Below are 56793 nucleotides of genomic sequence, written 5' to 3' on the forward strand. Positions count from 1 at the left end.
AACCGGACCTGATCCACCTTTGGAGGCGTCAAAGTGACCGTTTCACAACCCAACAGCAAAACGACCATCCCTACCGAAAAAATCCAGCGTTTGCACACGCGCAGCAATGACCGCCCATGCCATGTTTCAGAGTTCATCACTTGCCCTCCATGCAAAGCAAGAGCAGGTGCCCGAGTTGCGAATGCGTCGTGGATGGACGCGTGACCAGCGTGCAGCGCGCAGCAGCGATTTGCCAGTAAACACAGCCTTCCGGTCTGCTTGCAAATCCATCTTTGGGTTGAGCCTGTTGGCAGAATGTTTCCGCCTGGGGGTTAACGATCCAGCTGACTGTGGGCAAGTTGATCTTGCGCTTGCTCGGATCAGGGGCGTTGAACAATTTGAAATCGAGCAATGGATCAGCCTGGGTCGACAAGCTCAACAGTGAGGTCAAAAACAACACCGCAACGCAACAACATCTTCTCCACGAATTTGCACCCGCTTTGGGTGAAATCGCACGCCATGGGTTGAGAGTCGACGTCATATCTCAATTGCCTATCGGGGGGTTCATGAAGTCTGTGATCGCTGAACAGCTTCACAGCAAACCCACATCTTAATGAATAAATATTAAATAATTATATTTACAAAAACAACAACTCAAATAGTCCCCAAATTTAGCCCGACTTGTCACTTCAAGTGTTGACTTTGGGAAATTTTAAAGTTCCACGCGTGATGCATTCATCATCGGCAGCATCAAATGGACAAGCGCCCACTGACCGGGTGGTTTATCGACATCAAATTGAATTCGTCCATGGTGCTTACCGACCACCGTCCGAACGAAATCCATGCCCAAACCAAAGCCTTGTTGGGCGACATTCTCAACTTCTTGCCCAGGATCTGCGACCTGATTGCGGATATGACAGTGAACCCAGCAAACGCCATGGATGCTGTTGTCGACGTCATCGTGAGCCAATTTGATTTTGAGCGTACTGTCCAGTGCACCATACCGAACGGCGTTGACCAGCAAATTGACCAACATGCGCGTGAACAAACGCTGATCCACCAAAATGAATTGGGGCGCAAGATCAAACTCCTGCTCGATCTTGATTCTTCGGGTTGAAGCCAAATCCTTGATTTGGAAAATAGCCTCATCCATCAAGTCGTCTATCAAAACTTCACTGAGTTTGTACTTGGGTGCCTGGGCTTTGATGGACAAAATGAAGTCATCCATCATGTTCAGCAACTGTTCCGCATGACGTCGTTTTTTGAAAGCACTGCTTTCAGGATCGTCAAAGGCCACAGGATCTTGCCGACACAGGGACAGGATCGAAGCAATGGGCGTACGCATGTCGTGCGACAACAATTGCAAAGTCCGATCGCGCTGGTTTTGGAAATAGCGTATTTCGGTGATGTCCACCAGGGACAGAATCCACAGATACTTATCGTCAGATTGAGAGACGCGAATGACATTGAAAATATGGTAGTGCAAGCTAGCTTGGTTATCCAATGCGCTGACGTAATGGTCCTTGCCTACCAATGATTGCAAGCCTTCTGCCGATGTCAAACCCAAATAGGCCAGAAAAGGTGCCACATTGGCTGAGCCCCTGATCAATCCAGCAGGCACAAGGCTGACCATTTTGGGATTGGCATTGATAATGGCCTCGTTTTCATCCACTGAAAGCATGGCGTTGGGTGCATCTTTGACGATGTTTGCCAAAAACTGCACACGCTCATTCATCATCCCCAAAGCGCGGTCCAGCAAGCGCGAGTACTGCAAGACGGTGTCACTGGTGAAATGTTGAAGCCTCAAGCCTTTGGTCAAGCTCCTGCGCGGCCTCTTGAACTGCTCCAGCAAAGCCGCTTTTTCACCCATGAAGCTGACAATCATCTCCATGCGACGCCAGGCCCACGCAGGTTTGACCAAGGCAATAGCGACAAGACAGGGTCCAGGGTCAAACCAAAGACTCCATGTCACCAACATCAAAAAACTCACCATCAGTGCACAGAAGATCACAAAGAGAGTGACCAACAATTCTGCCAATGGACTGAGCACCAAAAGCGCGATCAAGACCGATACGAGCGCCCAAATACTCAAAGCGATCTGAGCCGGCAAACTGACATAGGAAATCAAATCCCCCCGCAAAATGTCGTTGAGCACATTGGCATGCAACTCCACACCCGGCATGCCTGAGGCTTGGCGCCCGGCATAAATCGTCGGGTAGTGATCCCCCAAGCTCGGTGCGGTAGAGCCAATCAAGACATATTTATCTTTGAGAACATGCAACGGAAAATTCTCAGAAAGCACATCCGCCAGGGAGACCGTCGGAAAACCTATCGAAGGGTTGACCATATTGAAGCGGCGATAACTGGCCTGCTCGCTCATGCCCCGAGGCGAAAACCCCGACATGACCAGGGCCAGGTGCGACGTCTTCGCCTCGGTCAAATGGATGCCGCGCAAAAAACCGTCGGATTCAAAAGCAATATTGATATGACCAAGGCCTGTTGCAGCACTGGCCAGCACATCCCTGGGTTTTTTGATGGTGACCCCCGATTCACCCAAAGGGGTCTCCAACGACAAAAAAGTGCGGTGCCGTTTCATTTGTTCCGCCAAATCCAAATCGGCAGGGGTCGCATCATGAAACAAAATATCAAAGCCTATGGCTTTGGGGCGGTTATCGCTATCCGCCAGTTTTTTCAGCAAGTCCACATAGACAGAGCGGGAAACAGGCCAGCCTCCCAGGCGATCCAGTGAGAAATCATCAATGGCGATGATCACAATTTCACTCGAGGGTGTCGGTGCCCGCAAACGATGCAGGCGATCGTAGATCACATTGCCAAACGAGGTCCCCCATTGCCACCAAAGACTAGACGCCAGTAGCACCAAGGCTGCAACTGAAAAGAGTACCCATTCGCCGTAAAAACGTTTTTCATCCGCAGAGAGCTCGCGCTTGAAGATCCTGACGTACAAGGAACGGACCAAGCCCTGCATCAATCGTTCCCGGGAAGAGCAATCAACTGAAAATGCCCGTTTATCTTGGAATTCAGGGTTTCAGAGACGGCGTATTCGATGCGCCATTTGTAGAGGCCCGATGGCACACCGCGAAACACGGCTTGATCATTGACACTGACATCGACAGGTGCGTTCAGCAACACCTTACTGCCTCCATCGGCATCCAGGCGTTCAAAGTACAAAACTGGTTTGGACAAACCGGACAAATCGAATTGCACATTGCAGCGCCAAGTTTTGCCACGGATATAGCCTCGACAAATGGACATCTCAGAGGTCGAGCCGTATAAGCCGGATTCAGAAATCGCCGCCACTTGATAAAAAACGGCCTTGTTACCCAGATCGGCAACCACCACTTCGGGCTTGAGCAATTTGATCTCGTTTTGGGCCAGCGTAAAACCAGCATCCTGGGCTTTGATCAAGGAGATTTTGTGGGTTTTAGCATCGACATCGAACTCCAGCAAAACATCCTGCACAGCCAAGGCACTCGGCACCAATCCAGTTTTTTTGAATGCCGGTGCCCTGAGTAGATTCTCAAGGGGCAGCGATTTTCCGGTCGACAAAACAGGCACACCCTGATTGCCCAAGGCCCGCTGTTCAACCGTTTCATCTTGGCCTTTGGCACCTACCACCCCGCTGGCGACTTCAACTTGGCTTTGTCGGTCAACTGCATCAAACCCGACCCTGAACTGGGTGCCACGAACGCCTGCCACCGAGGTGGGGGTTTTCACCCGAAATGGGGCATCCCCATCCAATCGCTTGCGAGGCACATCCACAGAGATGCGGCCTTCCAGCAGTTCGATTTGAATTTCAGGAGAAGGCTCAAGGACATTCACCCGCAGGGTTTTCAACTGAATCACCGCAGCAGACAGGAGATTCACCGTGGAAGCATCTTCCAACATGATGGCGAATTGGCAGCTTGGGGGGACTTTGAGAATCGCCCCTTCCGACAAGGACATGCCCGCACGGACGGTCACCGGCTCGCCCCCCCCCAACAAGGTCACACCCGAACAACTGAGCCGACTCACGGTCGCACTGGAGGGCCTGAACTTGATGCGGTCGCGGGGAAGCTTGATCACCTTGCCCACTTGGACTTTGTTGGGATTGTCCAATTGGTTGAGTTTGCTCACCAGCAACAAGCCATCATCGCCATTGACAAATTGCGCCACCAAAGCACGCAAGGTGTCACCCGGTTTGATCTTGTAATGAATAAAGCGTTCATCACTGAGAACCACTTGTGAAAACGCAGGCCCAGGCAGCGACAGCAGGCACCCTAAAACGGCGAGCAAACCCCAAAGTACAGATCCACTCCTTGAACAAATAGTCACCGTTGCTCACTTTCTTGCGGCGTGATTTTCATCAAGCGATAGCCAAATCCATGAACCACCACCAATCGCAAATATTGGGCCCCTGCACCAATATCCAGCTTTCGACGGACCCATGAGATGTGCACATCCAGTGTACGAGACAAAGTATCCTCCTCGCGCCCCCAAACTTCTTGCATGATGCGGTGGCGAGAAATGGGGCGGTCGATGTTTTGAAACATCAAACGGGCCAACTCATATTCCTTCTCGGTCAAGTTGACACATTTTCCGTAAATCGTGACCGTTCGCTGACTTCTTTCAAAAACATAACCCTCCACCAAGCCACCATCGACCTCAAGTGTCTGTTTTGGCAATAATCGCCGTTGCAAAGCACTCACTCGGGCCATGAACTCAAAGGGGCGGATCGGTTTGGTGCAATAGTCATCGGCCCCCGTGTTCAGGGCGATGACAATCTGCTGCTCGGAATTGTTGCTGGTCAGAAAAATCACGGGGGTATCGAGCTTCATGTTGTTGCGCACATGCTTCAATACTTCCAATCCATCAGGACCCGGCACATTCCAATCCAGAACCAGCAAATCGAAGGTGTCCTTCAACAAGGCACGCATGATCTGATGCCCATCTGGAAAGTGACTCACAGAGTGCCCTGCGTTGGACAACAAGGTTTGAACGTCAGCCGCCAAGGTTCGCTCATCTTCAAGTAACGCAATGTGCATTGAATTTTCCATATTTAGTTATATTGTATACATCAAAAACGTCAAATACGTTTTAAATAGGTACATCAATGAAAAAAAACCAAAAAAATTAGCCCTCATTGTATTGTTTATTCCAGTCTACCTACCCGCCCAACCCTTGACACATGCCCCCCTTCACGCACTCATGTCCACACATCAGATGAGGCGTGCACAATGTCCGCATTCACCCCGTCTGAGAGCATGCGCATCACGTGATGCGCACACAACAATTCATAATTTATATAATTCTTTCTACCTATTTTGATGCATTCCTTTTCACATTTCAAGGTTTTGAGCTTCATCCCGCCGATGACGCAGCTCAACACGCCCTACCCGTCCACGGCCTACCTGACGGGTTTTTTGCGTTCGAGGGGTGTAGATGCCGTGCAAGAAGACTTGGCGCTGGCCACGGTGCTGGCCTTGCTGAACAAAAAAGGGCTGACCGATTTGCGCGACGCGGCTCTGGCCTTGCCCGTCGAAGACCGCTCGGGCCCGGTGAATTTCTTCCTCGACCACTTCAACGACTACGCGGTCAGCATCGACCCGGTGATCGCCTTTTTGCAAGGCCGCGACAGCACGCTCAGCCACCGCATCGCAGGCCGGGGCTTTTTGCCCGAAGGCCCACGCTTTGCAGCGCTCGATGCCTATGACGACGACGGCACCGGCGACCCGATCGGCTGGGCCTTTGGTGCCCTGGGCCAGACCGACCGTGCCCGCCACCTGGCCACGCTCTACCTGAACGATCTGGCCGATGTGTTGCGCGACGCTGTAGACGAAGGCTTTGAATTCGTGCGCTACGCCGAGCGCCTGGCCGCCAGCCAACCGAGCTTTGACGCACTGGCCCAAGCGCTGGCCGAGCCGCCTAATTTGATAGACACCACACTCGAACAGCTGGCCCTGGCGGCCATCGAGCGGCATCAGCCCACCCTGGTGCTGCTGTCGGTGCCCTTCCCCGGTTCGGTGTATGCGGCCTTTCGCATCGCCCAATGCATCAAGCGGGCGCACCCGCACATCCGCATTGGCCTGGGCGGCGGCTTTGTCAACACCGAGTTGCGTGAATTGAAAGATGCGCGCGTTTTCGACCATGTGGATTTCGTGACGCTCGACGGCGGCGAGCGCCCATTGCTCAGCCTGATCGAACACCTGCAAGGTCAGCGCAGCCTGCAGCGCCTGCAGCGCACTTTCATACGCAACGACGCAGCTCAGGTGCAGTACATCAACTTGCAAGAGCCCGACATCCCGTTTGAAGACGTGGGCACACCCACCTGGGATGGTCTGCCGCTGCACAAATACCTGTCGCTGCTGGACATGCTCAACCCGATGAACCGGCTGTGGAGCGACGGGCGCTGGAACAAGCTCACCGTGGCACACGGCTGCTATTGGAAGAAATGCAGTTTTTGCGACGTGAGCCTGGACTACATCAGCCGCTACGAAACCGCGCAGGCCAGCACATTGGTCGACCGCATCGAGCAGATCGTGGCCGAAACAGGCCAAACAGGCTTTCACTTTGTGGACGAGGCCGCACCGCCCAAAGCGCTCAAGGCCCTGGCCGAAGAACTGCTGCGCCGGGGCGTGCAAATCTCGTGGTGGGGCAACATCCGCTTTGAGAAAACCTTCACGCCCGAGCTGTGCGACTTGCTGGCCCAAAGCGGCTGCATCGCCATGTCGGGCGGGCTCGAAGTCGCATCCGACCGATTGCTTCAGCTCATGAAAAAAGGCGTCTCGGTCGAACAGGTGGCGCAGGTCACCAAAGGCTTTGCCGACGCGGGCGTGCTGGTGCACGCCTACCTGATGTACGGCTTTCCCACGCAAACCGTGCAGGACACCGTGGACGCGCTCGAATACGTGCGCCAGCTGTTTGAAAACGGCTGCATCCACAGCGGCTTTTTCCACCGCTTTGTCTGCACCGTGCATTCGCCTGTGGGCCAGGACCCCGAAGCCTATGGCGTCAATCTTTTGCCCCTGCCCGAAGGCACCTTTGCCAAAAACGATGTGGGCTTTGTGGACCCCACCCCCATGCCCCGCGGCGTGGACCATGACCTGCTGGGCCAGGGCCTGAAAAAAGCCATCTACAACTTCATGCACGGCGTGGGGGTAGAAAACGATGTGCGCCAGTGGTTTGAACTGCCCAAGGGGCAATGCCCCAAAACCACCGTGCCACGCCAGAAGATTGCGCGGGCGCTGGGCTGACACCCCTGCTCAAAAAACAAGCATTGCGCGCCAACCCTTCAGGAATGCGGCTCTCAGGGCTTGTTCATGGGCTTATCCACAGCTTGGCGCACAGTTGGCGGGGGTAAACCCGGGCAGCGTACCGCAGAGCCCAAAAGAGATCAGCGGCTGGCGGCCATCAAAGCGGCGAAACCGACAAACACACCACCCGTCACTCGGTTGAAGTTTTTCAAAACACGGGCTTGCTGCAAAAAGCGCGACAGCTTGTGTCCGCTCATGGCATAGACCAAGTACCAACTCACCTCGATCACGGTGAAGGTGAGCAACAAGATCGCGAATTGCAGACCGGCTGGGCGGTCCGCCTGGATGAACTGAGGGAAAAATGCCGCAGAAAAAACGATGGCCTTGGGATTGCTGGCGGCCACCGACAAACCTTGGCGAAAAAAAGAGCCTCCACTGAGCTGCACAGGCTCGGCCAAAGCAACCTTTGGGGGTGCATCACCCTTGGGCACACCTGCACACCAAAGCTTGTAGCCCAGATAGGCCAGATAGGCTGCGCCCATGTAGCGCAGCGCATCAAAGACCGCAGGATAGCTGTGCAGCAAAGCACCAACGCCCGCGGCGGAAATGCTCACCATGCCGATCAAGGCCGTCATGCAACCGGCCATGGTCCAGATGGCCACACGCAAGCCAAAACGTGCACCATGGCTCAAGACCAAGAGCATGTTGGGCCCAGGCGTGGCCGACACCAAAAAGGTCATCAGCACAAAAATCCACCAAGTTTGCAAATCCATTGAACGCCTTGAAAAAACCGTTGAAAAAGGACATCGATTGTGACTTGTCAAACCCAGAGTCCCTGAATGGTTGGGTGAAACTGTCACTAAAGAGTCTTTTTTAGGATTTAATGTTGCATTTGGTATTCCATAAAAGCAATGAACTCAACCAAAACCCCTTCCAATGAAGCATCGCCGAGGCCCTTCGGGTTTGGGTTTTTACGTGCCTGGTGGCATCAGCCGATGGACAACGAACGCGAATGGCTGTTCTATTCGTTTTTGCTGATCCTGATCCTTGGCTATGCCGCATTTGCCCTGGTGTCCTGGGGTTTGCAGTTCCATGCGGGTTTGCTGGCCAATGTGCTGGGCATCCTGGCCATGGCGGTACTGGGGGCTTTGCGCATGGCCGGGGTGCGGCTCAGCCGCCTGATCACCGCCTTGCAAGTGCTGACGCTGACGCAGGCCTTTGCCATCACGTGGCTGACCGGGGGCATTTATTCAGCCACCATCAGTTGGCTGGCCCTGGCACCGCTGCCAGCGGTGTTGGCCCCCAAGCCGCGTGCACGCGTGGCCGGCCTGGCGGCTGGCTGGCTGCTCATTTTGGGGCTTTATGGGTACGCCCTGCTGGGCGGAGAGATGGCCTTGCAAATCATGCCGCAAGACCTGATCCATTGGCACTTGATGATGGCCATTGTGATTTTTGGCATGCAGTTGGCTTTGTTGTTTCGCTTGAACAGCGTGCGCAACGAGCGCCTGCAACGCACACAGCAACAAAGACGTCAATTACGCCAACTGACCAAAAAACTCCAGCACACGCAGCAACAAAAAGATCTGTTCGTGGCTTCCGTCAGTCACGAGTTGCGCACCCCGATGAATGCCATTTTGGGCCTGACCGACGTGATCCAGCATGACAAGAAACTCGACCCTGAGGTGCGCGCCAAAATGGAGGACATCCAGAAATCAGGCGAGCACCTGCTGACCATCATCAACGACCTGCTGGACAGCGCCCAGATGGAGGCCGGTCGACTTCAGGTGGTGCAAGAGCCGTTCAACTTGCACGACACCTTGAGCACCGCCTTCCAGTTGCTCAAGCGCCGCGCAGAAACCAAACCCCTGAGCTACACCCTGCGCGTGGACCCGAACGTGCCCCCATGGGTCAAGGGCGACAGCCACAGACTGACGCAGATCCTGGTCAATTTACTGGGCAACGCCATCAAGTTCACCGAGAAAGGCGAGATCGAATTGCATTGCAGCACCCTTGCCATGTCCGATGATGCTGAGGACACCGTGCAGGTGCGGTTGGCTGTGCGCGACACGGGCATGGGCATTGCGCCGGATCTTCAGCACCGGGTGTTTCAAAGCTTCTCGCAGGTCGACAACAGCATTGCCCGGCGTTTTGGGGGAAACGGTCTGGGCTTGTCGATCACCAAAGGCCTGGTCGAAGCCATGGGCGGCAGCATCGGCTTGCACAGCGAGCACGGCGTGGGCACCACCTTCCATGTGCTGCTGCCTTGCCCGCTGAGCCAGCCGCCGGCACACACTTTGCCCGCGCCCGAGGAAGAAAGCAGCAGCGACAAGGCGGTGCGCATCCTGATCGCCGATGACAACCCCTTGAACCGCCAGGTGGCGTCATTGCAGCTGCGCCGCCACCTGCCGCAAGCGCAGGTTACCGAAGTGGAAGACGGCCTCAAAGCCTTTGAAGCCGTGCGCGATGGCGAGGGCTTTGATGTGATTTTGATGGACCTGTGGATGCCCGAAATGGACGGACAAACCGCCACCCGCAAAATCCGCACCGAGCTGCCCGAGCCTCAGCGCTCAACGCCCATCATCGCCTTGACGGCCAATACCGACAAGGATGAACTGGCCCGTTGCCTGGCGTGCGGCATGAACGAGAGCATACTCAAACCCTTCAACCGCAGTTTGCTGGTCAAGCGGGTGCTGTCTTATGTGGCGTGACACCCTGCTCAGACCGGTTTGGGCCACAGGACTCAACAGGGCTGGCCGCCTCTGGTGCCTGTGTGGGCTGCTGCTGGCTCTGACCCAGCCCGCCTGGGCCAATGGCTCCGATTTGCCACACATGTGCAGCCTCGACACCCCACAGGTGCCCGGCAGCCCAGCAGGCAGACCGACCGAACCCGCAGACTGCTACGAGTTCGGCGCTGCGGTGGGTGAGCTGGGCTGGAGCTGGCGCAAAAAACTGCCCAGCCATGTGCGCTGGGTCATGCGCAAAGACGCGCCCACTTTGTGCGAACAGGCGCAAACAGAGTTCGGCAAGAAAGTGGACAGCCCCGTGCCTGGAGGCTGTGTATTCCTGGCCCCAGCGACCTGCACCATCGTGTCAACAGGACCCATTTCGTCCGCATCCATTGGCAACGCTGTGCGCGACTGCGTACCCTGACCCAGCGCTTGGCCTGCACGACTCACCAGGGGATGCTTTGGCCCTGGTGGTCCACAAACTGCGCACGGCCTGTGGGCTGCAGGGCGTCCAGCACTGCCAGCAAACGCTGCGCCGCCTCTTCGGGGCGCATGGCGTCATCGCCCACAAAGGGCTGGCTGAGTGCAGACTGCACTGTGCCCGGCTGCAAGGCGACCACCACCGCCAGGGGTCTGCGGCGGGCCAGCTCGATCGTTGCCGTTTGCAGCAGCATGTTCAGCGCCGCTTTCGCCGCCCGGTAGCCGTACCAACCGCCTTTGCGGTTGTCTTCGATGCTGCCCACACGGGCCGACAACTTGCCCCAAATGACGCGCTGACCCGATGCCAGCAAGGGCACAAAGTGTTTGAGCAGCAGGCCCGGCCCCACGGCGTTGAGGTGGAGTGCCGCCAGCAAATGCGCCGCTTCCAGCTCGTCCAGCCGTTTTTCAGGGCCACGGCCGTTCACTGTGAGTGCGCCCGTGGCGTCCAGCACCAGATGGAATGGCCCCTGCGCGGCCAAGGACTGTGCACAGTTGGCAATACTGGCCTCGTTCAACAAATCCAGCCCCGGCGAGCTTTGCCGCGACACCCCCAGCGCCAAGCCGCAGCGCGGATCGCTTTGCAGCAGCTGCAGCAAAGCACTGCCGATGGCACCGCTTGCGCCCATCACCAGGGCGCGGTAGCCATCGGGCAGGGAATGCATCATGACGGGGACTTGCTCGTGCTCAGGCCTTTCGGCGGGAGGTCGTAGGCGCAGCGAAAGCCGAGGTAGACCACATAAACGTCAGCGGGTTTGAAGGCCTGCACATCGGCCTTCATGTTGTAAGCGCCGTACCACCACGACCCACCCACGGTGCGCCTTTGGCCGCCCTGCTCATCGGTGGTCCACTCCCACACATTGGCACCCATGTCGTACAGACCGTTCACACCCTGGCGTGTGGCGCCCGCAGGGGCTGCGCGGGGCCAGGGGTCCGGATCGCTGGTGTTGGCACCTTGCGGGCTGTCACCCGTGCTCCAGGGATAAGTTTTGCCTTTCACCCAAGGCGCTGGGGGCTTGTCCCGCAACTCGGTGAACCCCGCCTTTTGCCATTCCGCGCCAGTGGGCAAGCGGCCCCCTGCCCAGCGGCAGTAAGCCTGGGCCTCGGCAAAGTCCAGGTGCACAGCGGGCAAATCAGCAGGGGCAGGAACGCCATCCGGTTGACGCCAAGACCAGCCGGGACGGCGCACCCATCCGCCCACATACTCAAAACCACCGCCCTCTTTTTCGGCGCGGGTCACGGTGCCAGTGGCCCGCACATAGCGCTCAAACTGGCCGATGGTGACTTCGGTGCGGTCAATGGCCCAGTCGCCCAAAGCCACCATGTCGGCGGCCTTATCGGCAAGCTTTTCGGCCGCAGGCTTGGCCGTTTGGGCCAGCGCAATGGGCCCACTGAGCAAGGCCACCCAGCTCAGACAAACCGGCACCAAGGCCGAAACATATCGCAGCTTCATCACGCCTTCTCCTCTTGAGCCCAGCGACGCACCCACTTTTGCAGGCGCGGGCGCAGCGGTAAAAACAAACGGTAAGCGCCCTCAAACACCCAAGACATCGGCGGCCAGGCCGACAACCAACCCAGCCAACGCCAGCCCGGAAACAGCCGCCACATCTGCGAAAACGCTGCCGCACCGCTGAACAAGCGCCCCTGGTTGTCGCGCACATGGAAACGCGCCATGGCCTGCGCACAGCTGAGCGAGCCCAACTCTGCCCCGGAGCTCACGTCCACCCAGTCCACGCTGGCCGCCTGAGGCAAGCGGCGGTAGATCGCGATTTCGCGTCGGCACATCGGGCAAGAGCCATCAAAGTAAACCGTCAAGCGGTGCAGTGTGCTCATGCGGCCAGCTCTCCACGGGCCAACAAACGGCCCTGCCGGTCCACCACAAAGCCTTCGCCCAGCCCCGGATAGGCCCCGGTCAAGCCGGTCATGATGACTTGGTGGGTGACCCACACCTCGGTGCGGCCAGCAGGCAGCGCCTGCAAGCGCTCACGCAAAGCCTGCTGCTGAGCGGCCGGATCGCCCTGCCCAGCAAAGGTGCTGTTGAGCGCGGGCCAATCCTCGTAAGCACCAAAAGCCAGCCGCGCCGTGTCCTGGCAGCGGCACCACTGGCTGCTGCGCACCGCATCGGGTTTGAAGTTCTGCGCTTGCAACCATGCCCCTAAAACCCGTGAAGCGTGTCGCCCCGCCTCGCTCAGGTTGCGTTGGGTGCGGCACTGGCCGATCACAAAACCCGGTGGATCGCCTAACCCCGATTCGGTGGCGGCGTGGCGGATCAGCAGCACACCGCCGCTTTGCCGCCAAACGGCCAACAACTGCGCCCGCGTGGCGCTGGGCATGGACTGCGCCCCAACCAAACCGGGCACAGTGGCCAGCCAAGGCGCAACGAGCGTCGCCCCCAGACGGACCAAGGCCAAGCGGCGTGGCACACCAGCAGTAATGCGGGCGTTCGGTGTCATCGCCTGCGCCTCAGGACACTTCGCCCGAGGCGATGCGGCGCAGCGCCTGCTCGAACACCTCAACCGGCTGGCCTCCCGAGATCAAATGCTTGTCGTTGATGATGACCGCAGGCACCGAACGGATGCCCGCTTGGGTGTAGAACTGCTGGCGCTCGCGCACTTCGGCGGTGCGGGCATCGCTGGCCAGCACCTCGCGAGCGGCTGCCACATCCAGCCCGGCTGCGGCCACGCCCGCGAGCAAAACATCGGCGTCTTCCACACACTCGGCGCGGCCCTGGTAGGCCTCCAAAAACGCTTTTTTGAGTTGGTGCTGCGCCCCAGTGCCCTGCTCCTCGGCCCAATGCAGCAAACGGTGCGCGTTGAAGGTGTTGTACACCCGGCCGCGCCCGCCGGGGTGAAACTCAAAACCCACCTCGGCCCCGCGCGCGGCAATGGTCTGGCGAATTTGGGCCTGCTGCTCAGGCGTGGAGCCATATTTTTCGGTCAGGTGCTCGCCCAGGTCCTGCCCACCGGGGGGCATGTGCGGGTTCAGCTCAAAGGGCTGAAAGTGCAGCTCGGCCTGCACCACGCCGTCCAGGCGCTCCAGGGCTTGCTCCAAAGCGCCCAGACCCACTGCGCACCAGGGGCAAGCAATGTCGGAGACGAAATCGATTTTCAAGGGGGTCATGAACAGCTTTCAGGTCGTGTTTCAAAGCGCAAGGGCTAGAACTCAAGCGCGGGCGTGTTGGCAACTGCAGCTCTGCCACCCAGTCAGGCCGGGGAGAGTTATTCGGACGTGATATTGCCGCAAATCACCGACAATCGCAGGCTTGGCATCCAATGCCCATGATCCATCGAGTTATAGAGACACCCCATGAACATCCTTGTCCTGCACGGCATCAACCTCAACATGTTCGGCAAACGTGACCCAGCCCAGTACGGCACGACCACGCTGGACGAGATCAACGCGCAAGTGACGGCACTGGGCCAGGAACTGGGGGCCCAGGTCGAGTGCTACCAAACCAACTTCGAAGGCGAAATGGCCGAGCGCATTCACCGCGCCCACGGCGATGGCGTGCAGGCGGTGGTGATCAACGCAGGGGCCTGGACGCATTACAGCTACGGCATCCGCGACGCGCTGGCCATCCTCAAGTGCCCCATCATCGAAGTGCACATGTCCAATATCCACGCCCGCGAGGCGTTTCGCCACCACTCAGTGATCGCCGACATCGCCAAAGGCCAGATCGCTGGTTTTGGGGTGGACAGCTACCTGCTGGGCCTGCGGGCAGCCGTTTCAGCCATCAAGGGCTGAGGCTCTGATGCAGGAGCCAGCCCTCGGGGCGATGGCGTGAAATGCGTGAAACCCGCCCCCTGACAATGGGCCTTGGTCTGCAAGCGTTCTTTCGCGGCGTGGGTGCCGCTCCTACACAAGGCACAGCCCCTACACAGCGCGCAAATCCTGTTGAGAAAGTACTTTCAACAGCGCGGCATTGAAGGCCTCGGCTGCTTCATAAATCACCCAATGCCCGGCCTCGGGCACAGTGTGCCACTGGCCCCAGTGGGTTGACAGCCGCGTGAGCGCCTCACGCAGCGCAGGCAGGCGACCGATGTACAAGGCATCGTGCTCGCCATAAATGGCACTGACACGGGCCTCAATGCGTGGCAAAGCCTGGGCCACGATGGGGGTCGATGACAGCCTGCGGCGCGGCATGCGGTCACGCTGCACATTGGCGCGGTGCACATCCAGCGCCAGCGCGTCCAGACTTTCGGAATGCTGCAACATCAGGGCCATCAGGTTGTGGCGGTGCACGGCGTCCTGCGCCTCGGGCGTGGGCAGGTGGCGCCAACCCTTGAGCGGGATGCGATCGGGCACCGTCAGGCCCATGCCGGGCGCGCCCACCAGCACCAATTGCGCAGCGTCTTTCGGGTGCGCGGCCAACCACAAAGCCCCAGCCATGCCACCAAAAGAAAAACCCGCCACGCTCACCGGCCCGGCGCACAGCCCAGCGGCTTGCAATTGCTGCAGACCCGCATGCAAATGCGCGGGCAAGTGGTCCACGTCGGTGCAGCCATCAGGCAAGTCGGAATCGCCAAAACCCGGCAAGTCCGGCACCAGCACGCGCCAGCCCGCATCGCGCAGCGGAGCAATGGAAAGCACCCAATGCGTCCAACTGCCGCTGCCGCCATGCAGCAAGACCAAGGTCGGCGATGCAATCGGACCCCATGCATGCCAGACCATGCGGGCCGATTGGCAACAGGTCTCATGTCGCTCGGCTCCGGCCAGGGCCATGGCCATTGGGGGGGACAAGTAATCAGGCAAGACGGCGGCAGACATAGACTGAATGAGGTGAAGAACGGGAAGATGGGGTCTCGACAATGGGCTGGGGCTGGGGCTGGTGCGGGGCAAAGATTTAGAAAAGCATGAAGGCAGCGATGCCTCTTCAACCGAGCGCCCTGCGCTTGGGGTGCTGCATTCGCCAAACTTTGTAAGCCGCAGCCGAGGCCACGACACTGGTGAGCATGCTGGCCACAAACACGCTTTGCAGTCCCCAGCGTTCACTGAGCAAACCGCCCAGCAAAGCCCCGATCACCCCCGGAAAACCATAGGCCACCACGGTGTACAACGCCTGCCCGCGTCCGCGCAAGCGGCCCGGAAAATGGTGCGAAATCAAGGCGATGCACACAGTGTGGTGCGTGGCAAAGGTGATGGCGTGCAGGGTTTGCGCCAACAGCAAGACCCACAGCACATCGGCCCAGACGGCCGTCAGGCCCATGCGCAGCAGCATGACAACCGAACAAGCCACCAGCCAGCCCGTCAAGGGCAAGCGGGGCAGCCAGCGCGACTGGGTGAAAAACCACACCACCTCCACCGCCACCGACAGGGCCCACAGCACGCCGATCATGGTTTTGCTGTAGCCCAAAGAGTCCAGGTAGAGCGAGAAGAAAACGTAGATGCCAATGTGCGAAAGCACATGAAAAAAAGTGGATGCAAAAAACCACTGCACCGGTTTTTGTCGCAACACGGGCATGACGGACACATGCTCGCGCACCGGGTGGGCCGCCTCCTTGATGTCGGGCATCCACCACACGCTCAGCAGCACTGCAGCAAGGCTGAAGACCGTCCAGCCCGGGAAATGCTTCATGCCAAAAGCTTCGAACCAGGCCCCGGCCACAAACACCGTGACCAGGAAACCCATGGACCCCCACAGCCGCACCCGGCCATAACGCTTGGTGTCAAACGCGCCGTTTTGGCTGACCAGGTGCGCCATGGCCGCCTCGCTCATGGGCATCATGGCGCTGGTGTGGGTGAACATGACCAGCAAAACCAGGCCCAGACCGACGGGGCCCCAGCTCCAAAACAGCAAACAAGCCGTGGCAAACGCCACCCCGGCACCGATGCGCAGCAGCTTGACCCGCTCACCCGTGCGGTCGCTGATGGCCCCCCAGGCATAAGGTGCAAACAAGCGGGTGGTGGCCTGCACGGCCGTGAGCACGCTGATGGTGAGCAGGCTCAGGCCCATGTCCTGCAGCCACAGCGGCAAATAGGGGTTGAAAAAACCAATGTGCGCGAAGTAACTGGCCGACAGCGCGGCAAAGGGCATGAGCTGACGGCGTGGCGTCATGCCTTAAGGCTTGGCGGCAGCAATGGGCGGCAAATCGTGCGCCACATCGCCGCATTGGGCGCGGTGTTGCAAGGCGTGTTCCATGACCACCAAGGCCAGCATGGCCTCGGCAATTGGGGTGGCGCGAATGCCCACACACGGGTCGTGACGGCCTTTGGTGATGACCTCGGTGGGCTGGCCTGCTGAATCAATCGATTCACGGGCGATCAGGATGGAACTGGTCGGCTTGATGGCGATCGACACCTCAATGTCTTGCCCGGTGCTGATGCCGCCCAGCACGCCGCCCGCGTTGTTGCCCACAAAGCCGCCCGGCGTGAGCGCGTCACCTGCAGTGCTGCCCTTTTGCGTGACGCAGCCAAAGCCCGCGCCGATCTCCACACCCTTGACGGCATTGATGCCCATCATGGCGTACGCAATGTCGGCGTCGATCTTGTCAAACAGCGGCTGGCCCAGGCCCACGGGCACGCCACGCGCCACCACGCGCAAGCGCGCACCGCACGAATCGCCCGACTTGCGCAGCGCGTTCATGTAGTCCTCCAGTGCTGACACATCGGCCACAGGGGCAAAAAATGGGTTGTTCGGCACATGGTCCCAGCTCTCAAAACCAATCGGCACGTCACCGATTTGGGTCATGCAGCCCACAAAGGTGGTCCCAAATTGTTCTTTGAGCCACTTTTTGGCCACCGCACCCGCAGCCACCATGGGGGCCGTCAAGCGCGCCGACGAGCGGCCGCCGCCCCGTGGGTCACGCAGGCCATATTTGCGCCAGTAGGTGTAGTCAGCATGCCCAGGGCGAAAGGTCTGCAAGATGTCGCCGTAGTCCTTGCTGCGCTGGTCGGTGTTGTTGATCAGCAGGCAAATCGGGGTGCCCGTGGTCTTGCCCTGAAACACGCCCGACATGATCTGCACCGCATCGGGTTCGTTGCGCTGGGTGACGAATTTGCTGGTGCCGGGGCGGCGGCGGTCCAGGTCGGGCTGGATGTCGGCCTCGCTCAAGGCCATGCCCGGGGGGCAGCCGTCGATCACGCAGCCAATGGCCGGGCCGTGGGATTCACCAAAGTTGGTGACCGAGAAAAGTGTTCCGAAGGTATTGCCGCTCATGCCCGGATTATCCCAGAGCGCCACAGACACAGGCAGCGCGCGCCCTACAATTCGACCCCATGACCGAAAACACCCCCTCTGAAGGCCACAAGCCGTCAGGCATCCCCGCTGACGTGCCCTTTTTGCGCACCATCAAAAGTTATGTGCTTCGCGCTGGCCGCACCACCATTGGCCAGGCCAAGGCCTACGAACTGTATGGACCGACCAACTTGCTGAACTACGCTCCTGGCGCGTTCAACGCCGAAGCAGCCTTTGGCCGCTCAGCGCCGCTGATACTGGAAATCGGCTTTGGCATGGGCGAGGCCACGGCGCACATCGCCAAAGTGCGGCCCGATGACAATTTTCTGTGCTGCGAAGTGCACGAGGCGGGTGTCGGCGCCCTGCTCAAGCGCATTGGCGAGCAGGACATCCACAACATCCGCATCCTGCGGCACGACGCTGTGGAAGTCATCGACCACATGCTGGCCGAGCAAAGTCTGGACGGTGTGCACATCTACTTTCCTGACCCCTGGCACAAAACCAAGCACCACAAACGCCGCCTGATCCAGGCCGATTTGGTCAACAAATTGGCCAAGCGGCTCAAGGTGGGCGGCTACCTGCATTGCGCCACCGACTGGCATCCCTATGCCGAGCAGATGATGGACGTCATCAGCGCCGAAAAACTGCTGGCCAATACAGGCGATGCACACCAAGGCGGTTACGCACCTAAGCCCGATTACCGGCCTTTGACCAAGTTTGAAAACCGGGGCCTGAAGCTGGGCCATGGCGTGTGGGACCTGGTGTTTCGCCGGGTCTGAGCTGTGCCGCCATGGCCCGCCCCGCACGCCATGCCCAACTGCCCACCCGCGACGGCGTGAGCGCCAGTTGCGTGGCCTTGCCTGCCGGTGATTGGCCCACGGTGCTGGATTTTCTGAGTGAGCGTATGGGCAGCGTGACGCGGGCCCAATGGACCGAACGCATGCGCCAGGGCCTGGTGCTGGCCTCACAAGGCCATGCCCTCCCCCCCGAACAAGCATTTTTGCCCGGCCAGCGCATCTATTACTACCGCCATCTGTACAACGAGCCGCAGTTGCCGGTGCAAGCGCACATCGTTTTTGAAGACGAACACCTGCTGGTGGCCGACAAACCTCACTTCATGCCCGTGACCCCGACGGGCCGCTACGTGCAGCAAAGCCTGCTGGTTCAACTCAAGCGCATGAGTGGCTGCACCGAACTGAGCCCGGTGCACCGCATTGACCGGGAAACCGCCGGTCTGGTGCTGCTGAGCAAACGCCCGCAGGACCGCGACGCCTATCAGGCCCTGTTCAGAAACCGTCAAGTCCGCAAACACTACCTGGCAGTGGCACCCTGGCGAGCCGATCTGGTGCAGCCGCGCACACACGCCAGCCGCTTGACCGAAGACAACTCATTTTTCAGAATGCGCGAGGTGCCAGGCGAGCCCAACAGCGAGACCCACCTGCAGATGCTGCGTACCGAAGGTGAGCGCGCGCTTTATCAACTCGAGCCTGTTACCGGCAAACGCCATCAGCTGCGGGTGCACATGCTCTCGCTGGGTGCCCCGATTGAAGGCGATCAGTTCTACCCCCAGGTTTTACGCGGCCCCGATGAGGCCGAGGACTGCAGCCACCCCTTGCAACTGCTGGCTGCGCGAATCGCCTTCAAAGACCCCGTCACAGGGCAGGAACGCTCATTCACCAGCGCTTTGACCTTGAACCTGTGAGGAACCCTGCCCCCGTTGGCACTCGCAGAGTCCGACACTTCTTCGATAAACCACTGCCCCCGCATAGGCATGACCCCTTCACACGCCAGCGTCGGGGTCTTCAACCACCGACCGTCAAATTCCCCACCCCGTAGGTCGGCACTCGCAGAGTCCGACACTTCTTCGATAAACCGCTGCGCCTGCATGGGCATGACCCCTTCAAACGCCAGCGTCGGGGTCTTCGACCACCGACCTACAAATACCGAGCTCCGTAGGTCGGCACTCGCAGAGTCCGACACCTCTTCGATGACCCCCTGCGTCCGCATGGGCATGACCCCTTCAAACGCCAGCGTCGGGGTCTTCGACCACCGACCTACAAATACCCTGCCCCGTAGGTCGGCACTCGCAGAGTCCGACACTTCTTCGATAAACCGCTGCGCCTGCATGGGCATGACCCCTTCACACGTCAACGTCGGGGTCTTCGACCACCGACCTACAAATACCCTGCCCCGTAGGTCGGCACTCGCAGAGTCCGACACTTCTTCGATAAACCGCTGCGCCTGCATCGGCATTCCCCCTTCACACGCCAGCGTCGGGGTCTTCGACCACCGACCTACAAATACCGAGCTCCGTAGGTCGGCACTCGCAGAGTCCGACACCTCTTCGATAAACCGCTGCGTCCGCATGGGCATGACCCCTTCAAACGCCAGCGTCGGGGTCTTCGACCACCGACCTACAAATACCCTGCCCCGTAGGTCGGCACTCGCAGAGTCCGACACTTCTTCGATAAACCGCTGCGCCTGCATGGGCATGACCCCTTCACACGTCAACGTCGGGGTCTTCGACCACCGACCTACAAATACCGTGCACCGTAGGTCGGCACTCGCAGAGTCCGACACTTCTTCGATAAACCGCTGCGCCTGCGTCGGCATGCCCCCTTCACACGCCAGCTTCGGGGTCTTCGACCGCCGACCTACGCAGACCGTAAGCCCGTAGGTCAGCAGTTGTCATGCAGGTGGTGTGGCAAGTCGCTGCAAATGCGCCAGCGCTGCTTGCGCCGACGAGCGCACCACCGCCGGGTCCACCTTGGCACGCAGCAGCACAAAAAAACCCAGCAGCAGCGTGGCCAGAAACTGGCCCTCTTGCACCGTATCCACCTCAGGGCGAATGTCCCCGTCTTCACGTGCGTGGTTCAGGGCGTTGCTCAATGCCGCGCTGATGCGCGCCACATGCGCGTGCACAAACACCTGGCTGCCCGGGTCTTCGGCCCCGCGCTCGGTGGCGCAATTGCACATGAAGCAGCCCAGCTCCGAGCCGGGCTCTCCGGCTGCTGCGGCAAAGCCCGAAAACATCGCCTCGATCTGCGGCAATCCGGCGTCTTCGGACTCCAGCGCCCGGAAATGCTGGTCCACCACCTCCTGTGCATACAGTTGGAGCGCGGCCTCATACAGATTTTGCTTGTTGCCGAACTCTGCATACAGGCTGAAACGGTTCACCGCCATGGACTCCACCAGAGTCTGCGTGGAGGTGCCATGGAAACCATCGCGCCAAAAAAGATCCATGGCCTTTCTGACGATGTCCGAGCGTTCATACTTTTTGCTACGTCCCATCTTTTTCCCCGAGTTCTTTGTGATTATAATTTCTAACCGATCAGTTAGAAATAAGGATTTTTCTCATGCGCAACTTCAAACAACGTTATGGCTCCTGGGCCTTGGTCACCGGCGGCACCTCGGGAATTGGTGCCGCTTTGGTCCAGCAACTGGCCCAGGAAGGCCTGAACATCGTGATGGTGGCCCGAAACGCCAGCCAGCTCGACACCCAGGCCGAAAAGCTGCGCCAGCAAACCGGCGTGCAAGTGCGCACCATCTCGGCAGACCTGACAAGGCCCGAAGGCCTGGAACGCGTGCTGGACGCCACACAAGACCTGGCCATCGACATGCTGGTGCCCTGCGCTGCCATCGAAACCATTGGTCTGTTTGTGGAATCGACCCAGGACCGCCACCAGGAGATGGTGCACATGAACGTGATCGCCCCCATGACACTGGCACGCCACTTTGGTGCAGGCATGGCCCAGCGCGGACGTGGCGCGATCTTGTTTGTCTCCAGCCTCTCGGGCTGGATGCCGCAACCCTTCATGGCCCAATACGGTGCCACCAAGTCTTACGTCATGGGCCTGGCCGCCGGTCTGCATTTCGAGATGAAAGGCCTGGGGGTGGATGTGTCGGTGCTCTCTCCCGGCCCCACGGACACGCCCATGGCAGCGGCCACGGGCATTGACTTTGCGTCCATGGGCATGAGCATCATGCGTCCCGAAGATGTGGCCGCCTGCGGACTGGCCGCCCTGGGCCGCAAGCTGGACGCCGTGCCCGGCCCGCGCAACAAAATGATGGCCTTCATGATGAGCCGCCTGATGTCACGCAGCTTGGCTGGCACCATGTTCAAGATGATGATGGGGCGAGCCCTCAAGCGCTGAGATCCTCATTGCTTCTTGGGCATATGTCGAACTCTACGAGTGCCGACCTGCGGAAACAGTTATGCGCAGGTCGGTGAAGACCCCGACAGGGGTTTATGGTTCGAGTTTGAGGCTCTTGATCCAGGCGTGTGCTTCTGGCCCATTCCAGTCCAGCGCACCCTGGATGCGCCAGCGGGCTTGGCCATCTGCGCCAATCAGCACGGTGGTCGGAAACGCGCGCACACCCCACTGACGGGCGATCTCGCCTGATTTGTCGAGCACCACAGGCAAACGGATGCGGTTACCCAAGATAAAAGAAGTGACTTTGGACGCAGACTCCTTGACATCGACCGTGATGACCACCGGGTTGCCAGCGCTGGCATCACTCAAGGCCTGCAAAGATGGTAATTCTTGCTTGCAGGGGCCACACCAGGTGGCCCAGAAGTTCAACACCACCAACTTGCCTTTGAGCTCCGCCGCATTCCATGGCTGATCGTTCAAATCCGTCATTTGGATCTGCGGTGTCGGCACCGATGCGGGCCAGGCCAGCTTTTGATACTGGGCCTGGGCAGCAGTGGTGGCCAACGCCATGAGCACATACGCAGATCGAACACACCAAGCACTGAATGTCATGGCACACCTCGCTGAATGATGATTGGGTATGACTGGACAGCTCAAACGCGTTCGCTCACCCACGCCTGCACGCTGGCCATCGCAGCGGGCAAGGCTTCAGGCTTGGTGCCACCGGCCATGGCCATATCGGGCTTGCCACCGCCTTTGCCACCCACTTGGCCCGCCACAAAGCTGGCCAACTCGCCCGCCTTGACCTTGCCCGTGCTGTCGGCCGTCACACCCGCAGCGATCTGCACCTTCTCACCGTCCACAGCGGTGAGCAAGACCACGGCGGTTTTCAGCTTGTCCTTGAGCTTGTCCACCGTGTCGCGCAGCGTCTTGGCATCCGCGCCTTCCAGCTGGGCCACCAAAAGCTTCACGCCCTTGATGTCCACAGCTTGCGTCATCAGCTCGTCGCCCTGGGCAGAAGCCAGCTTGCCTTTGGCGGCTGCCAGCTCTTTCTCCAGCGCCTTGACCTGGTCAAGCACTTGCGCAATCCGATTGTTCAACTCAGCGGGCTGGGCCTTGAGCGTGCCAGCAGCTTGCGTCACGGTGTCTTCGAGGGATTGCAAATAAGCCAAAGCATTGGTGCCGGTCACGGCTTCGATGCGGCGCACACCTGCGGCCACGCCGCCTTCACTGACAATCTTGAACAGGCCAATGTCACCCGTGGCTTTGACGTGGGTGCCGCCGCACAGCTCGCGGCTGGTGCCTATGTCGAGCACGCGCACGGTCTCGCCGTATTTCTCGCCAAACAACATCATCGCGCCAGTCTTTTGGGCGCTTTCGATGTCCATGACACGCGCTTGCGCAGCGGCGTTGGCCAGGATCTCGGCATTCACTTGGGCTTCGATCTGGCGGATCTCGGCATCGGTCACGGGCGCGTTGTGCGCAAAGTCAAAACGGGTGCGATCGGCGTTGACCAAGCTGCCCTTTTGCTGCACGTGGCCGCCCAGCACCTCGCGCAGGGCTTTGTGCATCAAATGGGTGGCGGAGTGGTTGCGCACAGTGGCGGCACGCAGGTCCAAGTCCACATGCGCCTGCACCGCGTCGCCCACTTTGAGACTGCCAGATTTGATTTCGCCATGGTGGCCAAACACATCGGCCTTGATCTTGAGCGTATCCAACACGTTGAACTGGCCGCCCGCGTTGTGGATCATGCCTTGGTCGCCCACCTGACCGCCCGACTCGGCGTAGAACGGGGTCGTGTCCAACACCACCACGCCTGCTTGACCTGCCTTCAGCTCAGTCACGGCATTGCCATCAGCGTACAAGGCCAGCACTTTGGCATTGGCCGTCAGCTCGTCGTAGCCCACAAAGTCGTTGCCCGCGCCTGAATAGTCGAGCGCCTTGTCCATCTTGAACTTGCCTGCCGCACGGGCCTGGGCTTTTTGCTTTTCCATGGCGGTGGCAAAACCGGCTTCGTCAACAGACAAGCCACGTTCGCGGCACACGTCGGCCGACAGGTCGAGCGGGAAGCCGTAGGTGTCGTGCAGCTTGAAGGCCACTTCGCCGGGCAACACTTTCACGCCACCGTCGAGGGCCGCGTCCAAAATCTGCATGCCGCTTTGCAGCGTCTCGAAGAAGCGCTCTTCTTCCACACGCAAAACGTCGGCAATCCGCTCGGCCTGATCGGCCATATTGGGGTACGCCGCGCCCATGAGCTTGACCAAGTCGGGCACCAGCTTGTGAAAGAACGGGGTCTTTTGACCCAACAAATAACCGTGACGAATCGCACGGCGCACGATGCGGCGCTGCACATAGCCTCGGCCTTCGTTGCTGGGCACCACGCCGTCGCTCACCAAAAAAGCAGTGGCGCGGATGTGGTCGGCGATCACGCGCAGCGACTTGTTGTTCAGGTCGGTGCAGCCGGTTTCGCGCGATGCGGCCTTGATCAACGCATCAAAAATGTCGATTTCGTAGTTGCTGTGAACGTGTTGCAAGATCGCAGCAAGACGTTCGAGGCCCATGCCCGTGTCCACGCAAGGCGCGGGCAGTGGCGTGACGGAGCCGTCTTCGTGCATGTTGAACTGCATGAACACGTTGTTCCAAATCTCAATGAAACGGTCGCCGTCTTCATCGGGGCTGCCGGGCGGGCCGCCGGGAATGTGCGGGCCGTGGTCGTAGAAGATTTCGGAGCAAGGGCCGCAAGGGCCGGTGTCGGCCATCATCCAGAAGTTGTCAGACTTGTAGCGGCCGCCCTTGTTGTCGCCAATGCGGATGATGCGGGTTTCAGCCTTGATGCGTTCAGGCGTCCAGCCGGCCTTGACAAAAATGCCTTCCCAAATGCCATAGGCCTCGTCGTCTTCCATGTAGACGGTGGCATACAGTTTGTCGGCGGGCAGTTTGTAGACCTGCGTCAGCAGCTCCCACGCCCACTCCAGCGATTCGCGCTTGAAGTAGTCGCCAAACGACCAGTTGCCCAGCATTTCAAAAAAGGTGTGGTGGCGGGCGGTGTAGCCCACGTTTTCCAGATCATTGTGTTTGCCACCGGCCCGCAAACAAGCTTGCACAGAGGCGGCACGCACATAACTGCGCTTGTCCGAGCCCAAAAACACGTCCTTGAACTGGACCATGCCCGAGTTGGTGAACATCAGGGTCGGGTCGTTGCCCGGCACCAAGGGGCTGGACGCCACCACGGTGTGCCCCTTGGACGCGAAAAAGTCCAAAAAGGTCTTGCGGATGTCGGAGACGGAGAAAGTGGCTTGGCTCATGGGGATGTTTTCGCTCAAAGTGCAACCCCGCATTATAAGTTTGGGCATTCGCCAAAGAGCCGAGCCAAAGCCAACGGACTCAACGCCCTGAAGCTAGTCACAGACCCGCTCAAAAAACGGCGTGTTCCCCGCGATCGGGCGCGCCCTCCCCTTTGACCCAACGGGCATAGGCATCAAAAAGCGTTTGTGACCCGTGTGAAGGTGTGGCCTGCTCATCGTAGCGCTGCGCAGCAGCGTCCCACACCAACATGGACTCGGTGGCGTAATACCGCCCAATGCGGGCCAACTCGGCCTTGTTTGCAGCAGCTGGAATGAGCTTACCCAACACGCTCAACACACCCACAATGACATCCATCAGGCCCACCGGAACACGCTTGAAGCGCGGCGGCATGCCCAACAAAGCAAACAAATGCTCGCCCTGCTTCAGCGGCGTGATGGCAGGCCCAGGCCCGCCTATGGGCAAGATCCGGTTATGCCGCGAAACATCGTCCAGGCACCCCACCAGAAAATCGGCCAAATCATCGTCACTGATGGGTTTGCAGGCGGTCAACTGCCCGTTGCCAAAAATCAAAAACGGCTTGCCTTTTTTGACCCGGTCGAGCTGACCCGACAGGGATTTAAAAAACGCGGTTGGGCGCACGATGGAATAAGTCATACCGGATTCGATCAAGGCTTTTTCAAAAGCCAGCTTGGCATGTTGAAAAGCCAACAAGGGCTTTTGAACGCAGATGGCCGACAGTTGCACAAAATGCCTCACACCCGCAGCTTGTGCCGCATTCAGCGCACACACATGGGCCTGGTGATCGACGCGCCACGCGTCTTGAGGAGAACCGCTGCGCGAGGCCATGCAAGAGACCACCGCATCAAAACGGGCCTGCGTGAAAGACGGCTGCTTCCACACTTCTGGATCGGCTGCATGGCCCTGCACCACCGTGGCCCCAGCCAGACGTTCAGACAGTCGTGTGTCGGCTTGCGCTGACCCCTCGTCTTGGCGAGGCCTGACCAGACAAACCACCTCATGTCCACGCTGAATCAGCGCCCGTGCCGTGGCCCTGCCGATCGTGCCAGTCGCACCGAGTAAAAGCACACGCTTGCAAGCCTTTGGCTCTAACCCAGTCACTGGCAATGGTGTGATGGTCACTGGGCAAGGCATTGAGTTGGAAGGCTTGTCGATGGTCACGCCGCGAACTCCATAAATATTCAGCCAATCAATGTTACTGTTTTTCTGACGGCTGAAGGTTCACTTCAAGACAAGCGGGCCCGCGGCACAACTCAAGAAAGCCGCATAATTGTTTTTCCATGAAGTGCATCAAACAGGGGCATCTTCACATCCGCCCTGATTTTTGCGCGATTTGCCCACATGCCATCCGGCAAGCCCCTATCCGCCGTGTATTCACCCTCAAACTTGAACGCCATGACCACATCCCCCCTCGCCCAACTCAACGACCCCACCTTGCTCAAAACAGACGCCCTGATCAACGGCCAATGGGTCGCGGGCAGCAGCCGTTTTGCCGTGCATGACCCGGCCACCGGCGCGCACTTGGCCGATGTGGCCAACCTGGGCCCTGCCGAGACCGAAGCCGCCATTGCCGCCGCCAACGCCGCTTGGCCTGCCTGGAAAGCCAAAACTGCCAAAGAGCGCAGCATCATCCTGCGCAAGTGGTACGACCTGCTCATGGCCAACCAGGACGATCTGGGCCGCATCATGACCGCCGAGCAAGGCAAGCCCTTGCCCGAGGCCAAAGGCGAAGTGGCCTATGGCGCCAGCTTCGTCGAGTGGTTTGCCGAAGAAGCCAAGCGCATCAATGGCGAGACCCTGCCGCAGTTCGACAACAACCGCCGCCTGATGGTGCTCAAGCAGCCCATTGGCGTGTGTGCGGCCATCACGCCCTGGAACTTTCCGCTGGCCATGATCACCCGCAAAGTGGCACCGGCTCTGGCCGCAGGCTGCCCGGTCATCATCAAGCCCGCCGAGCTGACTCCGCTGACAGCCTTGGCCGCAGCCGAGCTGGCCATCCGCGCCGGCATCCCGGCCGGTGTGCTGAACATGATCACCGCCGACAGCGACAACTCGATTGCCGTGGGCAAGGTGCTGTGCGCCAGCGACGTGGTGCGCCACATCAGCTTCACCGGCTCTACCGAAGTGGGCCGCATCCTGATGGCGCAGTCGGCCCCCACTGTGAAAAAAATGTCGCTGGAGTTGGGTGGCAACGCCCCCTTCATCGTGTTTGAAGACGCCGACATCGACAGCGCGGTCGAAGGCGCTTTTGCCAGCAAGTACCGTAACGCGGGCCAGACCTGCGTGTGCTCCAACCGCTTTTATGTGCAGGAGTCGGTGTACGAAGAATTCGCCGCCAAATTCGCCGCCAAGGTCAAAACGGCCAAGGTGGGCAACGGCTTTGAAGACGGCGTGAACCAGGGCCCCTTGATCGAGCCTGCCGCGCTCGACAAGGTTGAACGCCACGTGAAAGACGCCATTGCCAAGGGCGGCCGCGTACTCACGGGTGGCAAACGCCTGGACGGCCAGTTCTTCGAGCCCACCGTGATCGCCGACGCCAACGCCGACATGGTTTGCGCAAAAGAAGAAACCTTTGGTCCCTTCGCACCCATCTTCAAGTTCAAGACGGAGCAAGAAGCAATTGACGCGGCCAACAACACCGAATTCGGCCTGGCCAGCTACTTCTACAGCCGCGACGTGGGCCGCATCTTCCGCGTGAGCGAGGCGCTCGAATACGGCATGGTAGGCATCAACGTGGGCATTTTGGCCACCGAGCATGTGCCTTTTGGCGGCGTCAAGCAGTCGGGCCTGGGCCGGGAAGGCTCGCACCACGGCATGGATGACTATGTGGAAATCAAATACCTGTGCGTGGGTGACATCTTGAAATGATTCAAGCCCAGAGATCACCTCAAGGGCACAGCCACTGGTGAGGTTGGCGTGACATCCAGCGCAAGCCAATGGCGAAAGGGCACGCTGAATTCGAAATCTTGCAGCAAAGCCCGGTGGACCCATGTCACCGAATCTGCCCATGCAGGTTCGGCGCGCACACTCCACTCCACAAAAGGGGCCAAATAAGGTTTATCGGTCCACAGCGCAGGACTGGCCACAAGACGATAGGCTGGCGATGCGGTCCAAACATTGCCAGGCCACCAACTCAATCCCATGCACACCACGGCCAATGCAGGAAGCAGCCATGGCCTGCACAGCTGCAACAAACGGTCTTGTCCGGTGACCATCAACAACCTAGCGAACAAACCCGCAAAAAGTTGACACAGGTTGAGCAATCCAAACAACAAGGAGGCACCCAACACCACCGGCGTCATGACCGTCTTGCGGTAAGCCGCCACCAATTGCGGCTGACTGATTTGGGGGGCAAACAAGCCGCTCATGAGCTGCGCCGCGCCGGACTCCGAGTCCAGATCCTCAGGGAACAAGCCAGCCACAGAAGAGGCCCACAAGGCACTCATCACTGGACGTATGTCTGCAGGTGCCGGGCTGGTCAACAAGGTTTCGCCTCTGAGAAGAATTCGCCCATTGAGTGCCTCCTGAGTGCTCATCTGCGACCTCCAACTCATCGTCAGGTCTTGCGCATCAGCATGCGCAACGATGTGGTCAACCAAAGCCTTTTGCGCATGCCACATGGATGACAAACCCAGCGCGCAGCACAGCAAGAGCAGTAAAAACCTGGACCTCACAAAGCTGTCCAGCCAACGCATCAACAACAAGGCCAAGCCCAAACCAGAAACGACACGCCCCCAAATCTCAATGTCTTTCAATTGCACAGGGGTGGCACCCAATTGCAAATGCCCCCCCAATTCGAGCAAGCGGTGATTGAAGGACAACTCCAGCACGGTGTAGCAGGCCAGCAATGATAAAAACCAAGGCTGTAAGTTCAAGGCTTGATTTTGGAGAGCTGACCGGTGCATCGAGAGATTTTAACTTTGTGAACTTATATAGAGGCGCATAAAGCGCAGCTAATGCGATTAGAATTTCCGCATGCGGGTGTCGTTCAATGGTAGGACTCTTGCTTCCCAAGCAAATAACGTGGGTTCGATTCCCATCACCCGCTCCAAGCATGAAAGAAGGCCCCGCAAGGGGCCTTCTGCTTTTCGTTTGTGCCTGGCGCAGCACACCGCTCCCCAACAATTTGCATTGCACGCCATCCGGCGACTTTCTCCATGAACATCACCGTCCTCGAAGAACTCAAAGCCTATATCGACCCACTGACCCCGGATGAACATGAGGCGCTCGAGCGCAGCATCCTGGCTGAGGGTTGCCGTGATGCGCTGGTCTTGTGGGGGGAAGTCCTGGTCGATGGGCACAACCGCTATGGCATCTGCCAAAAGCATGGCCTGCCTTTTCAGACGGTGCAAAACCCGCGCTTCCAATCCATGGAAGACGTGCACCTGTGGATGATCGACCAGCACCTGGGGCGCCGCAGTGTGTCGGATTTTCAGCGCGGGGTGCTGGCTTTGCGCAAGCGCGAGATACTGACCGAACGCCGTGCCAGTGCCATGGCTGCCACGGCAAAAACAGATGCGACTGCGGCCGAAACGTCATCGCAAGAAGGGCCCAAGGACATCGCCGCGAGCGAATCCAACCCGCTCAAAAGCCGCGCCGATATAGCCAAAGCCGCGCGCCTGAGCAACAGCCAGGTCGTGCAGATCGAAAAAATTCACAAGCAAGCTGCACCCGAATTGGTGGCCGCCATCAAGGCCGGTGAGATTTCGATCAACGCCGCCGCCGCCGTGGCCTCCTTGCCTGCCGAAGCGCAAAAAACGGCCGCGCTGGGGGGCAAGGATGAACTCAAACAAGCTGCAAAACGCGTGCGTGAGGAGAACCGCAAAGCACCCAAGGAAGACGCCCACACGGCAAAGGACGATGCACTAGAAGACGCCGCGCCCGAAACGATTCACACTTTGCGACAACAGGTGCAAACACTCACCGAAGAAAACCAAGGCCTGCGCCAGCAAGTGGCTGAACTTCAGGCGCGCTTGCAAGCCTGAACTCGCCCCCGGCCACCGCAGCCGGACTTGAGCGGATGGGCTACTGCAATGGGGTCAGGTGGTGTGCAGGATGACGCCCTGCAACTTATTGAGGCTTGACCTCACGCAGCACGATGGCGCGCGTGGGCAACTCGGGCCAGCGCAAGCGCTCACCCTGAAAGTACACCTGCGCCTGATCAGCGTGCTCGAAATACAGACGCCATGGCGGTGGTCCGTACACACTTCTGCCCTCTTTGGCCTGCAAGGTCAACACCGTGCTCTTGCCCGTGCCATCCTTGGCGCACACCGAACCGGCCTTGAGCGGGACGATGTAGACCATGTCACCGGCCTTGCTGGGAATCTTGGAGGTCAGCAAGGTGCCCTGCTCCGTGCTTTGACACAAGGCTTCGGGTGAGCTGAGCGCCACCTGGGTAGCACTCAGAGGTGAAGTGCTGGCGGGTGAAGAGCTGGCAGCCATTGCCCCTGCGAGGGATGCAATGGCAAGAGACGCAGAATCTGCAGGCGCTGAAGCTTCGGGTGAAGCGGCAGGCGGGGCAGAGGCCTCGGCCACCACGGCAGCCGATGCTGGTCCTGCCGTCACCGCAGCAAGTTGAGTCTTGAGCAAGGACAACCAACGTTTAGCCAGATCAGTGTGCTGAGTCAACCAAAATGCGCCCCAAGCCAAACTCGCCAAGAACGTCAGCCACATCAGCAAGCGAAAAAAATGCCAGCCGTTGGATGAACTTTCTTGCTGCGCCTTTTTGCGTTGCTCGGACAACTGGATCAAATCGTCCAGCACCTGAAGCGACATCTGCTCTATGGACTGACCACCCTCATCGCCAGCCATGCTTCGGATCACGCTGTCGGGGTCGCCGCCCAGAGCCGCAGCCACTTTTCGGGCTGCGTTGTACTTGATGGCTTCAGAATAAAACAACGAGGAACCACCCGACTCCAACTGCTGAATCTGCGCCGCTGACAAATTCACACGGCGCGCAAGCGCACCGGGCTCCAACTCTTGCGCAAGGCGCCATTGGCGCAAAAGTTCCCCGCGCACGCGATCTGAATTGGGTGTTGACATTCCAAAAACCGACAAAATTATTATTTTGTACGAAATTTAATCACTTGGGAATACACTGAATGAACAAAAAAATTAAAATATTTATAATTTAGAGCAATTTAGTCAAAAAAATATAAAAAAGCCACGAAATTCGTGGCTTTTGAAAACGGCATAAACGTCAAATTCAAAATATCAGCTTGACGCCCGTCTTGCTTTGCAGCAGCTCAGGCGTCACGCCCTGCGCCAATTCAACCACCTTCAGGCCCGCATCGGTCACGTCCATCACAGCCAGGTCGGTGATGATGCGGTCGACCACACCCTTGCCGGTGAGCGGCAAGGTGCACTCGGGCAGGATCTTCATGTCTTCGGTGCCGTCTTTCTTTTTGGCCACGTGTTCCATCAAGATGATCACGCGCTTGACACCCGCGACCAAATCCATCGCGCCACCCATGCCCTTGACCATCTTGCCGGGGATCATCCAGTTGGCCAAATCACCCTTGTCGGTCACTTGCATCGCGCCCAGGATCGACAAGTTGATCTTGCCGCCTCGGATCATGGCAAACGACTGCTCGCTGCCAAAAATGGACGAGCCCTTGATGGTCGTCACGGTTTGCTTGCCCGCGTTGATCAGGTCGGCGTCGACCTCGTCTTCGGTCGGGAACGGGCCAATGCCCAGCATGCCGTTTTCGCTTTGCAGCCAGACTTCCTTGTCTGCAGGCACAAAGTTGGCCACCAGCGTCGGGATGCCGATGCCCAGGTTCACATAGAAACCGTCTTCCAGTTCGTGGGCCGCACGGGCGGCCATTTGGTCTTGACTCCAGCTCATATCAGACTCCCGCCTTTTCAGTGATGGTGCGTTTCTCGATGCGCTTTTCCGGCTTCGTGTTCAGCACGATGCGGTGCACATAAATGCCGGGCAAGTGAACGCTGTCGGGGTGCATGGCACCGGTTTCAACAATCTCTTCGACCTCGACCACGCAGATCTTCCCGGCCATGGCAACAGCCGGGTTGAAGTTGCGCGAGGTGTAACGGAACTGCAGGTTGCCGGACTTGTCGGCGCGGTGTGCCTTGACCAGCGACACATCGGGCACCAAAGAGCGCTCCATCACAAAGGTTTCGCCATCGAACTCGCGCAGCTCTTTGCCTTCTGCCACCAGGGTGCCCACACCGGTCTTGGTGAAAAAGGCCGGGATGCCCGCGCCGCCCGCACGCAGCTTCTCGGCCAGCGTACCTTGCGGCGTGAACTCCAAAGCCAGCTCGCCCGCCAGGTACTGGCGCTCGAACTCTTTGTTCTCGCCCACATACGAAGAAATCATCTTCTTGATCTGGCGGGTCTGCAGCAGCAGGCCCAGGCCAAAGTCGTCCACGCCCGCATTGTTGGAAATCGCGGTCAGGTTCTGCACACCGCTGTCGCGCAAGGCGGCAATCAGGGCTTCGGGGATGCCGCACAGGCCAAAACCGCCCACGCCAATGAGTTGCCCGTCAGCCACGATGCCCTTGAGGGCCTCGGCTGCGGAAGGAAAAATCTTGTTCACACCGGTCTCCAGGAAAGGATGGAAGCGCTACGATACTACGTAATCAACTACGTAGTTTTTCGTAGAGGGCGGCCCTTAGTGAAACCCAGCCGACATGGGCTTTTCTGTGGGAGCTTGCCTGCAAGCGATAACGCGCTCACCCCAATCCATCGCCAGCAGGCTGGCTCCTACACAAAGCGTCCCCGTGACACAGGACATCGATTACCGCCTCGCCTTTGATCTCGCCCCCATCGGCATGGTGCTCTCGCGCAACCGGACCATCGTCGACTGCAACCAGCGCGTCTGTGAAATGTTTGGCGTGCCCCGCGAACAGCTGATCGGCCAGACCTTTCAGCTGCTCTACCCCAGCGCCGCCGAGTACGAACGCACCGGTCAGCGCATCGCGCCCATCCTGAATGCCAAAGGCGTATACGCCGATGATCGCGTCATGAAACGGGTCGATGGCCGCTTCAAGGGCGAGACCTTTTGGTGCCATGTCACGGGCCGTGCGCTCAACCGCGATGCCCCACACGAAGCGGGCATCTGGACCTTTGAAGACCTGTCGGCCCGTAAACCTGTCAAGGCTGAACTCACAGCCCGCGAACGCGAAGTCGCCGCCCACCTGATGGACGGCCTGACCAGCAAAGAGATTGGCAAAGCTCTGGGTATCAGCCACCGCACGGTGGAGATTTACCGCGTCAAGCTGATGCGCAAATACCAGGCTTCGGGGGCTGCGGATTTGATTCAGAAGTTGATGCGGGGGTGAGAAGACGCCCAACATCATCATGTCGGACTCTTCGAGTGCCGACCTACAGCGAACGCGGTATCCGTAGGTCGGTGGTCGAAGACCCCGACGTTGCTGGGTTAGGCGTTCATGCCGATGCATGCGATGAGCTTCATCAGGCGAATGTCGGACTCTTCGAGTGCCGACCTACAGCGAACGCGGTATCCGTAGGTCGGTGGTCGAAGACCCCGACGTGGTTGGGTTAGGCGTTCATGCCGATGCATGCGATGAGCTTCATCAGGCGAATGTCGGACTCTTCGAGTGCCGACCTACAGCGAACGCGGTATCCGTAGGTCGGTGGTCGAAGACCCCGACGCTGTTGGGTTAGGCGTTCATGCCGATGCATGCGATGAGCTTCATCAGGCGAATGTCGGACTCTTCGAGTGCCGACCTACAGCGAACGCGGTATCCGTAGGTCGGTGGTCGAAGACCCCGACGCTGTTGGGTTAGGCGTTCATGCCGATTCAAGCGATGAGCTTCATCCGGCCAATGTCGGACTCTGCGAGTGCCGACCTACGACATGCATGGGTCGGTGACTTCGGCCTCTTGCGGCTTGAGGGCGTCAATCCACGCCAAACACCCGCCGCAGATGCAACGTCACTCCGCCAAACTGCTGCTCAAGGACTGTGAGCCGCTTGAATCCATGGCCTATCGCCAGCTCGTCGGTCATGCCCATGCCGCCGTGCAGCTGCACCGCGCCCTGCCCCACCAAACGTGCAGCACGCAGCACCGTCACATGGGTCGATGAGACCCGCTCGGCGCGGCGCTCAGGGCTGTCGACCAGCACATTGGCACAAGCGCCCACCGCCGCCGCGGCTTGCACGAGCGCCATGTACATGTCGGCCATGCGGTGCTGCAGGGCCTGAAATGCCGCCAAGGGCTGGCCGAACTGCTTGCGCTGGCTGGTGTAGTTCAGCGTGTCGCGCATCATGGACTGCATCACGCCCACGGCCTCGGCGCCTGCGGCCAGCGTGGCCGCGTCCCACGCTTGCGAGAGCGCGGCCAGCGCATCGCCTTGGCCGATAAGAGCCTGCACGGGCGTTTGGTCAAAGGCCAACTCAGCCGCCCAGGCGCCGTCGATCAGCCGCACATCGCGCCGCTGAACACCGCTGGCTGCAGGATCGATCAGGCAGATGCGCAGCTGGCCCGCCTCGTCTCGCGCACTCACCAGCCAGTGCGTGGCTCCGGTTGCGCCGCGCACCAGGGCTTTGCGCCCGCTGATGAGGAAGGGGCCGTTCGAGTTGTGCAATCGGGTCTGCACCTGGCTAAAGTCAGTGCGCCCTGCAGGCTCCAGCGCCGCCACAGCCAATCGCACTTGGCCATCGGCCAGGCCTTGCAGCAAAGTATCGGCTGCCGGGTCGCCCAGCGCTTGCAGCAAGGTCGCCCCTAAAACGGCAGAGCTGCTGTAAGGCTCGGCCACCAAGGCCGCGCCCAAGGCTTGGCAGATCAGCATTTGTTCGGACAAACCACCGCCCATGCCACCCAAGTGTTCGGGCAGCGCCGCACCCAAGAGGCCCAATTCACGGCTCAAGCCTTGCCACAGCGGTGCAATCGCTTCTGGACTTGCAATCATCTGTGCGCGTTTGTCGAAGGGCAGCTTGTCTTGCAGCCAGCCTTGCAGACTGGCCAGCAACATGGCCTGCGTTTCGTCGGTAGGCACCACAGGCTCCACCACCTCGGCACCCAAAAGGTGGCGGGCAATCAGATTGCGCTGCACTTCGTTGGTGCCGCCATAAATCGAGGCTGCGCGGTCATTCAAGTAAGCCCGGGTCGCAAACACCGACTCCTCGGGCACAGGCAAAGCGTGGGCAGATGCCTCCTCGATGGTCAGGCTGCTGGCGCCATAGACGCCTGCAATGTCCAAACCCAGCTCGGTCAGGTGCTGCTTGAGCTCGGTCGCCAGCACCTTGCCCATGGAGGGTGCAGCGGGCAACCAGCAAGGCTGCGTGCCGCCACCGATGCGCGCGGTCAGCACCTGCTGTTCCCAAGCGTGCAAGGCGTCAATGCGACACTGCGCATTGGCCAAGGTCAAGGCGATGTCTTCGTGTTCGGAGCACGGCGCGCCTTGCGCAAAGGCTTCTTGCAAGGACTCGCGCAAGCGGGCCAAACGGCCCCGCAAGAACGGCGCAGACGAGCCGCCCCGCTCGTGCTCCAGCAAAAATTTGGCTATCGTCCAGCCCTGGTTTTCTTCGCCGATCAGCGCGTCAGCGGGTACGCGGGCCTCGTCAAAAAAGACCTGGTTGAACTCGTGGTCGCCCGAGATGCTGATGATCGGCCGGATTTGAATGCCCGGCTTGTTCAGCTCAAACATCAAAAAGCTGATGCCTTGCTGCGGCTTGCCGCTGCTGTCGGTGCGCACCAGGCAAAACATGTGCGTGGCGCGGTGGGCGTGGGTGGTCCAGATTTTGGAGCCATTGATCACCCACTCGTTGCCCTCGCGGCGGGCCCGGCATTGCAAAGATGCCAGGTCGGAGCCCGAGCCCGGTTCGCTGTAACCCTGACACCAGTAACTCACGCCATTGCGCAAGTCGGGCAGCCAGCGCTCTTTTTGGGCCTGTGTGCCAAACGCCACCAGCACGGGCGCGGCCATCACCAGGCCCAGAGGTGAGACCTTGGGGGCATCGGCCGCTGCCATCTCGCTGGCAAAGATGTCGTGCTGCCTTGGCGTCCAGGCGCAACCGCCCCACTCGACTGGCCAGTGCGGCGCCGCCCAGCCGCGCTTGGCCAAAATGCGTTGCCACGGAATGCCTACCTCGTAGTCCGCAAAAATGCCCGAGGTGCGATGCCCGCCCAAGCGGATCTCATCGGTCAGCTCAGCGGCCAAAAAGGCGCGCACTTCATCACGAAAAGCCAGTTCGTCGTTCGTCAATGAATCGGTCATGGTGGTCTTAGCTCAAAAAGAAAAAATAATCACAAGGAAAGGCTTTTCGCGAGGCCATGGTTTTTGCAGGAGCCAGCCCTGCTGGCGATGCAGCGCATGTGGACGCTGACTTTTCGCTTGCAGGGCAAGCGCCTTCAGGGAAATGCGCCATGCCGGGACGACCGGTCAAAAACCCACATAGCGCACAAAGTTGGCTTCATCCTCGCGCACCGACTTCACGCTGTTGGCCACAAAGGATTCATCCGGGTAGCCCAAAGCGATGCAGATCATGATGTTCTGGTCATCCGGAATGCCCGCGTGCTCGCGCACCACGGAAGACTGCATGATGCCCTGCCCGTTGATCACCGTGCCCAGGCCCCGCTCCCAGGCGGCCAGCACGATGGCGTGCGACAAAGCCCCCAAATCAAACTGGCTGATTGCGGCAGGTTCAAGGTATTTGTCATAGGTCAGCACCAGCGACACAGGCGCATCGAACTGGCGGAAACCGCGCATCACCCAATCGGTGCGCCGCTCTTTGTCATCGCGGGCGATGCCCATGGCGTCAAACAACTGAATCGCGATGTCCACCTGGCGCTTGCGGTGGATGCCCTCATAGGCCTCTTTCATCGGGAAGTCGCGCTTAGGAGGCACGCCCTTGACCATGTTGTCGGTATTGCCCCGGCGAATGCGGTCCAGCGGCTCGCCCGTGACGACATGTACATGCCAAGGCTGTGTGTTCATCGACGAGGGCGACCATTTGGCCACCGAGAGGATCTCTTCGATGACCTCGCGGGGGACTGGTTTTTGTTGGTAGCCGCGAATACTTTTACGGGCCTTGATGAGTTCTGAAAATTCCATGGACTTGTCTCGATACGTTTGAACAGGCGGCTCGCCTGAGGCTTTGATCTGAGCAACGAAGACTCAGACATGGCTGCATTAAAACGTTTTCAGCAAGACATGCTTGTCTTGCGCATGACTGTGCCCGCCAGCTGGGGCGCTTTACAGTGTGGCCATGATGCATTTTTATGAACCTCACCTGGGCCACCGCCTCAAGCACGACCCGTTCAATTCGATCGTTGGCCCCCGCCCCATAGGCTGGGTGTCCAGCCAAAGCGCCAGCGGTGTGTTGAATTTGGCCCCCTACAGCTTTTTCAACGCCTTCAATTACGTGCCACCCGTGATTGGGTTTTCAAGCATCGGGCGCAAGGATTCGCTGAACAACATCGAGGCGACGGGCGAGTTTGTCTGGAACCTTGTGACACGCGAGCTGGCCGAGGTGATGAACCAGACCTGTGAGGCGGTGCCGCCCGAGGTGAGCGAGTTTGATCTGGCAGGCCTGACACCCGAGGCATCGAAGGTGGTGGGTGTGCCGCGTGTGGCGCAAAGCCCGGTGAGCTTCGAGTGCCGTTGTACGCAAATTTTGCAGTTGCAAGACCTGCAAGGCCAGAAAGTCGACACCTGGATGGTGTTTGGCCAGGTGGTGGGCATCCACATTGACCAGCGCTTGCTCAAGGACGGGGTGTACGACACCGCCAATGCCGGGCACATTTTGCGCGGGGGCGGCGCAGCGGATTACTTCACCATCGGGCCGGAGCAGCTGTTCAAAATGCACCGCCCCGAAAGCGGTGGCCGCGACTTGCCCAAGTGAGGCCTTGCACCCTCCCGGGGCACGGGCAGCGCCAACGGGTGTCACCTGAGGCGCAGGCCAGGCTTCAGAGGCTGATTAAATTTAGCCATCGGCCACACGCCATCGCCCTTATTGATCCGGCACGCTGAAGTTTGAAATGTGTGAGACATGTCATCTTGTAGGTCGGCACTCGAAGAGTCCGACATGATGGGTTCAGTACAGGCCCATGTCGGGGTCTTCGACCGCCAACCTACAACATCTTTGAGCATTGAAAACTTCACAGGACTGAATCAACAGTCGACTGTTGGCCCCAACACCCAGCTCAGGACAAAAGCATGACCGCACCACTCACAGGACAAGTTGCATGGATCACAGGCGGGGGCAGCGGCATCGGGCTGGCAGGTGCCATGGCCTTGGCCCAAGCCGGAGCGCATGTGGTGATTTCGGGCCGCAACGCAGCCACCAATGCCAGCGCTTTGGCGGCGCTGCAGGCCCTGGGCAGTGCCGAGGACCTGCTGCTGGACGTGGCCGACAAGCACGCTGTCAAGGCGGCCGTGCAACAGATTCTGGACAAACATGGGCAGATCGACATCCTGGTGACCAGTGCGGGCACCAATGCCACTCAGCGCAATTTCGACGTGGTCACGCCCGAGGCTTGGGACGATGTGGTGGCCATCAACCTGTCGGGCTTGTTTTACTGTGTGCATGCGGTCCTGCCCGCCATGCGCCAGCAGCAAAGCGGCTTGATCATCAACGTGTCCTCGTGGGCGGGGCTGTATGCGTCCAAGCTTACGGGTCCGGCTTACAACGCCACCAAACGCGCCGTGTTGGCCTTGACCGAGTCCATCAACATGGAAGAGTGCACGCACGGCATCCGCGCCACCTCGCTCTTGCCCGGCGAAGTGGCCACACCCATTTTGGACAAGCGGCCCGTACCGCCGTCAGCCGAGCAGCGCGAATTGATGGTGCAGGCCGAAGACATGGGTCAGGCCATTTTGTTTGTGGCGCAGATGCCCGCTCGCACCTGCATCAACGAACTGATCATTTCCCCCACCTTCAACCGCTTTTACACAGGCGGGCTAGAGACCCCGCCCAAGCGCTGAGCCCGGCGGCATCTCACCCAGCCCATGAGCCAGCTTTTCAGCGACAGCGCCCGGCACCGCCGCATCGGCATTGCGCTGGTGACGGTCACCACCTTGATGTTTGCGGTGCTCGACGCATCGGCCAAGTGGCTGGTGCTCACCCTGCCCGTGATGCAGGTGGTATGGATGCGCTTTCTCACGCATTCGCTGTTTTCCATCGCGGTGTTTGCACCATCGGTCAAAGGCGATTTGCTGCGCTGGCGGCACCCGCGTTTGCAGCTGCTGCGCGGCTTGATGCTGGCGTCCATGACCGCGCTCAATTTCTGGGCCTTGCAGTATTTGCAGTTGGCCGAGACCGGGGCCATGCAGTTTTCCGTGCCGATTTTGATTGCCTTGCTCTCGGCCTGGTGGCTGGGCGAGCGGCTGGATGCCAAACGCTGGCTGGCGATTGCGGTGGGCTTTGCGGGCGTGCTGGTCATCATCCGCCCTGGCAGCCAGGGCTTTCACCCGGCCATCTTGCTCTCGGCCCTCAATGCCATTTTGTATGCACTCTTCAACATGATGACGCGCTACCTGGCCAGCAGCGAAAACCCGGCCACCACGCAAATGACCTCGGCGGTGGTGGCCACTTTGGCGCTGACGCCCGTGGCGCTGTGGCAATGGCAACAACCGGCCACGTTGCTGGAGTGGTTCGTGATGGCCTTGGCCGGTTTGTGCGGCGGCATTGGCCACTACTTTGTGGCTGTGGCGCACCGCTATGCCTCGGCTGCGGTGCTGGGGCCGTTTTTGTACCAACAGATCCTTTACATGACCGTGCTGGGCTGGCTGGTCTTTGGCCAGGTGCCCGACCTGGCCGTGGTGCTGGGCGCCTTGGTGGTGGTGGGCAGCGGCCTGTATTTGCTGTGGCGCGAGTTTCAGGGCACCCACCCCGATTGACACACTCAGCGTCGGATTCACCCGGGTGATGGATTCGCATCGCCATACTTTTTTGCGCTGTACCCTTATAGGTCGGCGGTCGAAGACCCCGACGGATGTGCGCACACCGGCAAGGCCTGAATGAGGTGTATGGATGAGCATGCCAGCGTCGGACTCTTCGAGTACCGACCTACGAGGGCATGTCTGTTGTCGGCGGTCGAAGATGACCGATGAGGGAATGTGTGTTGTAGGTCGGCGGTCGAAGACCCCGACGGATGTGCGCGCACCGGCAAGGCCTGAATGAGGTGTATGGGTGAGCATGCCAGCGTCGGACTCTTCGAGTACCGACCTGCAGCACTCTGGCTTTTCACGGCTTCACCGGACGAGATCGCGATTGCGGACTGGCCTGCGACTCGCAGTCAGATCGGTGACACAAAGCCCGCCGACCAGCGCACAAGATGCGAGGCACGCATGTTGCGCTTGGTCCGTTCATCACAGGAGTACTGCATGTCTTCATCCCCCCGCTGGAAACACCGCCCCCCAGGCTCCAACTGGGGCGACTTCGGGCCCGATGACCAGTGCGGTCGCATGAACCTGTTGACGCCCGACAAAGTGCTGCAAGGCATGCAGGAGGTGCGCACGGGGCAGACCTTCAACCTGAGCCTGCCGCTGGACTTCCCAGGGGGCAACGTGCTCAACCCCCGCAGACAACCGCCGGTGCTGCGCCCCACCTTGCGCGGCGACAAGCCCAACATGAATTACCAACTGTGGTGCGACGACCCGGCTTGCACCGATGTGGTGTGCGACGACCTGGTCATCATGCACTTGCAGTACAGCACCCAGTGGGACAGCCTGGCGCATGTGGGCTCGATGTTCGACGCCAATGGCGACGGCGTGCCCGAGCCGGTGTATTACAACGGCTTTCGCGCAGGCACCGATGTGGTGGGGCCCAGCAGTGGCGCAGGGGCTGGTATTTTTGGTTTTCCGGAGATCGCCCGCGAATCGACATCGGCCGCCAAGGCCTTGGGCATCGAGAAGATGTCCGAGCGCTGCGTGCAAGGCCGCGCCGTGATGATCGACCTGCATGCCCATCTGGGCCGTGAGCGGGTGCGGGTGGGTTACGACCTGCTGATGGACATCATGCGCAAGGACAGCGTGGTGGTGGAGCCCGGCGACATGGTGTGCCTGCACACCGGATTTGCGCAGATGCTGCTGGAGATGAACAAACAGCCCGACCCGCATGCGGTGGAAAATTCGTGCGCCGTACTGGAGGGACGCGACGAGCGGCTGCTGCAGTGGATCACCGATTCGGGCCTGGTGGCGCTGATCGCTGACAACTACGCGGTCGAAGGCTTGCCCGCCTCGCCCCGGCCCGGCAGCTGCGCGGCTTTGCCCTTGCACGAGCATTGCCTGTTCAAACTGGGCGTGCACTTGGGCGAGATCTGGCACCTGACCCCCTTGGCCAACTGGCTGCGCGAGCACAGCCGCCACCGCTTTTTGCTGACTGCGCCGCCGCTGCGCCTGCCCGGGGCCATTGGCTCACCGGCCACACCCATTGCCACCGTGTGATCACCCCCCCGGCGTGATGGGCCTTGGTCACTGAACGTCATCAATCTGGGTTTGCGCTGTTGATCCGGCACGCTGAAGTTTGAAATGGGCGAGGAATATCATCTCGCAGGTCGCCACTCGCAGAGTCCGACATGATGGGTTTCGCCGCAGCCCCCCTGTCGGGGCCTTCGACCGCCGAGCTGCAACATCTTTGAGCATTGAAAACTTCACAGGGCCGAATCCATCAGCAATCTTGCAGGTGACTGCCCGGATCGGTTGGGCATGCTTGAATTGGCCTTGCATAAGCCATCCCCGGAGACAAGCCATGGTTCACTATTTTGACGAAGCCCGCGTGCAGCAACTGCTGAGCGTGCCCGAGCTGCTGCAAGGGATGCGCGAAGCCTTGGTGGCCTTGACGCTGGGCCAGGTGGTGCAGCCGCTGCGCATGGTCATGCCCATTGGCGAGGCCTCTCACGATGGCCTGCTGTTTTTAAAACCCGCTCAGCTGGGCGATGCCTTGAGCACCAAGCTCATCACGCTGGTGCCGGGCAATGCGCAAAAGGGCTTGCCCACGCTGCTGAGCACCATCGTGCTGATGGACCCCGCCACGGGCCAGACGCTGGCCGTGATGGAGGGCAACACCATCACCGCCATGCGCACAGCAGCGGCCTCTGCTGTGGCGGCCGATGCGCTGGTGCCACGCACACCGCAAGTGCTGGCCATGCTGGGCAGCGGCGTGCTGGCCCGCAGCCACGCGCAAATGCTGCGGGCCGTGCGCGAGGTGTCCGAAATTCGGGTGTGGAGCCCCAACGCCGCCAACGCGCAGCAGTGCGCACACGACATTGGCGGCGTGGCCTGCGCGAGCGCCGAAGAGGCCGTGCGCGGCGCTGACATCGTGTGCACCGTGACCAACGCCAGCGAGCCGGTGCTGCAAGGCGCTTGGCTCAAGCCCGGTGCCTTTGTGGCGGCAGTGGGTGCGCCCCGCCCCACTTGGCGCGAGCTGGACGATGCGGCCATGCAACATTGGGTGGTGGCCGACCAGCGCGAAGCGGCCGAAAAAGAATCGGGCGATGTGATGCTCTCGGGTGCGCACGTCGCCGCAGAGATTGGCGAAGTGTTGTGCGGTCGCGTGGCTGCGCCACCTTTAGGCACCACCATCATTTTCAAATCGCTGGGTCAGGCGGTGGAAGACACGGTGGCAGCACGCCTGGTGTACCGCGCTGCTTTGGCCGAAGGCGCTCGCCCATGAGCCGCGCCGATGTGGTGATCGTGGGCAGCGGCGTGATGGGCGCGGCCACGGCCTATTGGTTGACCCGCTTGCAGCCTGGCTTAAAAGTCACGCTGGTCGAATCGGACACGCGTTACGAAAAAGCCTCGTCATCGCTGTCGGCCAGCTCGATCCGCCTGCAGTTCACCTGCCCGGTCAACATACGCCTGAGCCAATACGGCATCGCATTTTTGCGCGAGGCCGAGCAGCACCTTAGCCTGCCCGATCACCCCGTGGCGCTGGGCTTGCAGGAGCCCGGCTATTTGTACCTGGCCCAGCACGAACAAACGGCCGCGCTGCAAACAGCGCACCAGATCCAAAAACACGCCGGGGCCGATGTGGCTTTGCTGGGCCCCGAGGCCCTGCGCCAGCGCTTTCCGTGGCTGAATGTGGACGATGTGGCGCTGGGCAGCTTGGGCCTGAGCGGCGAGGGATGGTTTGACGGCCCTGCCCTGCACCAAGCGTTTTTGAAAAAAGCCATGGCGCAAGGCGTGCAGCGCCTGCACGACCGAGTGGTGGGCCTGGACCACACAGCGACGCAAATCACGGGCGTGCGTTTGGCCAGTGGCAGTACCTTGCCCTGCGGCCAAGTGGTCAATGCGGCAGGACCTTGGGCCGGTGAGGTGGCAGCCATGGCGGGGGTACAGCTGCCCATCGAGGCGGCGCGGCGCACGGTGTTTGTATTGTCGTGCCCCGAGCCATTGGCCCAATGCCCTTTGCTGATTGACCCGAGCGGCTGGTGGCTGCGCCCGGAGGGCCGCTTTTTGATCAGCGGCGCAGAGCCCATGCACACCGAACCTGGCCTGCCGCTGGAGCCCGATTGGGCCGAATGGAACGACGAACAATGGGCGTCTCTGGCGCACCGCATTCCGGCACTGGCGGCTTTGCGGGTGGAGCGGGCCTGGGCGGGATATTACGAGATGAACACCTTCGATCACAACGCCGTGATCGGACCGCATCCGGAGCTTAAAAACCTGTATTTCATCAACGGGTTTTCAGGGCACGGCATGCAGCATGCGGCCGGAGCCGGTTTGGCCTTGGCCGAGTGGATGCTGCAGGGAAAGTCCACCACCATTGCCGTCGATGAACTGGGCTTTGAGCGCCTGCTGAACAACAGGCCGCTGCTTGAACTGCAAGTGATTGGCTAGCCTTGCAGGTGATCGCTCAGTCCTGCAAGTCTTCACGCGCTTCAATCTGCAAGCGCTGCACCACCGCACCACGCGTGCCCGCCACAGCGCGGATGCGCAAGGCCGGACCGGCTTCGAGCACCACGCGGCAGTGGTAATCAAGCCCATCGGTCTGACCCGGGCAGCTGCTGGCAATGCGCCTGTGCCACTGCTGCTTGCCGTCGATCTCCAACGTCAACGCGTGCCAAGCCTCGGCATGGTCTTCGGGCACGCGCACCAAAAGGCTCACATCGATGTCGAACGTGCGTGGCCGCTTCAATGCGCCGGGAATGTTGAGCACGGCCACCGCATCGCCCACCTCGGTGCGCCAGAACTCGGGTTTTGCGCTGGACGCCATGGGCTTCAGGCTTTGAGCAAGGTCTGGAGCTCGCCGCTGTCGATCAGGCGGCGCAGGTCATCGGACCCACCGACCAGCGTGCCGCGCACAAAGACCATCGGGAAAGTGGGCCATCCGGTCCACATCTTCAGGACATTGCGCAAACGCCACTTTGAAAAATAACTGCCGAACTCGATGTACTCGTGCGCCACCCCCGCTGCGGCCAGCGCCTTGCGGGCCTTGCCCACAAACGGGTTGCCGGACAAACCGACCACCACCACAGCATGCTGGGCGATGGCGTTTTGCACCTGTTGGATCACGGGCAAGTGGTGCTCGGCAATGCGTTGGCGAATGGCCGGATGGATGGCCGATTCGGTCAAAAGAGGTCTGGTCATGGGAGTCCTTGGGGGGCCGAAAAATAGGGGTCGAAAAATTTGCCAGTTTTCAGGCTCGGAGGGCATTGGCCCCATCGTGCATGAGTTGCGCGATGTTGGCAGGTCCCAGCAACTGCATGGGGCTGTCGTTGGCCAAATCAATGGCCGCCTGACTGAAGACGCCCAGGCTCATGCAGGTGCATGAAAAAGCATCCCGGCTTTCACGCACGGCCAGCAGTTCGCGCAAATGTTCGGCACCCACGGTGGCCGCTTTCCAGCGTTTGGCACCGACCAAGGTGACGCGGCCATTCTTTTCGATCTGGAAATCGGCTGGTCCCTCGTTCAATCGGGTCACCACAAAGCCCTGCTGCCTGAGCGCTTCTTCGACCAACACCGAAAAATCACGCCAACCCATGCCTCGGGCCTGCTCAACCAGTACTTCGATACGGCTGGCAGATAGGGCGTTTTTTTGTCGCCAAGCCGCTATGACACCAATCACAAAGAACGGAAAGGCACCCAGCATGCCCGCTATTTTGTAGGCCTCAGGCAGCAAAGCCCCGGCCACCAAGGCCACACCGAACATCACCAAAAAGCTCACCCACCACGGGGCGCGTAACAAAGTCGCAAACAGCGACTTTTCGGACATTTTGAATTTCATGGGCAAACAAAGAAGGTCAACGGGTCAAAGGGCAAGCCGCGGCGATAACCGGCGGGGCTGCCGCCAAGGCCCGCCAGTGTAGTGGCTCAAACAACCAAACCCAACAAAGCGCTGAAAAGCCCCCTGTTTTTTCAGTCATGCAAGCGTTGCGCCCTTACGAGAGGGGCTCATCGTCCATTGGTGGATCAGCACAGGCAGCATCAAGGCCACACCCAGCAAACTGATTTTCAGGCCCGGCGCAATCAGGCACAAGGCGCCGATGGTGCACAGTGTGCGTTCCCAACGGTTCATCACCGTCATCAGGTAACCACTGAGCGCCGCAGCCAGCGCCACGATGCCCAGCACACAACCGGTGAAGGTGATGGCAAAGTCGGCCCAGGTGAAGCCCTTGGCCACCAGCAGCAAGGAAGGCGAGAACACGAACACAAAGGGCACCAGCACCTTGGCCAACCCCAGGCGGAAGGCCATGTTGCCGGTCTTGAACGGGTCACCACCGGCCATGCCCGCCGCCGCATAAGCGGCCAGCGCCACCGGCGGCGTGATGTCGGCCAGCACACCGTAATAAAACACAAAGAAGTGGGCCACCAAAGGCTCTACGCCCAGCTGCACCAAGGTGGGTGCGGCCACCGTGACCATGATGATGTAGTTGGCCGTGGTCGGGATGCCGCAGCCCATCAAGATGCAGACGATGCCCGTCATGAACAGCGCCGCCAGCAGGGTCAAGGACTTGCTGTCGGCCATGAAGGCGGGCAACCAGTCCATCAAGAAAGCCGAGATCATCTGCGCCCAGCCGGTGATGATGAAGCTGATCTTGAAGCCCACGCCCGTGAGCGTGACCACACCAATCACAATGCCCACCGTGGCCGCCGCAGCGCCCACCGCCAGCGCGTATTTGGCCCCGGTTTCAAAGGCTTCCAGCAGCACGGCATTGTCAATGCGCCCCACCAGGCCCAACCACTTTTGCCCGGCCCAAATCAGGGCCACGCCCAAGGCCAAAAAGCCCAGCTTGATGGTCTCGCCGTCGCTGCCCCAGTCCACAAACGCCACCAGCGCCAGCAAGACATGCAGCACCACCAGCATGAGCCAGTTGGTGCTGCGGTTGCCCCACACCGTGGTGCTCAAGCCCACGATCATGCAAGACGTAATGCCGGTGAACGCCGCCAAATAAGGCGTGCGGCCCGACACCAAAATGGCGATCAGCAAAGCCAATGGAATCAAGGTGGGCCAGCGCTGACGGAAGGACTCGCGCAGCTTGGGCATTTCTTCTTCGGTCAGGCCGCGCAAGCCGTAACGCTTGGCCTCGAAGTGCACCTGCATGAACACGCCAAAAAAGTGCATGAAGGCCGGCACAATGGCCGCCGCGATGATGGTCTGGTAGGACACGTTCAAAAACTCGACCATCAAAAATGCCGCCGCGCCCAACACGGGCGGCGTGATCTGCCCACCGGTCGATGACGCAGCTTCAACCGCGCCCGCAAACTCGCGCTTGTAACCCACCCGGATCATGGCCGGGATGGTGAGCGAGCCCACCGTGACCGCATTGGCCACCGATGACCCGCTGAGCGTGCCGAACATGGCCGAGCCAAACACACTGACCTTGGCCGGACCACCGGCGTAACGCCCGGCCACGGTGGAGGCGATGTCCAGAAACAACTGCCCCAAACCAATGCGCGTGGCCAACACACCAAACAGCACAAAGTGAAAAACATAAGTGGCCACCACGCCCACCGCCACGCCGTAAATGCCCTGACTGGTCAGGTACTGGTGGTTGATCATTTGGCTCCAGCTCGCACCCGCGTGCTTGAGCAAGCCCGGGAAATACGGCCCGGTCAGGGCATAGGCCGTGAAGCCCAGCGCGATCAAAGGCAAGGGCCAGCCCATGGAGCGGCGGGTGGCCTCGAGCAAGGTGACAAACAGGACCGAGCCCATGACCACGTCCATCGTGTCCGGGTTGCCTACCCGAAAGGCCAGGTCGTCAAACACGTAAGGGATGTACATCACGCTGGCCGCACAGGCCAGGCCCAGCAACCAGTCGATCAGTGGCACACCGCCAATGCTCAGGCGGCTTTTGGACACGGTGCTGCTGGCGTCTGACTTGGTCGCCGCAAACACCAAAAAAATCAGCCCCAACACAAAGGCTAGGTGCACACCCCGGTGGGTGGTCTCGCGCAGCAGGCCAAAACCGGCTGTGTAGAAATGGAAACCCGACAAGATGATGAGCAGCCATTTCACGATCACCGTGGCGGGCGGCAGCGTGGGCCTAAAGCGCATTTCGGGGTCGAACTTTTCTTCGAGTTCCTGCAAATTGCGCACATTGCGCTCGAGGGCTTCGGCCATACCTGTCCTTCACAACACAAGGCACGTAGGGCCTTGTTCACAACACACAGGGCGCCGTGGCGCCCTGTTCAAACATCATCACCCACGACTGGGCGCCTGCAACAATGGCTGGCGATCAGGCCCATGTGAACGACACACTGGGCCTGAAGCACCCCGCATCACTTGAGCAGGCCAGCTTCCTTGTAGAAACGCTCGGCACCGGGGTGGAAAGGAATGCCCACACCCTTGACCGCGTTCTCTTTGGTGATGAACTTGCCTTTGGCGTGGCCTGCAGCCAAGGTGTCCTGAGCGGCTTTGCCATACAGCGCCTTGGTGATCTGGTACACAGTTTCGGCGTCGGCCTTGGCGCTGGTCACCCACTGGGCGCCCATGGCCATGGTCTGCACGGCGGGCACGTCCTTGTAAGTGCCTGCAGCGATCGTGTCCACAGCCAGATAAGGGTTGGTCTTGCGCAAAGCATCGGCCTGTGGGCCGGCCAAAGGCACCAACTCGATGCCGGTGCCACTCGATGCCAATTCTGCAATCGCGCCAGCGGGCGCACCGCCCACAAAGAAGAAGGCATCGAGTGCGCCGTCTTTGAGCTTGTCACCGGCTTGGTTGGGCTTGATGTACTCGGGCTTGATGTCGCTTTCCTTCACGCCATAAGCGGCCAGCACAATGCGGGCATTGACCAAGGTGCCAGAACCTGGCTCGTCCAGCGCCACGCGCTTGCCCTTGAGGTCAGACACCGACTTGATGCCCGAACCCTTTTTGACCACCAAATGGATGCTCTCGGGGTACAGGTTGGCGATCATGCGCAGGTCGGTGACCTTGGGCTTGCCCTCATAAACGCCGGTGCCGGTGTAAGCCCAGGTGGCCACGTCCGACTGCGAGAAGCCCGACTCCAAAGCGCCTCCGGCCACGCCGTTGACGTTGGCCACGGAACCGTTGGTGGCCTGCGCTGTGGCCACGATCTTGCCCGGCTGGCTGACGGCGTTGGCGATCATGCCGCCCACCGGGTAATAAGTGCCTGCGGTACCACCGGTGCCGATGCGGAAGAATTGCTGTGCATGCACGGGGGCAGCCATGGCTGCAGCCAAACTCAAGACCCAAAACAGATGGCGACGCTTCATGTGATTCCTCGTTGAAGAGTTGATAAAACCAGACACTACTGTGTAGCACAACATGTGCCTGATTGGCCACTCAACGCGGCCAGGCTCAGGGTAGACGCTGATATCGATGCCCCTAATGACAAGATGGCATCAATTTGTTCAAAGTGCGCCTTTGACTGCACAAAGGAACGCCATGCATGTTTGCGTATTGGGCGCTGGCATCATCGGCCTGAGCACCGCTTACGAATTGACCCAACGAGGTCATCAGGTCACCGTGATCGACCGCGCAGCACCGGCCGCTGGCGCCAGCGGCGGCAATGGGGCCCAGCTGAGCTACTCGTATGTGCAGCCTTTGGCCGACCCCAGCATCTGGGCACAACTGCCCAAATTGCTGTTTTCACCTTCATCTGCACTCAAGATCAAGCCCCAATGGGACACCCGGCAATGGGTTTGGGTGTGGCAGTTCTTGCAAGCTTGCAACACCGAACAATCGCCAAAAACCACCGCTGAGCTGTTGACCTTGGCCGCACAAAGCCGACAGGTGTTTGATGCCATGCGCGAGCGTGAAAACATGCACTGTGACTTCTCCGCCTCCGGCAAGCTGGTGTTGTTTCGCAACGAAGCCACTTTTGCGGCCGCTCGCCAGCAGATGCTGCTGCAAAAGCAATTGGGAGGGCAAGCGCAGTTGGCTGTGTCGGCATCTGAGGCCTGCGCCATAGAGCCCGCCTTGGCACATCAGCAAAACGATTTTTCAGGCGCCATTTACACCGACAGCGAATGTGCAGCCGATTGCAAACAAGTCTGCGAGGCATTGGCGCAAATTCTCACAGCAAGAGGTGCGGCTTTGCGCTGGGGGCAGGCCTTCAGGCAATGGGTCCCAAAGGGCGATCGGCTGGCGGCCGTCCAACTGGACCCAGGCGAAGAGGTATCAGCGGATGCTTTTGTGCTGTGCACAGGTCACACGGCACCTGCTCTGGCAGCCCCATTGGGTGTGCGTTTGCCGGTTTATCCGCTTAAGGGCTACAGCATCACCGTGGCCACCGATGGCACCGGCCTGGCCCCCAAAGTGAACATCACCGACAGCGCCCGCAAGATTGTTTTTGCGCGGCTGGGGCAACGGCTGCGCGCTGCTGGCATGGTCGAGTTGGTAGGGCAGGACGCCAGCGTCCAGAGCCGTCGAATTCAAACTCTTCAGCAGGCTACTCAAGCCCTATTTCCGGATTGCTCGCGCTACACCGACATCCAGCCCTGGGCCGGCATGCGCCCGGCCACACCCACAGGGCTGCCCATCATTGGGCATCAAGGCGGCCCGCGCAATTTGTTCATCAATGCTGGGCAAGGCGCTTTGGGTTTCACGCTGGCTTTCGGTTCAGCGGTTCAGCTGGCCGATGCCCTTGGCTGAACATTCGGCCCGTCAACAAATGGCCGTGCTACAGTGAAATCCACGTTTTGATAAAGGCACTTTTCATGTCACAAGCCCACGATCCACATGCTCAACCATCCTCTGCCGTGCCAAGCCACACCGACTGGAAGCACGACGGCGTGCGCGTGGTGCCTGGTGACCAACTGGACGGCAATGTGCCTTCCACTCCGGGCATGGACCGCAAAGCCGCCATCAACTTTGCCCGCGTGGGCGCGCAAAAGCTGTGGGCTGGGACGGTGCACATCCACCCCAATGCGAAAACCGGGGCACACCACCATGGGCCTTTGGAAAGCGTCATCTACGTGGTCAAAGGTCGCGCCCGCATGCGCTGGGGCAATGCGCTGGAATTCACCGCCGAAGCCGGGCCTGGCGATTTCATTTACGTACCGCCCTATGTGCCGCACCAGGAAATCAATGCCAGCGCAGACGAAACGCTGGAATGCGTGCTGTGCCGCAGTGACGGCCAGGCAGTGGCGGTCAACATGGACATTGAACCTGCTGAAAAGCCCGAAACCGTGCTTTGGATTGACCCCACACACCCGCAAGGCGGCGTTTAAAAGCGGCTGCCCCAGCTGAAACACGCCCCCGTCGGGTCTTGTTCACACCCCGAAAGCCTGCGCCGAGTCCGAATTTTCAAAAAGGGGCCAAACGCATCGCTTTGCAGCGAACCACGCGTCAAGCTCTCGATCATGGTTTTTGGATGGCATCCACTGTGGCGTCAAAAAATTTCATGCGTCAAAAAAAGCTTCACGCGCCCGCTGCGCGGTGTAAAGGCTGCGCCCCAGCATGCGGGCCGAGTCGGCCACCTGGCACACCAGCGCGGCGTTGTCTGGGGCCACTTGCCCGTTGTTGAGCAAGAGGTTGTTTTCAAAACCCACGCGCACATGCCCGCCCAGTGCAGCGGCCGTGGTGGCGCAGGCGTGTTCGCCCGCGCCAAAAGCGCACATGGACCACGGCTCGTTGCCGGTGTGGGCCCTGACAAAGGGCAGCAGATCTTGGGGAACGGAGGTTTGACCCACCGAATAACGGCCCAGCACAAACAAGAGCGACCAGGGCGCATCGGGGATCACGCCCTGTGCACGCAAGGCTTGCCAGCGCTGCAAGTCGGCCACGTCGTACAGGATGATCTGGGTCATCACGCGCTCTTGGGCCAGCCAGCCAAAGAACTGCGCCAAACCGGCTTCACCGATCTCGGGCTGGTCCACTTCGCGCAGGCCCACCGACACGGCCTCAGGCTTGAGCGCCGTGACCATGGCGATTTGCTCGGGCGCTTTGTACACACGCGCCGCTTCGCTGGTGACCTGGATGATCATTTCATCACCCACGGCTGCCTTGACCGCTTGCTGTGCGTCCCGGTAGCCCTGCACATCCAGGCTGTGACGCCCCTCAGCATCGCGGATGTGCATGTGCATCATGGCTGCGCCCGCATCGAGGCACAGCTTGGCGGTCTGGCCCAGCTCAGACGACGTGATGGGCAAAGACGGGTGGTCAGGCCGCTGCTTGTAGGCGCCGTTGGGCGCGACGGTGATCAACAAGGGATGGGGAAAAACAGCCATGGGGTGCCTTTTGAAAATCAGTCGAGAAGGAATCAATCGAGAGGATTGAGGGGCGGCAATTCAGACGCCAGCAAATCCAGCCCTTGGCGCAGCAAGCGGTCGTAGCGCTCGCGCTCGGCCTTTTGCGTTTCGGGTGTCCATCTGAAAAAGCCCTGCCCGGTCTTCATGCCCAAATCACCCCGGGCCACGCGCTCTTGCAGCACGCGGGCAGGCTCTGCGTTCACGGCCAGGCTGGGGTACATGCTGGCAGCGGCGGCGGTGTGCACCTCCAGGCCCGCATGGTCACGCTGCATGACCGGGCCTGCAGCCAGAAAACGGAAGCCAAAACCAAAGCGCACCGCTGCGTCCACGTCTTCGGGCGTGGCCACGCCTTCGTCGATCAGGGCAAAGGCCTCACGCGCCAAGGCATGCTGCATGCGGTTGGCCAAAAAGCCGGGCTTGTCTTTGCGCACCAACACCGGCACGCTGGCGCACCCGCGCATGAAGTCACACAGTTGCTCAGCTTCTTGAACATTGGATTGGGGGCCAAGCACCACCTCCACCAGCGGCACCAGATGCGCGGGCATGAAAAAGTGCAGACCCAACATGCGCTCTGCCGTGGGCAGGCCTTGGGCAATGGCGCTGATCGGGAAGCTGGAGCTGTTGCTGCACAGCAAGGTACCGGGGTCGGCCAGCTGCGCCAGTTGCGCAAACAAGGCCTGCTTGAGGGGCAATTTTTCCGGAATGCACTCGATCAACACGCTCACGTTCGGCCAGGCCACATCGGCCAGGTCGGCCACGGCCTGCACGCGCTCGGTGCGGTGGGCCATGCCCAGCGGCTCCAGGTTGTGGCGCACATGCGCAGCCAGGGCCTGGCGCTTGGCGGCGTCGGGCTCGACCACAGTGACCTGGCTGCCGCCACGGGCCAGCACGATGGCCACGTCCATGCCCATGGTGCCGCCGCCCACCACCACGGTGCGCGCTTGAGAGGGATGTGAAGCAATCATGAATCGGGGTCGCTGTGAGTCAAGGTGCGCTGAGTCTAGAAAGCGCCAGGGCTTTCGTCCAGCCGTTTCTTTCACCTGCTGAACCAGCACGCTGAAGCTTGAATTATTTGCACCTTCACCCCGCAGGTCGGTACTCGCAGAGCCCGACAACTGCCCAAAGCACCACCATCGCCTGTCATGTGCACTGGAGCTTTGCGCGCAAACGTCGGGGTCTTCGACCACCGACCTACAAAACAGCTGCCCTCGTAGGTCGGTACTCGCAGAGTCCGACAACTGCCCGAAACACCACCATCGCCCGTCATCTGCGCTGGAGCTTTGCGCGCAAACGTCGGGGTCTTTGACCACCGACCTACAAAACAGCTGCACTCGTAGGTCGGCACTCGAAGAGTCCGACAACTGCCCGAAACACCACCATCGCCCGTCATCTGCCTTTAAGCTTTGCACGCAAACGTCGGGGTCTTCGACCACCGACCTACAAAACAGCTGCCCGCCCCGTAGGTCGGTACTCGCAGAGTCCGACAACTGCCCGAAACACCACCATCGCCCGTCATCTGCACAAGTCCATCCATGACCCGCATGCGCCACAAGGTACAAAAGCACCTCAAGTGCAGGTTCTTTCACGGGCTCTGGCATGATCCAACGCATCTGCCACTGCACAAGAAAGCACACCGTGAACTGGCTCCAGAGATTGCCGGGCTTTACCCGGTCTGCACCCGGCCTGGAATGGGCGCTGTGGAAAAAACTGCCCTGGATCGCGCTGGCGGGCACCGCCTTGCCCTTGGCCTTGGTGAGCCTGGCTTATCTGGCCGCGCCGGACTCCCCCACGCCCGCATCCGAGCGGGCACTGACCCAATGGTTTTACATCGCCATCGGTGTGGTGGTGCTGCACTGGACGCTGGTGCTGACAGCGGCCATCGGCTGCGTGATCGTGATGCTGATGAAAGGCCCGGCCTTTGTGGGCATATGGCTTTGAGGTGCAGCACACCGACAAACCCGGCAGCCCGACACTGGACGACATGCGTGACAAAAACTGACCCGCACTCCGGCTCGGCCGCTTCTTTGTCAGAAGCTGACGTGTCGGGCATCATCGCCATGGCCTGGCAGGACGACACCCCATTTGAAGCGATTGCCTTGCAGTTTGGCTTGACCGAGCCCGACGTGATCGCCTTGATGCGGGGGCAGCTGAAAGCCCGCCCGTTCAAGGTCTGGCGCATGAGGGTGCGGGGCCGAACGGGCAAGCACCTGGCCTTGCAGCAAGGCCGGCAGCCGCGTCAAAGCAGCGCTGACGGCCCCGCAGGATCGTCTGCCACGCAGACGCCCGAAGACTTGCCTCTGCCACCCTCACCCATCACGCGCGATTCCTTGCGCTGAAGGCCTTCAGGCTCTTTGTTGAAGCCCTGCAGCGTTGGGGGGCTGCTGTGCGTCGTCCCGGCTGGCGTGCGCCTGAAAGGCCGAGGGCTCGGAGGCTGAAGGCGAAGCTGAATGCGCCCCAGCAGCCGGGTTTTCAAAACCCGAGGGCGTGGGCAGGATCGACTGCAACACCGTCAGCACGTTCTGCAAACGCGGGTCGTTGGTTTGCGCGTCGTCAGTGGTGTCGTTGATGCAAAAAAATTCGAGGGAACCGAACTCAGCCACCAGAGCTTCCAGCTGCTCGTTTTGATCCGCCTCCCCTGTAGACACATATCGATGGCGATAAGTCCGGATGCTGGCCATGCCATGCGCCAAGGCCCAACGCAGCACGAAGTCCGACACGATGGTGGGCTTGTCCCAGCTGCGAAACACGGTGGACCGGACGGCGGCAAACAGCTCGGGGGCCGTGTCTTCAAGCTCCAGCAAGATGGACTTGAGCATGGGCCGGGGCGAATGCGCAAATGTGCGGAAGGTGCTTTGGTACAAAGGGTCTTGCTCGCGCAGCGCGGGGGTGCCCGATTGGGCTTTGTCGCGCAGCCACTGGATGGACAGGCGGCAGGCATTTTCCAGCGAGGTCGCATCCATGCGCATGGCTTCGTCGCTGACCTCGGGGTCATCCGACCAGGTCACATGAAAGCCATCAGGGTGAAACCAGTCGTCAAGCCGCACCGGGGCGCCAAAGAACACGTCGTCGTTGAAATAAAAGTAGCGCTCGGACAGACCGGGAATGCGGTGAATCCAGGACTCGATGTGCCCTGAGTCAAAGGTGGGCAATGAGGCTTCAGGCATCAAATCACGATGGTCCACCAAGGTCAGGCGGTCCGATGGGCAAAGCCAGTCGGGGGCCTGGGCATCGGTGACGATGTAAACGTGGCCATGGTCAGGGAAAAATTTCTCCAGCGCACGCAGGCTGTAACGCAACTCGTGGTTGTCCCGAAAACGCCCTTCCACATTGCTATAGCGGGCCATGGCAGCACTGGAATCGGTGGGAAGTTGCTGCAAGGCCGCCTGGCGCTTGGCCCGCCAGTTCGAATCGTTCCCGTCTACCCACAAATAGACAATGTCGATGGGCGAATCTCTGGTCATTTTGGCGTTGGATTTTTAAAAAAAGTGGCAGAGTCTAGCAGTGGCTTTGAAAAACTTGTCAAAACCCACCCAGTCCTGTGGGCCACTGCACAGACGATTCAGGGATTGTATGAATGCCCGTCCGCCTTGCCTTTGTGCGGCGGGTGCCTGCGGCCTGCAGGAGCGTTAAGCATCCAGATGCACCGAGAGCAGGCCTGTCCAGTCGGTGGTGAAAGCGCCCGTCTTGTTCTCTTGCTGCATCGCCCACAATTTGATCGCCCCCGGGCCCCCACACTGGCCAGTTTCAGGGTGCCGCGCCCATAACCCGAACCGCCGAGATTTTGAGATTCAAACACGCGGCGCAACAGATGCCTTGATGGGCAAACCCGGTGCGGTCGCTCATGTCGCCTTTCACCGAAATGTTCACTGACAACGCGACCCAGTCAGCGTCTTGCCCTGGACGCGGGCGAGGTCACGCGAATGGTCGGGGACTGAGTGGGTGCAAGGCCACCGCTGCGAACATCCAGCGGAACGGGGTGAATCTCTGAATTTGCTTTAATGGTGCAACACGTCACATGAAAGACCCCGATGCGCTGGCTTATTTCCATCTTGTCTCCCCTCTTGTTCCTTTTTTGCGAGGCTGCCATGGCCGTTGAAGAACCGCGTTACACCGTGCTCGTCTCAGACCCGCCATTTGAGGTGCGCCGCTACGCCGCCTTCACGGTGGCCCAAACGCAAATCAGTGGCGACTTTGATGCCGCCAGCCGCAGCGGGTTTCGGCGCATTGCGTCCTACATTTTTGGTGACAACATGCAAGCCGGGCTGGGCGCACAACGCAAAATTTCCATGACCGCTCCCGTCACCTTGGTGCCAGAGACCGAAGGCTGGCGCATGCATTTTGTGATGCCGTCTGCCGAAAGCCTGCAGACCCTGCCCCAGCCGCTCAACCCGCAAATCCAGCTGCGCCCCGTGCCCGAGCACGAAACGGTGGCGGTGCGATTCAGCGGCATCACCACGCAAGCGAGCATCCAGGAGCAAACCGAGCGCCTGCGGGCTTGGGCGCAGGCTCGCCAACTCAAGCTCAGCCCCACCGCCCAAATCGCCCGCTACGACGACCCCTTCACCCTGCCGTGGAACCGGCGCAACGAGATCTTGATCGACTTGCTGCCTTGATGCGCGAGGTGCAGGCCGCCCCGTCGACAGCATCAAGCCAGACCGCAAAGTGCCCGCCACCATCCGTTTGTCGCCCGAGGTCTCGTCGGCTTTTCGTGCCACCGGTCATGGTTGGCAGACCCGCATCGATGCTGCGCTCAAAGATTGGCTGCGCACGCATTTCCCCTCGGCTGAAGCTGGGCATTGAGCCAACCCAAGCCCTGAGACTGGCACCCCATCAGACGCTGGCACAGCGCCCTACAGCGCCAAAATCTCTACGCTCCGCGTGAGCACCGGGCGGCACAAAATCTTGTAGCCATCGGCATCAAAATGAGCGGCCACTTGGCTGGCTGTTTGGCTCAGTTGGCGGGCCGTTTCGACGCTGGGGGCGCTGCCCAGATAGCACCAGTGCTGGACAACATGGATTTGCGTGAATTCCCCATCGCGCTCGACCAGGCCCACCGCCCCCGGGTACGGCCAGCACTCCACACGCAGCGCCAGCAGGCTGCTGAACAAGCGCTCGCGATGAGCGGTCG

55 protein-coding genes, 1 tRNA gene and 1 pseudogene (2 of these 57 running past the window's edge) are annotated in these 56793 nt (G+C 60.0%); 24 read left to right on the forward strand and 33 right to left on the reverse strand.

Annotated elements, in window-relative coordinates; all coding sequences use genetic code 11:
* The 3 genes from H663_RS26240 to H663_RS26255 form a co-directional block, all read right to left on the reverse strand.
* Positions 1-137, reverse strand: the 5' portion of a protein-coding gene (locus tag H663_RS26240; protein ID WP_053170049.1) for a hypothetical protein. It extends 247 nt beyond the left edge of the window; 137 of the gene's 384 nt are visible here — the first part of the coding sequence; it begins with the start codon at positions 135-137; the stop codon falls past the left edge of the window.
* A gap of 554 nt (positions 138-691) precedes the next feature.
* Positions 692-2965: a CHASE2 domain-containing protein gene (locus H663_RS26250; RefSeq protein WP_053170053.1), complete on the reverse strand. Its 2274-nt coding sequence runs from the start codon at positions 2963-2965 to the stop codon at positions 692-694.
* Positions 2965-3885: a FecR domain-containing protein gene (locus H663_RS26255; RefSeq protein WP_240620397.1), complete on the reverse strand. Its 921-nt coding sequence runs from the start codon at positions 3883-3885 to the stop codon at positions 2965-2967. Before H663_RS26255 ends, H663_RS26250 begins: the two co-directional genes overlap by 1 nt.
* Here H663_RS26255 and H663_RS42165 point away from each other — a divergent pair.
* Positions 3866-4189: a hypothetical protein gene (locus H663_RS42165; RefSeq protein WP_240620399.1), complete on the forward strand. Its 324-nt coding sequence runs from the start codon at positions 3866-3868 to the stop codon at positions 4187-4189. The two genes, H663_RS26255 and H663_RS42165, sit on opposite strands and share 20 nt — an antisense overlap.
* 118 nt (positions 4190-4307) lie before the next feature.
* On the opposite strand, the gene H663_RS26260 is transcribed toward H663_RS42165, so the two are convergent.
* Complete coding sequence (locus H663_RS26260; protein WP_053170056.1) at positions 4308-5021, reverse strand: response regulator transcription factor; 714 nt, start codon at positions 5019-5021, stop codon at positions 4308-4310.
* A gap of 282 nt (positions 5022-5303) precedes the next feature.
* Here H663_RS26260 and H663_RS26265 point away from each other — a divergent pair, with 282 nt between their 5' ends.
* Complete coding sequence (locus H663_RS26265) at positions 5304-7229, forward strand: B12-binding domain-containing radical SAM protein (RefSeq protein WP_053170058.1); 1926 nt, start codon at positions 5304-5306, stop codon at positions 7227-7229.
* 140 nt (positions 7230-7369) lie between these two features.
* Here H663_RS26265 and H663_RS26270 read toward each other — a convergent pair whose 3' ends face one another.
* Positions 7370-8002 (reverse strand): LysE family translocator, encoded by a 633-nt coding sequence (locus tag H663_RS26270; RefSeq protein ID WP_053170060.1) that lies wholly within the window; start codon positions 8000-8002, stop codon positions 7370-7372.
* A gap of 222 nt (positions 8003-8224) precedes the next feature.
* On the opposite strand from H663_RS26270, the gene H663_RS26275 reads away from it, so the two are divergent.
* Together H663_RS26275 and H663_RS26280 are read left to right on the forward strand one after the other, a co-directional pair.
* Entirely contained in the window at positions 8225-9937 is a 1713-nt protein-coding gene (locus H663_RS26275) for an ATP-binding protein (RefSeq protein WP_053170062.1), read from the forward strand.
* Positions 9927-10379 carry a hypothetical protein gene (locus H663_RS26280; protein ID WP_053170064.1) on the forward strand — a complete coding sequence of 151 codons (453 nt, stop codon included), beginning with the start codon at positions 9927-9929 and terminating at the stop codon, positions 10377-10379. Before H663_RS26275 ends, H663_RS26280 begins: the two co-directional genes overlap by 11 nt.
* Positions 10380-10401: 22 nt before the next feature.
* On the opposite strand, the gene H663_RS26285 is transcribed toward H663_RS26280, so the two are convergent.
* From H663_RS26285 to H663_RS26305, 5 genes are read right to left on the reverse strand one after another with little or no spacing between them, the layout of a single operon-like run.
* A complete protein-coding gene (locus tag H663_RS26285) occupies positions 10402-11097 on the reverse strand; it encodes a Rossmann-fold NAD(P)-binding domain-containing protein (RefSeq protein ID WP_053171480.1) in 696 nt (231 codons plus the stop codon).
* On the reverse strand, positions 11097-11885 hold the full coding sequence (locus H663_RS26290; RefSeq protein ID WP_083451058.1) for a formylglycine-generating enzyme family protein: 789 nt from the start codon (positions 11883-11885) through the stop codon (positions 11097-11099). Before H663_RS26290 ends, H663_RS26285 begins: the two co-directional genes overlap by 1 nt.
* Positions 11885-12265: a thiol-disulfide oxidoreductase DCC family protein gene (locus tag H663_RS26295; protein WP_053170066.1), complete on the reverse strand. Its 381-nt coding sequence runs from the start codon at positions 12263-12265 to the stop codon at positions 11885-11887. Before H663_RS26295 ends, H663_RS26290 begins: the two co-directional genes overlap by 1 nt.
* Positions 12262-12885, reverse strand: coding sequence for a histidine phosphatase family protein (locus H663_RS26300; RefSeq protein WP_083451059.1), 624 nt, complete (start codon positions 12883-12885; stop codon positions 12262-12264). Before H663_RS26300 ends, H663_RS26295 begins: the two co-directional genes overlap by 4 nt.
* Before the next feature lie 10 nt (positions 12886-12895).
* On the reverse strand, positions 12896-13552 hold the full coding sequence (locus H663_RS26305) for a DsbA family oxidoreductase (protein WP_053170068.1): 657 nt from the start codon (positions 13550-13552) through the stop codon (positions 12896-12898).
* Between the two features lie 186 nt (positions 13553-13738).
* Here H663_RS26305 and aroQ point away from each other — a divergent pair, with 186 nt between their 5' ends.
* Positions 13739-14176 carry a type II 3-dehydroquinate dehydratase gene (aroQ, locus tag H663_RS26310; protein ID WP_053170070.1) on the forward strand — a complete coding sequence of 146 codons (438 nt, stop codon included), beginning with the start codon at positions 13739-13741 and terminating at the stop codon, positions 14174-14176.
* A 129-nt stretch (positions 14177-14305) separates the two neighbouring features.
* On the opposite strand, the gene H663_RS26315 is transcribed toward aroQ, so the two are convergent.
* From H663_RS26315 to aroC, 3 genes are all read right to left on the reverse strand, one after another.
* On the reverse strand, positions 14306-15154 hold the full coding sequence (locus H663_RS26315) for an alpha/beta fold hydrolase (RefSeq protein ID WP_240620401.1): 849 nt from the start codon (positions 15152-15154) through the stop codon (positions 14306-14308).
* Positions 15155-15305: 151 nt separating this feature from the next.
* Complete coding sequence (locus tag H663_RS26320) at positions 15306-16487, reverse strand: MFS transporter (protein WP_053170073.1); 1182 nt, start codon at positions 16485-16487, stop codon at positions 15306-15308.
* A 3-nt stretch (positions 16488-16490) separates the two neighbouring features.
* Complete coding sequence (gene aroC, locus H663_RS26325) at positions 16491-17588, reverse strand: chorismate synthase (RefSeq protein WP_053170074.1); 1098 nt, start codon at positions 17586-17588, stop codon at positions 16491-16493.
* 59 nt (positions 17589-17647) lie between these two features.
* Between aroC and trmB the strand changes: the two genes are divergently transcribed.
* Complete coding sequence (gene trmB, locus H663_RS26330) at positions 17648-18385, forward strand: tRNA (guanosine(46)-N7)-methyltransferase TrmB (protein WP_053170075.1); 738 nt, start codon at positions 17648-17650, stop codon at positions 18383-18385.
* Between the two features lie 11 nt (positions 18386-18396).
* Positions 18397-19308, forward strand: coding sequence for a pseudouridine synthase (locus tag H663_RS26335; protein ID WP_053170076.1), 912 nt, complete (start codon positions 18397-18399; stop codon positions 19306-19308).
* A 986-nt stretch (positions 19309-20294) separates the two neighbouring features.
* Here H663_RS26335 and H663_RS26340 read toward each other — a convergent pair.
* Positions 20295-20897, reverse strand: a complete 603-nt coding sequence (locus H663_RS26340; RefSeq protein WP_083451060.1) for a TetR/AcrR family transcriptional regulator — start codon at positions 20895-20897, stop codon at positions 20295-20297.
* A 65-nt stretch (positions 20898-20962) separates the two neighbouring features.
* Here H663_RS26340 and H663_RS26345 point away from each other — a divergent pair, with 65 nt between their 5' ends.
* Positions 20963-21760: an SDR family NAD(P)-dependent oxidoreductase gene (locus H663_RS26345; RefSeq protein WP_053170079.1), complete on the forward strand. Its 798-nt coding sequence runs from the start codon at positions 20963-20965 to the stop codon at positions 21758-21760.
* A gap of 93 nt (positions 21761-21853) precedes the next feature.
* On the opposite strand, the gene H663_RS26350 is transcribed toward H663_RS26345, so the two are convergent.
* The 4 genes from H663_RS26350 to H663_RS41545 all read right to left on the reverse strand — a co-directional run bounded on the left by H663_RS26350 (position 21854) and on the right by H663_RS41545 (position 26481).
* Positions 21854-22372 (reverse strand): TlpA family protein disulfide reductase, encoded by a 519-nt coding sequence (locus tag H663_RS26350; RefSeq protein WP_083451061.1) that lies wholly within the window; start codon positions 22370-22372, stop codon positions 21854-21856.
* 41 nt (positions 22373-22413) lie between these two features.
* Positions 22414-25065, reverse strand: coding sequence for an alanine--tRNA ligase (alaS, locus tag H663_RS26355; RefSeq protein WP_053171489.1), 2652 nt, complete (start codon positions 25063-25065; stop codon positions 22414-22416).
* A 109-nt stretch (positions 25066-25174) separates the two neighbouring features.
* Positions 25175-26152, reverse strand: coding sequence for an NAD(P)H-binding protein (locus tag H663_RS26360; protein ID WP_053171492.1), 978 nt, complete (start codon positions 26150-26152; stop codon positions 25175-25177).
* A 185-nt stretch (positions 26153-26337) separates the two neighbouring features.
* Positions 26338-26481: a hypothetical protein gene (locus H663_RS41545; RefSeq protein ID WP_165803869.1), complete on the reverse strand. Its 144-nt coding sequence runs from the start codon at positions 26479-26481 to the stop codon at positions 26338-26340.
* Between H663_RS41545 and H663_RS26365 the strand changes: the two genes are divergently transcribed.
* Positions 26480-27952: an NAD-dependent succinate-semialdehyde dehydrogenase gene (locus H663_RS26365; protein ID WP_053170083.1), complete on the forward strand. Its 1473-nt coding sequence runs from the start codon at positions 26480-26482 to the stop codon at positions 27950-27952. The genes H663_RS41545 and H663_RS26365 overlap by 2 nt on opposite strands.
* Positions 27953-27966: 14 nt before the next feature.
* Here the strand turns inward: H663_RS26365 and H663_RS26370 are convergent, their stop codons facing one another.
* Complete coding sequence (locus H663_RS26370) at positions 27967-28959, reverse strand: hypothetical protein (protein ID WP_133239972.1); 993 nt, start codon at positions 28957-28959, stop codon at positions 27967-27969.
* A gap of 102 nt (positions 28960-29061) precedes the next feature.
* Between H663_RS26370 and H663_RS26375 the strand changes: the two genes are divergently transcribed.
* Positions 29062-29135 (forward strand) — tRNA-Gly (locus tag H663_RS26375).
* A 106-nt stretch (positions 29136-29241) separates the two neighbouring features.
* Positions 29242-30069, forward strand: a complete 828-nt coding sequence (locus tag H663_RS26380; protein WP_053170086.1) for a ParB N-terminal domain-containing protein — start codon at positions 29242-29244, stop codon at positions 30067-30069.
* Between the two features lie 85 nt (positions 30070-30154).
* Here the strand turns inward: H663_RS26380 and H663_RS26385 are convergent, their stop codons facing one another.
* From H663_RS26385 to H663_RS26395, 3 genes are all read right to left on the reverse strand, one after another.
* Positions 30155-31102 carry a helix-turn-helix domain-containing protein gene (locus tag H663_RS26385; RefSeq protein WP_165803870.1) on the reverse strand — a complete coding sequence of 316 codons (948 nt, stop codon included), beginning with the start codon at positions 31100-31102 and terminating at the stop codon, positions 30155-30157.
* A gap of 187 nt (positions 31103-31289) precedes the next feature.
* Positions 31290-31931: a 3-oxoacid CoA-transferase subunit B gene (locus H663_RS26390; protein ID WP_053170090.1), complete on the reverse strand. Its 642-nt coding sequence runs from the start codon at positions 31929-31931 to the stop codon at positions 31290-31292.
* A gap of 1 nt (position 31932) precedes the next feature.
* Entirely contained in the window at positions 31933-32640 is a 708-nt protein-coding gene (locus H663_RS26395; RefSeq protein WP_053170092.1) for a CoA transferase subunit A, read from the reverse strand.
* Positions 32641-32824: 184 nt separating this feature from the next.
* Here H663_RS26395 and H663_RS26400 point away from each other — a divergent pair, with 184 nt between their 5' ends.
* Positions 32825-33385 carry a PAS and helix-turn-helix domain-containing protein gene (locus tag H663_RS26400; RefSeq protein ID WP_116695817.1) on the forward strand — a complete coding sequence of 187 codons (561 nt, stop codon included), beginning with the start codon at positions 32825-32827 and terminating at the stop codon, positions 33383-33385.
* A 580-nt stretch (positions 33386-33965) separates the two neighbouring features.
* Here H663_RS26400 and H663_RS42170 read toward each other — a convergent pair.
* The gene (locus H663_RS42170; RefSeq protein ID WP_083451062.1) at positions 33966-36284 is read right to left on the reverse strand and encodes an acyl-CoA dehydrogenase family protein; all 2319 of its coding nucleotides are present in this window, start codon (positions 36282-36284) and stop codon (positions 33966-33968) included.
* Positions 36285-36449: 165 nt separating this feature from the next.
* Positions 36450-37121: a nitroreductase gene (locus H663_RS26410; protein ID WP_053170094.1), complete on the reverse strand. Its 672-nt coding sequence runs from the start codon at positions 37119-37121 to the stop codon at positions 36450-36452.
* A 154-nt stretch (positions 37122-37275) separates the two neighbouring features.
* Between H663_RS26410 and H663_RS26415 the strand changes: the two genes are divergently transcribed.
* The 6 genes from H663_RS26415 (at position 37276) to H663_RS26440 (ending at position 43850) form a co-directional block, all read left to right on the forward strand.
* On the forward strand, positions 37276-37911 hold the full coding sequence (locus H663_RS26415) for a flavin reductase family protein (RefSeq protein ID WP_053170097.1): 636 nt from the start codon (positions 37276-37278) through the stop codon (positions 37909-37911).
* A 314-nt stretch (positions 37912-38225) separates the two neighbouring features.
* Positions 38226-38993: an SDR family oxidoreductase gene (locus tag H663_RS26420; protein ID WP_053170099.1), complete on the forward strand. Its 768-nt coding sequence runs from the start codon at positions 38226-38228 to the stop codon at positions 38991-38993.
* A gap of 24 nt (positions 38994-39017) precedes the next feature.
* Positions 39018-39908, forward strand: a complete 891-nt coding sequence (locus H663_RS26425; RefSeq protein WP_053170101.1) for a DMT family transporter — start codon at positions 39018-39020, stop codon at positions 39906-39908.
* A 486-nt stretch (positions 39909-40394) separates the two neighbouring features.
* A complete protein-coding gene (locus H663_RS26430) occupies positions 40395-41456 on the forward strand; it encodes a cyclase family protein (protein WP_053170103.1) in 1062 nt (353 codons plus the stop codon).
* A gap of 304 nt (positions 41457-41760) precedes the next feature.
* A complete protein-coding gene (locus H663_RS26435; RefSeq protein ID WP_053170104.1) occupies positions 41761-42684 on the forward strand; it encodes an ornithine cyclodeaminase family protein in 924 nt (307 codons plus the stop codon).
* The gene (locus H663_RS26440) at positions 42681-43850 is read left to right on the forward strand and encodes an NAD(P)/FAD-dependent oxidoreductase (RefSeq protein WP_053170106.1); all 1170 of its coding nucleotides are present in this window, start codon (positions 42681-42683) and stop codon (positions 43848-43850) included. The genes H663_RS26435 and H663_RS26440 overlap by 4 nt, the downstream gene beginning before the upstream one ends.
* Before the next feature lie 16 nt (positions 43851-43866).
* Here H663_RS26440 and H663_RS26445 read toward each other — a convergent pair whose 3' ends face one another.
* The 5 genes from H663_RS26445 to H663_RS26465 form a co-directional block, all read right to left on the reverse strand.
* Positions 43867-44226, reverse strand: a complete 360-nt coding sequence (locus H663_RS26445) for a hypothetical protein (RefSeq protein WP_053170108.1) — start codon at positions 44224-44226, stop codon at positions 43867-43869.
* A 5-nt stretch (positions 44227-44231) separates the two neighbouring features.
* The gene (locus tag H663_RS26450) at positions 44232-44600 is read right to left on the reverse strand and encodes a glutaredoxin domain-containing protein (protein WP_053170110.1); all 369 of its coding nucleotides are present in this window, start codon (positions 44598-44600) and stop codon (positions 44232-44234) included.
* A 49-nt stretch (positions 44601-44649) separates the two neighbouring features.
* Positions 44650-45237 carry a restriction endonuclease gene (locus H663_RS26455; protein WP_053170112.1) on the reverse strand — a complete coding sequence of 196 codons (588 nt, stop codon included), beginning with the start codon at positions 45235-45237 and terminating at the stop codon, positions 44650-44652.
* Positions 45238-45372: 135 nt separating this feature from the next.
* Positions 45373-47574 carry a TRAP transporter permease gene (locus tag H663_RS26460; protein WP_053170114.1) on the reverse strand — a complete coding sequence of 734 codons (2202 nt, stop codon included), beginning with the start codon at positions 47572-47574 and terminating at the stop codon, positions 45373-45375.
* A 158-nt stretch (positions 47575-47732) separates the two neighbouring features.
* The gene (locus H663_RS26465) at positions 47733-48686 is read right to left on the reverse strand and encodes a TAXI family TRAP transporter solute-binding subunit (protein WP_053170116.1); all 954 of its coding nucleotides are present in this window, start codon (positions 48684-48686) and stop codon (positions 47733-47735) included.
* 172 nt (positions 48687-48858) lie between these two features.
* On the opposite strand from H663_RS26465, the gene H663_RS26470 reads away from it, so the two are divergent.
* Together H663_RS26470 and H663_RS26475 are read left to right on the forward strand one after the other, a co-directional pair.
* Positions 48859-50067, forward strand: a complete 1209-nt coding sequence (locus tag H663_RS26470) for a D-amino acid dehydrogenase (protein WP_053170119.1) — start codon at positions 48859-48861, stop codon at positions 50065-50067.
* Between the two features lie 65 nt (positions 50068-50132).
* Positions 50133-50645, forward strand: coding sequence for a cupin domain-containing protein (locus H663_RS26475; protein WP_053170121.1), 513 nt, complete (start codon positions 50133-50135; stop codon positions 50643-50645).
* Between the two features lie 171 nt (positions 50646-50816).
* On the opposite strand, the gene H663_RS26480 is transcribed toward H663_RS26475, so the two are convergent.
* Together H663_RS26480 and H663_RS26485 are read right to left on the reverse strand one after the other, a co-directional pair.
* Complete coding sequence (locus tag H663_RS26480) at positions 50817-51644, reverse strand: beta-keto acid cleavage family enzyme (RefSeq protein WP_053170122.1); 828 nt, start codon at positions 51642-51644, stop codon at positions 50817-50819.
* A gap of 32 nt (positions 51645-51676) precedes the next feature.
* Positions 51677-52630, reverse strand: coding sequence for a 3-hydroxyacyl-CoA dehydrogenase family protein (locus tag H663_RS26485; RefSeq protein ID WP_053170124.1), 954 nt, complete (start codon positions 52628-52630; stop codon positions 51677-51679).
* A gap of 670 nt (positions 52631-53300) precedes the next feature.
* Here H663_RS26485 and H663_RS26490 point away from each other — a divergent pair.
* A complete protein-coding gene (locus H663_RS26490) occupies positions 53301-53603 on the forward strand; it encodes a hypothetical protein (protein WP_133239973.1) in 303 nt (100 codons plus the stop codon).
* Positions 53604-53650: 47 nt separating this feature from the next.
* Positions 53651-54001, forward strand: a complete 351-nt coding sequence (locus H663_RS26495; RefSeq protein ID WP_240620403.1) for a TIGR03643 family protein — start codon at positions 53651-53653, stop codon at positions 53999-54001.
* A gap of 6 nt (positions 54002-54007) precedes the next feature.
* Here H663_RS26495 and H663_RS26500 read toward each other — a convergent pair whose 3' ends face one another.
* On the reverse strand, positions 54008-55126 hold the full coding sequence (locus tag H663_RS26500) for a stealth family protein (protein ID WP_053170128.1): 1119 nt from the start codon (positions 55124-55126) through the stop codon (positions 54008-54010).
* Between the two features lie 624 nt (positions 55127-55750).
* Here H663_RS26500 and H663_RS26505 point away from each other — a divergent pair.
* Both H663_RS26505 and H663_RS26510 read left to right on the forward strand, forming a co-directional pair.
* Positions 55751-56278: an SOUL family heme-binding protein gene (locus H663_RS26505; protein ID WP_165803871.1), complete on the forward strand. Its 528-nt coding sequence runs from the start codon at positions 55751-55753 to the stop codon at positions 56276-56278.
* Between the two features lie 25 nt (positions 56279-56303).
* Positions 56304-56465: pseudogene (locus tag H663_RS26510) on the forward strand (BrnA antitoxin family protein); the annotation flags it as partial.
* A 50-nt stretch (positions 56466-56515) separates the two neighbouring features.
* Here the strand turns inward: H663_RS26510 and cho are convergent.
* A protein-coding gene (gene cho, locus H663_RS26515) for an excinuclease Cho (RefSeq protein WP_053170132.1) crosses the window boundary here: on the reverse strand, positions 56516-56793 show its end. The gene runs 592 nt beyond the window's last position; 278 of the gene's 870 nt are visible here — the last part of the coding sequence; the start codon falls outside the window, past its right edge; the stop codon is at positions 56516-56518.

This window comes from Limnohabitans planktonicus II-D5 (assembly GCF_001270065.2).
Classification (GTDB): domain Bacteria; phylum Pseudomonadota; class Gammaproteobacteria; order Burkholderiales; family Burkholderiaceae_C; genus Limnohabitans_A; species Limnohabitans_A planktonicus.

What these genes read in the sequence shown, in the direction of transcription:
- H663_RS26250 (WP_053170053.1), bottom strand. Translation starts at nt 2,965, where the DNA reads ATGCAGGGCTTGGTCCGTTCCTTGTACGTCAGGATCTTCAAGCGCGAG.
- H663_RS26255 (WP_240620397.1), bottom strand. Translation starts at nt 3,885, where the DNA reads ATGTTGGAAGATGCTTCCACGGTGAATCTCCTGTCTGCTGCGGTGATT.
- H663_RS26425 (WP_053170101.1), top strand. Translation starts at nt 39,018, where the DNA reads ATGAGCCAGCTTTTCAGCGACAGCGCCCGGCACCGCCGCATCGGCATT.
- H663_RS26340 (WP_083451060.1), bottom strand. Translation starts at nt 20,897, where the DNA reads ATGGGACGTAGCAAAAAGTATGAACGCTCGGACATCGTCAGAAAGGCC.
- H663_RS26390 (WP_053170090.1), bottom strand. Translation starts at nt 31,931, where the DNA reads ATGAGCTGGAGTCAAGACCAAATGGCCGCCCGTGCGGCCCACGAACTG.
- H663_RS26450 (WP_053170110.1), bottom strand. Translation starts at nt 44,600, where the DNA reads ATGACCAGACCTCTTTTGACCGAATCGGCCATCCATCCGGCCATTCGC.
- H663_RS26475 (WP_053170121.1), top strand. Translation starts at nt 50,133, where the DNA reads ATGTCACAAGCCCACGATCCACATGCTCAACCATCCTCTGCCGTGCCA.
- H663_RS26440 (WP_053170106.1), top strand. Translation starts at nt 42,681, where the DNA reads ATGAGCCGCGCCGATGTGGTGATCGTGGGCAGCGGCGTGATGGGCGCG.
- H663_RS26465 (WP_053170116.1), bottom strand. Translation starts at nt 48,686, where the DNA reads ATGAAGCGTCGCCATCTGTTTTGGGTCTTGAGTTTGGCTGCAGCCATG.
- H663_RS26455 (WP_053170112.1), bottom strand. Translation starts at nt 45,237, where the DNA reads ATGAAATTCAAAATGTCCGAAAAGTCGCTGTTTGCGACTTTGTTACGC.
- H663_RS26500 (WP_053170128.1), bottom strand. Translation starts at nt 55,126, where the DNA reads ATGACCAGAGATTCGCCCATCGACATTGTCTATTTGTGGGTAGACGGG.
- H663_RS26300 (WP_083451059.1), bottom strand. Translation starts at nt 12,885, where the DNA reads ATGACACCGAACGCCCGCATTACTGCTGGTGTGCCACGCCGCTTGGCC.
- H663_RS26315 (WP_240620401.1), bottom strand. Translation starts at nt 15,154, where the DNA reads ATGGCCCTGGCCGGAGCCGAGCGACATGAGACCTGTTGCCAATCGGCC.
- H663_RS26320 (WP_053170073.1), bottom strand. Translation starts at nt 16,487, where the DNA reads ATGACGCCACGCCGTCAGCTCATGCCCTTTGCCGCGCTGTCGGCCAGT.
- H663_RS26290 (WP_083451058.1), bottom strand. Translation starts at nt 11,885, where the DNA reads ATGAAGCTGCGATATGTTTCGGCCTTGGTGCCGGTTTGTCTGAGCTGG.
- H663_RS26305 (WP_053170068.1), bottom strand. Translation starts at nt 13,552, where the DNA reads ATGACCCCCTTGAAAATCGATTTCGTCTCCGACATTGCTTGCCCCTGG.
- trmB (WP_053170075.1), top strand. Translation starts at nt 17,648, where the DNA reads ATGACCGAAAACACCCCCTCTGAAGGCCACAAGCCGTCAGGCATCCCC.
- H663_RS26485 (WP_053170124.1), bottom strand. Translation starts at nt 52,630, where the DNA reads ATGATTGCTTCACATCCCTCTCAAGCGCGCACCGTGGTGGTGGGCGGC.
- H663_RS26270 (WP_053170060.1), bottom strand. Translation starts at nt 8,002, where the DNA reads ATGGATTTGCAAACTTGGTGGATTTTTGTGCTGATGACCTTTTTGGTG.
- H663_RS26285 (WP_053171480.1), bottom strand. Translation starts at nt 11,097, where the DNA reads ATGCATTCCCTGCCCGATGGCTACCGCGCCCTGGTGATGGGCGCAAGC.
- H663_RS42170 (WP_083451062.1), bottom strand. Translation starts at nt 36,284, where the DNA reads ATGACCGATTCATTGACGAACGACGAACTGGCTTTTCGTGATGAAGTG.
- H663_RS26335 (WP_053170076.1), top strand. Translation starts at nt 18,397, where the DNA reads ATGGCCCGCCCCGCACGCCATGCCCAACTGCCCACCCGCGACGGCGTG.
- H663_RS26470 (WP_053170119.1), top strand. Translation starts at nt 48,859, where the DNA reads ATGCATGTTTGCGTATTGGGCGCTGGCATCATCGGCCTGAGCACCGCT.
- H663_RS26505 (WP_165803871.1), top strand. Translation starts at nt 55,751, where the DNA reads ATGGCCGTTGAAGAACCGCGTTACACCGTGCTCGTCTCAGACCCGCCA.
- H663_RS41545 (WP_165803869.1), bottom strand. Translation starts at nt 26,481, where the DNA reads ATGGCGTTCAAGTTTGAGGGTGAATACACGGCGGATAGGGGCTTGCCG.
- H663_RS26275 (WP_053170062.1), top strand. Translation starts at nt 8,225, where the DNA reads ATGGACAACGAACGCGAATGGCTGTTCTATTCGTTTTTGCTGATCCTG.
- H663_RS26430 (WP_053170103.1), top strand. Translation starts at nt 40,395, where the DNA reads ATGTCTTCATCCCCCCGCTGGAAACACCGCCCCCCAGGCTCCAACTGG.
- H663_RS26415 (WP_053170097.1), top strand. Translation starts at nt 37,276, where the DNA reads ATGATGCATTTTTATGAACCTCACCTGGGCCACCGCCTCAAGCACGAC.
- H663_RS26435 (WP_053170104.1), top strand. Translation starts at nt 41,761, where the DNA reads ATGGTTCACTATTTTGACGAAGCCCGCGTGCAGCAACTGCTGAGCGTG.
- H663_RS26345 (WP_053170079.1), top strand. Translation starts at nt 20,963, where the DNA reads ATGCGCAACTTCAAACAACGTTATGGCTCCTGGGCCTTGGTCACCGGC.
- H663_RS26480 (WP_053170122.1), bottom strand. Translation starts at nt 51,644, where the DNA reads ATGGCTGTTTTTCCCCATCCCTTGTTGATCACCGTCGCGCCCAACGGC.
- H663_RS26365 (WP_053170083.1), top strand. Translation starts at nt 26,480, where the DNA reads ATGACCACATCCCCCCTCGCCCAACTCAACGACCCCACCTTGCTCAAA.
- aroC (WP_053170074.1), bottom strand. Translation starts at nt 17,588, where the DNA reads ATGAGCGGCAATACCTTCGGAACACTTTTCTCGGTCACCAACTTTGGT.
- H663_RS26420 (WP_053170099.1), top strand. Translation starts at nt 38,226, where the DNA reads ATGACCGCACCACTCACAGGACAAGTTGCATGGATCACAGGCGGGGGC.
- H663_RS26410 (WP_053170094.1), bottom strand. Translation starts at nt 37,121, where the DNA reads ATGGAATTTTCAGAACTCATCAAGGCCCGTAAAAGTATTCGCGGCTAC.
- H663_RS26280 (WP_053170064.1), top strand. Translation starts at nt 9,927, where the DNA reads ATGTGGCGTGACACCCTGCTCAGACCGGTTTGGGCCACAGGACTCAAC.
- H663_RS26445 (WP_053170108.1), bottom strand. Translation starts at nt 44,226, where the DNA reads ATGGCGTCCAGCGCAAAACCCGAGTTCTGGCGCACCGAGGTGGGCGAT.
- H663_RS26350 (WP_083451061.1), bottom strand. Translation starts at nt 22,372, where the DNA reads ATGACATTCAGTGCTTGGTGTGTTCGATCTGCGTATGTGCTCATGGCG.
- H663_RS26460 (WP_053170114.1), bottom strand. Translation starts at nt 47,574, where the DNA reads ATGGCCGAAGCCCTCGAGCGCAATGTGCGCAATTTGCAGGAACTCGAA.
- H663_RS26380 (WP_053170086.1), top strand. Translation starts at nt 29,242, where the DNA reads ATGAACATCACCGTCCTCGAAGAACTCAAAGCCTATATCGACCCACTG.
- alaS (WP_053171489.1), bottom strand. Translation starts at nt 25,065, where the DNA reads ATGAGCCAAGCCACTTTCTCCGTCTCCGACATCCGCAAGACCTTTTTG.
- aroQ (WP_053170070.1), top strand. Translation starts at nt 13,739, where the DNA reads ATGAACATCCTTGTCCTGCACGGCATCAACCTCAACATGTTCGGCAAA.
- H663_RS26260 (WP_053170056.1), bottom strand. Translation starts at nt 5,021, where the DNA reads ATGCACATTGCGTTACTTGAAGATGAGCGAACCTTGGCGGCTGACGTT.
- H663_RS26295 (WP_053170066.1), bottom strand. Translation starts at nt 12,265, where the DNA reads ATGAGCACACTGCACCGCTTGACGGTTTACTTTGATGGCTCTTGCCCG.
- H663_RS26265 (WP_053170058.1), top strand. Translation starts at nt 5,304, where the DNA reads ATGCATTCCTTTTCACATTTCAAGGTTTTGAGCTTCATCCCGCCGATG.